This window comes from Mesorhizobium sp. B3-1-7 (assembly GCF_006439385.1).
Taxonomy (GTDB): Bacteria; Pseudomonadota; Alphaproteobacteria; order Rhizobiales; family Rhizobiaceae; genus Mesorhizobium.
The window spans coordinates 56,554-100,113 of sequence record NZ_VFTL01000028.1; the positions used below are offsets into that span (position 1 = coordinate 56,554).

The 43,560-nt window shown below is 65.3% G+C and carries 35 protein-coding genes (1 of these 35 only partly in view); 23 read left to right on the forward strand and 12 right to left on the reverse strand.

Annotated elements, in window-relative coordinates:
- The 3 genes from FJ417_RS22445 to FJ417_RS22455 all read right to left on the reverse strand — a co-directional run.
- A protein-coding gene (locus FJ417_RS22445) for an MBL fold metallo-hydrolase (protein ID WP_140784985.1) crosses the window boundary here: on the reverse strand, positions 1 to 668 show its 5' portion. It extends 64 nt beyond the left edge of the window; only the first 668 of its 732 coding nucleotides appear in the window; its start codon is at positions 666 to 668; its stop codon lies off the left edge, out of view.
- Positions 669 to 682: 14 nt separating this feature from the next.
- A complete protein-coding gene (locus FJ417_RS22450) occupies positions 683 to 1,849 on the reverse strand; it encodes a diphosphate--fructose-6-phosphate 1-phosphotransferase (protein ID WP_140784954.1) in 1,167 nt (388 codons plus the stop codon).
- A gap of 120 nt (positions 1,850 to 1,969) precedes the next feature.
- Positions 1,970 to 2,638 (reverse strand): L,D-transpeptidase, encoded by a 669-nt coding sequence (locus FJ417_RS22455; RefSeq protein ID WP_246687519.1) that lies wholly within the window; start codon positions 2,636 to 2,638, stop codon positions 1,970 to 1,972.
- A 330-nt stretch (positions 2,639 to 2,968) separates the two neighbouring features.
- Here FJ417_RS22455 and FJ417_RS22460 point away from each other — a divergent pair, with 330 nt between their 5' ends.
- The 3 genes from FJ417_RS22460 (at position 2,969) to xylB (ending at position 6,557) form a co-directional block, all read left to right on the forward strand.
- Positions 2,969 to 3,592: a LysE family translocator gene (locus FJ417_RS22460; RefSeq protein WP_140784956.1), complete on the forward strand. Its 624-nt coding sequence runs from the start codon at positions 2,969 to 2,971 to the stop codon at positions 3,590 to 3,592.
- A 108-nt stretch (positions 3,593 to 3,700) separates the two neighbouring features.
- Positions 3,701 to 5,020 (forward strand): tetratricopeptide repeat protein, encoded by a 1,320-nt coding sequence (locus FJ417_RS22465; protein WP_181183278.1) that lies wholly within the window; start codon positions 3,701 to 3,703, stop codon positions 5,018 to 5,020.
- 82 nt (positions 5,021 to 5,102) lie between these two features.
- Positions 5,103 to 6,557 carry a xylulokinase gene (gene xylB / locus FJ417_RS22470; RefSeq protein ID WP_140784958.1) on the forward strand — a complete coding sequence of 485 codons (1,455 nt, stop codon included), beginning with the start codon at positions 5,103 to 5,105 and terminating at the stop codon, positions 6,555 to 6,557.
- A 227-nt stretch (positions 6,558 to 6,784) separates the two neighbouring features.
- Here the strand turns inward: xylB and FJ417_RS22480 are convergent, their stop codons facing one another.
- On the reverse strand, positions 6,785 to 7,147 hold the full coding sequence (locus tag FJ417_RS22480; RefSeq protein WP_140784959.1) for a nuclear transport factor 2 family protein: 363 nt from the start codon (positions 7,145 to 7,147) through the stop codon (positions 6,785 to 6,787).
- A 113-nt stretch (positions 7,148 to 7,260) separates the two neighbouring features.
- On the opposite strand from FJ417_RS22480, the gene xylA reads away from it, so the two are divergent.
- A complete protein-coding gene (gene xylA / locus FJ417_RS22485; protein ID WP_140784960.1) occupies positions 7,261 to 8,586 on the forward strand; it encodes a xylose isomerase in 1,326 nt (441 codons plus the stop codon).
- Between the two features lie 171 nt (positions 8,587 to 8,757).
- Entirely contained in the window at positions 8,758 to 8,982 is a 225-nt protein-coding gene (locus tag FJ417_RS22490; protein ID WP_140659952.1) for a hypothetical protein, read from the forward strand.
- A 48-nt stretch (positions 8,983 to 9,030) separates the two neighbouring features.
- Here FJ417_RS22490 and FJ417_RS22495 read toward each other — a convergent pair whose 3' ends face one another.
- A complete protein-coding gene (locus FJ417_RS22495) occupies positions 9,031 to 10,011 on the reverse strand; it encodes a GlxA family transcriptional regulator (RefSeq protein ID WP_140784961.1) in 981 nt (326 codons plus the stop codon).
- Positions 10,012 to 10,142: 131 nt separating this feature from the next.
- Between FJ417_RS22495 and FJ417_RS22500 the strand changes: the two genes are divergently transcribed.
- The 12 genes from FJ417_RS22500 (at position 10,143) to FJ417_RS22565 (ending at position 28,086) form a co-directional block, all read left to right on the forward strand.
- Positions 10,143 to 11,066 (forward strand): 3-keto-5-aminohexanoate cleavage protein, encoded by a 924-nt coding sequence (locus FJ417_RS22500; RefSeq protein ID WP_140784962.1) that lies wholly within the window; start codon positions 10,143 to 10,145, stop codon positions 11,064 to 11,066.
- Between the two features lie 14 nt (positions 11,067 to 11,080).
- Positions 11,081 to 11,707, forward strand: a complete 627-nt coding sequence (locus tag FJ417_RS22505) for an HD domain-containing protein (RefSeq protein WP_140784963.1) — start codon at positions 11,081 to 11,083, stop codon at positions 11,705 to 11,707.
- A gap of 5 nt (positions 11,708 to 11,712) precedes the next feature.
- Positions 11,713 to 12,861 carry a carnitine 3-dehydrogenase gene (locus tag FJ417_RS22510; protein ID WP_246687517.1) on the forward strand — a complete coding sequence of 383 codons (1,149 nt, stop codon included), beginning with the start codon at positions 11,713 to 11,715 and terminating at the stop codon, positions 12,859 to 12,861.
- Positions 12,862 to 12,865: 4 nt separating this feature from the next.
- Positions 12,866 to 14,029, forward strand: coding sequence for an acyl-CoA dehydrogenase (locus tag FJ417_RS22515; RefSeq protein WP_140784964.1), 1,164 nt, complete (start codon positions 12,866 to 12,868; stop codon positions 14,027 to 14,029).
- A 63-nt stretch (positions 14,030 to 14,092) separates the two neighbouring features.
- Positions 14,093 to 16,171, forward strand: a complete 2,079-nt coding sequence (locus FJ417_RS22520; RefSeq protein ID WP_140784965.1) for an acetate--CoA ligase family protein — start codon at positions 14,093 to 14,095, stop codon at positions 16,169 to 16,171.
- Positions 16,164 to 16,946 (forward strand): carnitinyl-CoA dehydratase, encoded by a 783-nt coding sequence (locus tag FJ417_RS22525; RefSeq protein WP_140784966.1) that lies wholly within the window; start codon positions 16,164 to 16,166, stop codon positions 16,944 to 16,946. Before FJ417_RS22520 ends, FJ417_RS22525 begins: the two co-directional genes overlap by 8 nt.
- A gap of 214 nt (positions 16,947 to 17,160) precedes the next feature.
- Complete coding sequence (locus FJ417_RS22535; protein ID WP_140784967.1) at positions 17,161 to 18,093, forward strand: alpha/beta hydrolase; 933 nt, start codon at positions 17,161 to 17,163, stop codon at positions 18,091 to 18,093.
- Positions 18,094 to 18,457: 364 nt separating this feature from the next.
- On the forward strand, positions 18,458 to 20,419 hold the full coding sequence (locus FJ417_RS22540) for a hypothetical protein (RefSeq protein ID WP_140784968.1): 1,962 nt from the start codon (positions 18,458 to 18,460) through the stop codon (positions 20,417 to 20,419).
- An 11-nt stretch (positions 20,420 to 20,430) separates the two neighbouring features.
- Positions 20,431 to 24,309, forward strand: coding sequence for a DUF11 domain-containing protein (locus tag FJ417_RS22545; RefSeq protein WP_140784969.1), 3,879 nt, complete (start codon positions 20,431 to 20,433; stop codon positions 24,307 to 24,309).
- Between the two features lie 390 nt (positions 24,310 to 24,699).
- Positions 24,700 to 25,377 carry a ribulose-phosphate 3-epimerase gene (gene rpe / locus FJ417_RS22555; protein ID WP_140784970.1) on the forward strand — a complete coding sequence of 226 codons (678 nt, stop codon included), beginning with the start codon at positions 24,700 to 24,702 and terminating at the stop codon, positions 25,375 to 25,377.
- 258 nt (positions 25,378 to 25,635) lie between these two features.
- Entirely contained in the window at positions 25,636 to 26,373 is a 738-nt protein-coding gene (locus FJ417_RS22560; protein ID WP_246687518.1) for a GntR family transcriptional regulator, read from the forward strand.
- A gap of 186 nt (positions 26,374 to 26,559) precedes the next feature.
- Entirely contained in the window at positions 26,560 to 28,086 is a 1,527-nt protein-coding gene (locus FJ417_RS22565) for a malonyl-CoA synthase (protein WP_140784972.1), read from the forward strand.
- A 118-nt stretch (positions 28,087 to 28,204) separates the two neighbouring features.
- On the opposite strand, the gene nagA is transcribed toward FJ417_RS22565, so the two are convergent.
- The 4 genes from nagA to FJ417_RS22585 are packed head-to-tail and all read right to left on the reverse strand — an operon-like array spanning position 28,205 to position 32,094.
- Positions 28,205 to 29,365, reverse strand: coding sequence for an N-acetylglucosamine-6-phosphate deacetylase (gene nagA / locus FJ417_RS22570; RefSeq protein WP_140784973.1), 1,161 nt, complete (start codon positions 29,363 to 29,365; stop codon positions 28,205 to 28,207).
- The gene (locus tag FJ417_RS22575) at positions 29,362 to 30,393 is read right to left on the reverse strand and encodes an SIS domain-containing protein (protein ID WP_140784974.1); all 1,032 of its coding nucleotides are present in this window, start codon (positions 30,391 to 30,393) and stop codon (positions 29,362 to 29,364) included. The genes nagA and FJ417_RS22575 overlap by 4 nt, the downstream gene beginning before the upstream one ends.
- Complete coding sequence (locus FJ417_RS22580; protein WP_140784975.1) at positions 30,390 to 31,169, reverse strand: GntR family transcriptional regulator; 780 nt, start codon at positions 31,167 to 31,169, stop codon at positions 30,390 to 30,392. Before FJ417_RS22580 ends, FJ417_RS22575 begins: the two co-directional genes overlap by 4 nt.
- 43 nt (positions 31,170 to 31,212) lie before the next feature.
- A complete protein-coding gene (locus FJ417_RS22585) occupies positions 31,213 to 32,094 on the reverse strand; it encodes an N-acetylglucosamine kinase (protein ID WP_140784976.1) in 882 nt (293 codons plus the stop codon).
- A 201-nt stretch (positions 32,095 to 32,295) separates the two neighbouring features.
- On the opposite strand from FJ417_RS22585, the gene FJ417_RS22590 reads away from it, so the two are divergent.
- The 6 genes from FJ417_RS22590 to FJ417_RS22615 all read left to right on the forward strand — a co-directional run bounded on the left by FJ417_RS22590 (position 32,296) and on the right by FJ417_RS22615 (position 38,718).
- Entirely contained in the window at positions 32,296 to 33,246 is a 951-nt protein-coding gene (locus FJ417_RS22590; RefSeq protein ID WP_140784977.1) for an N-acetylmuramic acid 6-phosphate etherase, read from the forward strand.
- Between the two features lie 117 nt (positions 33,247 to 33,363).
- Positions 33,364 to 34,623, forward strand: coding sequence for an ABC transporter substrate-binding protein (locus tag FJ417_RS22595; protein ID WP_140702145.1), 1,260 nt, complete (start codon positions 33,364 to 33,366; stop codon positions 34,621 to 34,623).
- A gap of 245 nt (positions 34,624 to 34,868) precedes the next feature.
- Positions 34,869 to 35,798 (forward strand): sugar ABC transporter permease, encoded by a 930-nt coding sequence (locus FJ417_RS22600; RefSeq protein WP_140648051.1) that lies wholly within the window; start codon positions 34,869 to 34,871, stop codon positions 35,796 to 35,798.
- 8 nt (positions 35,799 to 35,806) lie between these two features.
- On the forward strand, positions 35,807 to 36,646 hold the full coding sequence (locus FJ417_RS22605) for a carbohydrate ABC transporter permease (protein ID WP_140784978.1): 840 nt from the start codon (positions 35,807 to 35,809) through the stop codon (positions 36,644 to 36,646).
- Positions 36,643 to 37,704 (forward strand): Gfo/Idh/MocA family oxidoreductase, encoded by a 1,062-nt coding sequence (locus FJ417_RS22610; RefSeq protein ID WP_140784979.1) that lies wholly within the window; start codon positions 36,643 to 36,645, stop codon positions 37,702 to 37,704. Before FJ417_RS22605 ends, FJ417_RS22610 begins: the two co-directional genes overlap by 4 nt.
- A gap of 15 nt (positions 37,705 to 37,719) precedes the next feature.
- Positions 37,720 to 38,718: an ABC transporter ATP-binding protein gene (locus FJ417_RS22615; RefSeq protein ID WP_140784980.1), complete on the forward strand. Its 999-nt coding sequence runs from the start codon at positions 37,720 to 37,722 to the stop codon at positions 38,716 to 38,718.
- Between the two features lie 99 nt (positions 38,719 to 38,817).
- Here the strand turns inward: FJ417_RS22615 and FJ417_RS22620 are convergent, their stop codons facing one another.
- From FJ417_RS22620 to FJ417_RS22630, 3 genes are all read right to left on the reverse strand, one after another.
- Positions 38,818 to 39,663 carry a fumarylacetoacetate hydrolase family protein gene (locus FJ417_RS22620; RefSeq protein ID WP_140784981.1) on the reverse strand — a complete coding sequence of 282 codons (846 nt, stop codon included), beginning with the start codon at positions 39,661 to 39,663 and terminating at the stop codon, positions 38,818 to 38,820.
- 199 nt (positions 39,664 to 39,862) lie between these two features.
- Entirely contained in the window at positions 39,863 to 40,594 is a 732-nt protein-coding gene (locus FJ417_RS22625; RefSeq protein WP_140784982.1) for an SDR family oxidoreductase, read from the reverse strand.
- 347 nt (positions 40,595 to 40,941) lie between these two features.
- A complete protein-coding gene (locus tag FJ417_RS22630; protein ID WP_140784983.1) occupies positions 40,942 to 43,317 on the reverse strand; it encodes an aldehyde dehydrogenase family protein in 2,376 nt (791 codons plus the stop codon).
- Positions 43,318 to 43,560: the final 243 nt, after the last annotated feature.

A 43,560-nucleotide genomic window follows, 5' to 3' on the forward strand; every position in this document is an offset into this window, starting at 1 on the left:
GCGGCATCGAAGCTCGGTCCGTGGCCGCCATGGCCGATGCGGATCGGCAGGTCGAGCAGGCGCTGCATGGTGCGGCAATAGGCCGTGCGGTCCGAATCCGGCAGGTCGTCGATCAGCATGCCGTCATAGATGGCGTCGCCGGCGAAGAACAGGCCGTCGGTCTCGTCGAAAAGCGCGATCGAGTCCGGCGAGTGTCCAGGCAGATGCAGCACGCGGAATTTCCGGTCGCCGAGATCGACGATATCGCCCTCGTCGAGCGCGCGGGCCAGCGGGGCGGGAGGAATGCGATAGTCAGCCGCCTTCCAGTCCGGCGCCGGCAGCTTCGAGACGGCGCCGTCGAGATTGTGGAACATATACGCGTAGGTGACGGCATCATCCATGCTTTCGAATTGCGCAGCGCTCATCTTCGGCCCCATGCGCAGCGGGAACTCATGCAGCGAGCCGACATGGTCGAGATGGATGTGGGTGGCGACGACGATGAGCGGCTTGCCTGCCGGCGTGTCGATCTCGGACGCCAGGCGGCAAATACCCATGCCGGTGTCGACCAGCAGGTCCGCGTCGCGACCCTTCAAATGCCACATATTGGCGCGCACGAAATCATGCACGAAGGGCTCGGTCAGCATCGTCGTGCCGGCATCGACTTTCGCCGTGCCGAACCAGTCGCCCATCTCAAGCTCGCTCATCAGACGAACGGCTTCCCGACCTTGTATTTTTCCGGCACCAGCCGCTTCAGGTAGGCCATGCCGGCTTCCGAAAGCTGGTTCAAGTCCGGCTGCATGAAATCGTCGGGCATGTGGCGCGTCTTGCCGGCCACCGCCTTCAGCGGCACCTTCTTCAGCACGCTCTTCGACCCGTCATACTGGATCGCGACCGAGCCGCCGCCTTCCCCGGCGACGGCAACCGCGAAGGCGCCGGCGTCGAAGGCTTCCTTGGCGTCGACGGCGCTGATCGCGCCGATATAGCCGCGCGGCATGTAGCCCAGCGCATCGACTCGCGCGCGCTTGCCCGGCAGGCCTTCGGCCAGAGCGCGTTCGAGCGCCGCCGGCAGATCGCTGCCCGACAGTTTGACGTTGCCGTGCTGGTCGCGTTCGAGCTTTTCCGGCGGCACCAGGCTTTCGACCAGCGCCTTGCCGTCGGCGGTGCTGACGCCTTCCGAGACGGCGACGATGCAGCGCTTGTGACGATCGAGCTTTTCGCGCACTTCATCGATGAAGCGCTTTGCCGAGAAGGCGCGCTCGGGCACGTAGATCAAATGCGGGCCGCTGTCGGGATCGAGCTGCCAGGCGGCCGCGGCAGCTGTGAGAAAGCCGGCATGCCGGCCCATGACGATGCCGACATAAATGCCGGGCAGCGCACGGAAATCGAGATCGACCGACAGGAACGCGCCGGCGACGAATTCGGCGGCCGAGATGAAGCCCGGCGTATGGTCGTTCTCCTCGAGGTCGTTGTCGATGGTTTTCGGCGCGTGCACGAAGGCGATCGAGCCGCCGGCGGCATCGGTCAGGATCTGCTGGGTGCCCGAGGTGTCGTTGCCGCCGATATAGATGAAGGCGTCGGCGCCGGCCTTCTTCAAGCCGTTGAGGATGACCTCGCAATAGGCGGCGTCGGGCTTGTCGCGGGTGGAGCCGAGGGCCGCGCTCGGCGTGCCGGCAATCAGCCTGAGCCGATCCTCGGGGATGGCGGACAGGTCGACATAATTGCCGTCGCGAATGCCACGCACGCCGTGGATCGAGCCCAGCACCTTGGCGCCGGGATGACGCTTGCGGATTTCCAGCGTGGCGCCGACGACGGTCTGGTTGATGACGGCGGTCGGGCCACCGCCCTGCGCGATGACGAAGGTTTCAGCCATGCTTTTTCACTCCCGGATGAACGCTTTCAGGGCACCTTCGCCTGTCTTGCGGCATCGCGCAACGGAAGAAGCGGAAGCATGATCCTGAAAGTGGCGGCCGCACAGGCCGCCCGAAAAAGATCAGACCACGACGACCGGGTTCTTCTTGGAAACGCGGCTGTAGAGATCGATGATGTCCTGGTTGATCAGGCGCACGCAGCCCGACGACATCGCCTGGCCGATGCTCCACCATTCCGGTGAGCCATGGATGCGGTAACCCGTGTCACTGCCGTTCTGGTAGATGTAGAGCGCCCGGGCGCCGAGCGGGTTGGTGAGGCCGCCGGGCTGGCCGCCCTGCCATTTCACCAGCTCCGGCTTGCGCTGGATCATTTCCGGCGGCGGCGTCCACACCGGCCATTCCTTGCCATACTGGATGTTGGCGCGGCCGGACCAGCGGAAGCCGTCCTTGCCGATGCCGACGCCATAGCGGATAGCGTCGCCGCCCGGCTGGATCAGATAGAGCATGCGCTCTTCAAGATGGACGACGATGGTGCCGGGCGCCTCGCCGGTCTTGTCGACGACGATCTGGCGGCGGAACTGCGGCTTGACCTTCCGCCACGGCACCTCCGGCACCTGGAAACCGCCATCGTTGAGCGAGGCGTACATGACGTCGGGGCCGGTGATGTTCTTGTCGACGCTGATCGCCGGGCGCATGGGCGGCACGGAACCGGTGACGGTGTTGTCGAGCTGCATTTGCGGCAGGTCGAGCGTGTCGGTGGTGCTGCAGCCGGCCAGGCCGAGCAGCGCCATGGCGCCGGCGCCGGAAAGCACGGCGCGGCGGGAAAGCTGAATTTCAGTATCGATTGCGGCGCCGCTAGAAGGCGGCGTCAGACTTTGCGGCAACTCGCGCATGCACCAAACCCTACGCTGCCGGCGGGAAGCACGGTCCGGCCGGATAGCGGGTATTTTCGCCACTCATGGTTGAAAAAGGGTGAAAGACCGGAAGTCGGGCTTAACCCTAACGGATCGTTGCGGCGGCCGATGGACCTGCGACCCAGGCGCCGAAGATTTCTCCAACGGCCCCTTTACATTCCCGGCGACCCCAGGATTTATCCTTTTCTTTGCTCAAGGAGCAGGGAAATGTCCTTCGAAAACTGGGCCGCCTTCGCCGCCGCCTCGTCCATCCTTCTCGTCATTCCAGGCCCGACGATCCTGCTGGTCGTCTCCTACGCGCTGGGGCAAGGCTGGCGCACCGCGCTGCCGATGGCGGTGGGCGTGGCGCTGGGCGACTTCACCGCCATGACGCTGTCGATGCTCGGCATCGGCGCGCTGCTCGCGGCTTCGGCCACGGTGTTCACCGTGCTCAAGGTGATCGGCGCCGGCTATCTCATCTATCTCGGCATAAAACTGTTCCGCGCCGGCGGCGCGCTGAAGGCCGAGCCGCGCACCGACGCGGTCTCGGCGGCAAGGATGATGGCGCATGCCTGGCTGGTGACGGCGCTCAACCCGAAGAGCATCACCTTCTTCGTCGCCTTCCTGCCGCAGTTCCTCGACCGGCACGCCGACTTCTGGACGCAGATGCTGATCTTCGAGACGACCTTCCTGACCTTGGCTTTCGCCAACGCCTTCGGCTACGCGCTGGTTGCATCCAAGGCCCGCGCGATCGTGCGCAACCCGAAGGCGATCCGCATCTTCAATCGCACCGGCGGCACGCTGCTGGTCGGCGCCGGCGTCGCCACGGTGGCGATGCGCTCCAGCAGCTAGGCCTGGGGCAAAAGCGAGGCAGATCACGTCTCTGCGGTTGGCGGGTTGGTACGGGTTGCTCTAGGATCGGATCCCGACCGAAAAATCGTCGATAGCGAGGACGTAATGATGGAGGACGCATTCGGCCTGGCTTACTCGGGCGCGACTGAAGCCGGGTTCCCGTCCTATGCCCGCGCCGTGCATGAGCTGCAATGCTTCGTCGGCGACCCGGTCGCTACAATCGACCGCGCCATCGCCGACGATCCCAGCTTCGTGATGGCGCATGTGTTCAAAGGCTATCTGTTCGGCCTTGCCACGGAGCGGGAGGCGATGGCCGTCGTGCAATCCTGTCATGCGGCGGCGCAGCCGCTTGCCGGCACCACGCGCGAACAGGCACATGTCGCGGCGCTCGGCCATCTCGCCAATGGCCACTGGCATGAAGCCGCGCGCATCCTCGAGGACATCGCGATCGACACCCCGCACGACGCGCTGGCGCTGCAGGTGGGGCACCAGATCGACTTCTTCACCGGCAATGCGCGCATGCTGCGCGACCGCATCGGCCGGGCGCTGCCGGCCTGGCAAAAAGGCATGCCGGGCTACCACGCCATTCTCGGCATGCAGGCCTTCGGGCTGGAGGAGATGGGCGACTATGCCCGTGCCGAATCCTTCGGCCGGCAGGCTGTGGAGATCGAACCGCGCGATGGCTGGGCGCAGCATGCGGTCGCGCATGTCATGGAGATGCAAAGCCGACAACGAGACGGCATCGCCTGGATGCGCGCCGATCCCGACGCCTGGTCGAAGGACAGCTTCCTGCAGATCCACAATTGGTGGCACCTGGCGCTGTTCCATTACGATCTCGGCGAAACCGACGAGGTGCTCAAGCTCTATGACGGGCCGATCTATGGCGATCCCTCGACATTGGCGCTCAACATGGTCGATGCCTCGGCGATCCTGTGGCGCCTCACTCTGGGCGGCGTCGATGTCGGCGACCGCTGGGCGGCGCTCGCCGCCAACTGGATCCCGAAAGCCGCCGCCGGCAATTACGCCTTCAACGACGTGCATGCTATGATGGCCTTTGTCGGCGCCGGACTGGAGGCGCCGGCCAAGACGCTGCTCGAGGCGCAACGCGAAGCGATGCGCGGCAGCGACGACAACGCCGCATTCACGCGCGATGTCGGATATCCGCTGACGCTTGCGATCAAGGCCTTCGGCGAAGGCAATCACGACGAGGCAGTGCGCCTGATCCGGCCGATCCGCTCGATCGCGCATCGTTTCGGCGGCAGCCATGCGCAGCGCGACGTGATCGACCTGACGCTGATCGAGGCCGTTCTGCGCGCCGGCGATACGGCGCTCGCGCGGGCGTTGACCGCCGAGCGACAGCTGGCGCGGCCGGAAAGCCCGCTGTCGGCGCTGTTCATGCGGCGCGCCGCCGATTTGTCAGAGAATTGACCCGGGACGGATCTTGCCCTAAAAACTGGCCAAGCCAGATTTTTTCGAGATCCGAAAAAATTAACGGCATTGGGAGGAAATCATGTATCTCGGCCTCGACCTGGGCACATCGGGAGTCAAGGCGCTGCTGATCGACGGCGGCCAGAAGGTCATCGGCTCCGGCCACGGATCGCTCGATGTCTCGCGGCCGCATCCGGGCTGGTCGGAACAGGATCCGGCGCATTGGATCGAGGCCTGCGAGGCGGCGATTGCCGAACTCAAGACTTCGCATCCGAAAGAGCTGGCCGCGGTCAAGGGCATCGGCCTTTCCGGCCAGATGCATGGCGCCACCCTGCTCGATGCATCGGACAAGGTGCTGCGCCCCTGCATCCTGTGGAACGACACGCGCAGCCATGTCGAGGCGGCCGCGCTCGATGCCGATCCGCGCTTCCGCAAGCTCACCGGCAACATCGTTTTCCCGGGCTTCACCGCGCCGAAGCTTGCCTGGGTGAAGGAACACGAAGCCAAGATCTTTGCCGCCGTCGCCAAGGTGCTGCTGCCCAAGGATTATCTGCGGCTCTGGCTGACTGGCGAGCATATATCCGAAATGTCGGATTCGGCCGGCACCTCGTGGCTCGATGTCGGCAAGCGCAGCTGGTCGGCCGAATTGCTGGCGGCGACGTCGCTCGACGAAAAGCACATGCCCTCGCTGGTCGAAGGCACCGCCAAGGCCGGCGCCTTGCGCGGCGAACTGGCCGCAAAATGGGGCGTCGCGGCGGGCACCCCGGTTGCCGGCGGCGCCGGCGACAACGCGGCCTCGGCCTGCGGCATGGGCACGGTCGGCGCCGGTCACGCCTTCGTCTCGCTCGGGACGTCGGGCGTGCTGTTTGCGGCGAACGCCTCTTATTTGCCCAACCCGGAAAGCGCAGTGCACACTTTCTGCCATGCGCTGCCCAACACATGGCACCAGATGGGCGTCATCCTGTCGGCCACCGATTCGCTCAACTGGCTATCGGAAATCACCGGAAAGGGCGCCGGCGACCTGACGCGTGAACTCGGCGATGCGCTGAAGGCGCCGACGGGCGTCACCTTCCTGCCCTATCTTTCGGGCGAGCGCACGCCGCACAATGATTCCGCCATCCGCGGCTCCTTCACCGGGCTCGCGCATGAATCGAGTCGGGTGGTGCTGACGCAGGCGGTGCTCGAAGGCGTCGCCTTCGCTTTCCGCGACAGTCTCGAGGCCCTGAAGAAGGCCGGCACGGAGCTGACCCGGGTGACCGCGATCGGCGGCGGCTCGCGCTCGCGCTATTGGCTGAAGGCGATCGCCACCGCGTTGCAGGTGCCGGTCGATATTCCCGCCGACGGCGATTTCGGCGCCGCCTTCGGCGCGGCACGGCTGGGGTTGATCGCCGCGACGGGTGCTGATCCGTTGGCCGTGTGCACCGCGCCGGCAACGGATGCGACCATCGAGCCGGACGCAAGCCTGGGTGGCGCCTTCGCGGATGCCTACCAGCGCTATCGCGCGCTCTATCCGGCGATCCGGGCGGTAACTGCGTGAGTTTGCGCGAGGCACCTAGTAGTTGCATGGGTAGGCGCGAGGCACCCCCCTCTGCCCTGCCGGGCATCTCCCCCGCAAGGGGGGAGATCAGCAGCTTCAGCGCCACTGCACTTTTTTCAACGCTTGCGATTGGCGAAGGCCTGCGTGACAGCCAATCTCCCCCCTCGAGGGGGAGATGGCCGGCAGGCCAGAGAGGGGGGGCTCGCACCGCCCCTCCGAAATTAGCCTCACTGCGCCGGCACCTTATCCAAGAACCCGGTGACGCTCTTCAGGCGGCCATCCTCGATGACGCCGATGTCGGTGCCTTCGATGACGGACTCCGTGCCTTCGGGTCCCAGGTTCCACGAGAAACGGATGCGGTCGGCGAAACCGTCCGGCTCACCCTTCAGCGAGAAGCGGAAGCCGGCAAAGCGCTGCTGCACGCCGTCGATCAGTGCCGAGACGCCGGCGTGGCCGTCGCCCCGCATGACCGGGTCGCGATAGCTGACATCCTTGGTGAAGGCCGCGTCGAGCAGCGCCTTGCGGCGGGCCGCATCGCTCTCGTTCCAGGCGGCGATGTAGTTGCGGGCGATCGTGTTGAGGTCGGTCATGATCATCATCCTTCGTTGGACCGTTTCGACACGACGCTTTTCGCGCCCCACGGACGCCAAACCAATTACGCCCGAGGTAATCGGGCGAAACCATTTCGGAGAGGAAGGAAACCATGAGCAGCGGATTTTTCGGCGACATCAAGACAATCAAATATGAAGGGCCGGATTCGACCAATCCGCTGGCCTATCGCTTCTACAATCCGGACGAGGTCGTCGCCGGCAAGCGGCTGGAAGACCATCTGCGCTTCGCCGTCGCCTATTGGCATTCCTTCGCATGGCCGGGCGGCGACCCGTTTGGCGGCCAGACCTTCGACCGTCCCTGGTTCGCCAAGCCGGGCGGCGTCGACACGATGGAACTGGCCAAGCTCAAGGCCGACGTCGCCTTCGAAATGTTCTCGCTGCTGGGGGCGCCGTATTTCTGCTTCCACGACGCCGACGTGCGCCCGGAAGGCAAGGATTTTTCGGAGAGTGCGGCGCGCCTCGACGAGATCACCGACTATTTCGCAACCAAAATGAGCGAGACCGGCGTCAAGCTGCTATGGGGCACGGCAAACCTCTTCTCGCACCGCCGCTTCATGTCGGGCGCGGCCACCAATCCCGATCCGGATGTGTTCGCCTATGCGGCCGCGACGGTGAAGAGCTGCATCGACGCCACCAAGAAGCTCAAGGGCGAGAACTATGTGCTGTGGGGCGGCCGCGAGGGCTATGAGACGCTGCTCAACACCGACCTTGCCCGCGAGCAGGAGCAGGCCGGCCGCTTCCTCAATCTCGTCGTCGATTACAAGCACAAGATCGGTTTCAAGGGCACGATCCTGATCGAGCCGAAGCCGCAGGAGCCGACCAAGCACCAGTACGACTACGACGTCGCCACCGTCTATGGCTTCCTCAAGCGCTTCGGGCTGGAGAAGGAAGTAAAACTCAACATCGAGCAGGGCCACGCGATCCTGGCCGGCCATTCCTTCGAGCATGAGCTGGCTTTGGCGAATGCGCTCGGAATCTTCGGTTCGATCGACATGAACCGCAACGACTACCAGTCGGGCTGGGACACCGACCAGTTCCCCAACAACGTGCCGGAAATGGCGCTGGCCTATTACCAAGTGCTGCAGGCCGGCGGCTTCAAGACCGGCGGCACCAATTTCGACGCCAAGCTCAGGCGCCAGTCGCTCGACCCGGACGATCTCCTGATCGGCCATATCGGCGGCATGGATGCTTGCGCGCGCGGCCTCAAGGCGGCGGCCAAGATGATCGAGGACAAGGCGCTGTCCGGCCCGCTCGCCGAGCGCTATGCCGGCTGGAACACCGCCGAAGGCAAGGCGATCGTTTCGGGCGAGCGCACGCTGGAGGAGATCGCCGAGCGCGTGGTGAAGGAGAAGATCGAGCCGCAGCCGTGCTCCGGTCGGCAGGAACTGCTGGAGAATATCGTCAACCGCTACGTCTGATCGCTCAGGCGGAATGCCCGATGGTATTGCATTCGCGCGGGGCAGAACTTCACGACAAGGTTTTGCCCCGAGCCGCCCCTTAATCGCCCCGCTCTTGCCTTCAAACAGCCGTCACGGAACTCGTATAAACGTGGCTCTTGTGGCGGGTGAAGAAGAAGGAGGCGAACCGATATGCAGCATGAACGCGAAATCGACGCCCTGCTCTCGTCCGGCGAAACCGGATCGATCATCGACCGGCTGATGGCATTGCCTCGGCCTACGAACGACGTGAAGACCGAATGGGATCGCGCCGTCAGCAACCGCTTCGAAATCCGTCTTGCGAGACAGATGCGCTCGCAGATGGACAGCGCCAGTGAGCAGCAGGGCCACTTGAGCGAGCGGCAGACCGCCGCATAGCGAGCGGAAGGCCGCCGCCTTAGCGAGCGGAAGGCCGCCGCCTTAACCCTACCCCCGGCGAAGCCTGACCGGCGCCTCGCCGAACGCTCTCGAAAATGCCCTGGAAAATGCCGCGGCGGACGAAAAGCCTGTCCGCCCGGCAATATCGGCCATGGCAATGCGCGTGTCGACGACGAGACGGCGGGCGGCGCTGAGGCGCAGCCTCAGATAATAAGCGCCCGGCGTCTCGCCGATCGATTTGCGAAAAATGCTTTCCAGCGTTCTTGCCGTCACGCCGGCGCGCCTGGCCACGGCGTCGATGGTGAGCGGCTGGTCGACATGCGCTTCCATTAGGCGGATCGCCTGGGCAAGCCGCGGGTTGTAGCCGTCGAGCCGGCCGAGCGATACCAGCGGCTGCGCGTCGGTCGCGGCGCGGGCCTGGTCGTAGATGAAGACGCTCGCAACATCGAGCGCGGCGGCCATGCCGAGCCGGGTGCGGACCAGATGCAGCATCAGGTCGAAGGTCGGCGAGGCGCCGCCGGAGGTGAAGACCGGCCCGTCGATGACATAGCGGTCCGGCCGCACGTCGACGCCGGGAAAGGCGGTCGAAAACTCCTCCATATCCTCCCAATGCGTGGTGGCGCTGCGGCCCTCGAGCAGCCCGGCCCGCGCCACCAGCCAGGTGCCGGCCTCGACGCCGCCGCAGGCGCGGGCCGCCCGCGCCGCCCTGCGCAGGCCGGCAAGCAGCGCGGACGTGGCGTAATTCTGCGTGCCGAAGCCGGCGACGACGACCAGCATATCGGTCGGCTCGGCCGCGTCGAAGCGTCCGCTGACCGCCACAGGAAGACCGCAAGTCGTGACCGGCGCCTCGCCCGTGACCGAGACCAGCTTGAAATCGAACAGCGTCTCGCCGGAGATGCGATTGGCGGCGCGCAACGGATCGACCGCCGAGGCGACGCACATGATCGATGAACCCGAGAACACCAGGAACGTCACCTTGAGTGGCTCGGGTTCGGATCGAAAGATGGTCGGCTTTTCGCTTTTGATCATGAGACCTTCGTAAAACGCAAAACAGTTTCCGGCAAGTCGGGCATTCTTGATGAATTCCTGTGCATGCCGTGCCATTGTCGGCTCCCGCTTCTGGGTGGCATGCATGGCTGATCGAATCTGGGAGGATCAAGATGCCGCTTGCGATGAACCGCGAGGTCTTCATTACCTGTGCCGTGACCGGTTCCGGCGGCACGCAGGACCGCAGCCCGCACGTGCCGCGCTCGCCCAAGCAGATCGCCGATTCGGCGATCGACGCGGCCAAGGCTGGTGCCGCGATCGTCCATTGCCATGTGCGCGACCCCGAGACCGGCAAGCCCAGGCGCGACGTGCATCTCTACCGCGAGGTGACGGATCGCATCCGCGAGGCCAATGTCGACGTGGTGCTGAACCTCACCGCCGGCATGGGCGGCGACATGGTGTTCGGCTCGCCGGAAGCGCCGCTGCCGCTCAACGAGAAGGGCACCGACATGGGCGGCGCCACCAATCGCATGGAACATGTGCGCCAGTGCCTGCCGGAGATCTGCACGCTGGACTGCGGCACGATGAATTTCGCCGAGGCCGACTACGTCATGACCAACACGCCCGGCATGCTGCGCGCCATGGGCGGCATGATGACGGCGCTGGGCGTGAAGCCGGAGATCGAGGCCTTCGATACCGGGCATCTGTGGTTCGCCAAGCAGTTGGTCGAGGAAAAAGTCCTCAACCCGGATGCGCTGGTGCAACTGTGCATGGGCGTCCCGTGGGGTGCGCCCGACGACCTCAACACCTTCATGGCGATGGTCAACAACGTGCCCTCGACCTGGAATTGGTCGGCCTTCTCGATCGGCCGCAGCCAGATGGCCTATGCGGCGGCGGCGGTGCTCGCCGGCGGCAATGTCCGCGTCGGCTTGGAAGACAATCTGTGGCTCGACAAGGGCGTTCTGGCGACCAACGCGCAGCTCGTCGAGCGCGCGGCGAGCATCGTCACCAATCTCGGCGCGCGCGTGCTCGGGCCTGAGGAAGTGCGCAAGAAGCTCAATCTCACCAAGCGGGCACCGATCGCGGCCGCGGCGTAAGGCGGGCGTTGGTCATGACTGATACCGTCAAATTCACCGCGATGAAGGACGGCGACAAGGAAGACTACGAATTCCTGACCGCCCATGAGATCGACTATGCCGCCAAGACCGGCGACCGGCTGCTCGACGCGCTCGTGCAGCTCGACGAAGGGCTTTCCGGCTACAAGATCACCCGGCTCGGCCATTCGCTGCAGGCCGCGACGCGGGCCTGGCAGGACGGCGCCGACACCGACTGGATCGTCTCAGCGCTGCTGCACGACATCGGCGACATCTACGCGCCCTACAACCACGACGAATATGCGGCTGCGATCCTGAAGCCCTTCGTGCGCGAGCAATGCACCTGGGTGGTGGAAAAGCACGGCGATTTCCAGCGCCTCTATTACGCGCATCATCTGGGCGGCAACCCGCATGCCCGCGACCGCTTCGCCGGACACCTCTATTTCGACGACTGCGACCAGTTCTGCGAGCGCTGGGACCAGTCAAGCTTCGACCCCGACTACGAGACGCTGCCGGTCGAGTTCTTCCGGCCCTTCGTGCTCGAAGTGTTCGCCCGCAAGGCCTACGACCCGGCGGTGATCCGCGCCGGCGAGCGCGTGGCCCTCACCAACCCCGATATAGCCAAGACGAGAACCGGAGCCTGACAAGCATGAGCATCATCAACAAGGCGGCCGCCATTGGCGGCGGTGTCATCGGCGCCGGCTGGGTGGCGCGGCTGCTCTTGAACGGCATCGACGTGTCGATCTTCGACCCCGATCCGGAAGCGTCGCGTAAAGTGGGCGAAGTGATGAAGGGCGCGCGCCGCGCCTACAAGCAGATGCTGCCCGGCGGCCTGCCCAAGGAAGGCAAGCTCACCTTCGCCAAGACGATCGCCGAGGCGGTGGTCGACGCCGACTTTGTCCAGGAAAGCGTGCCGGAGCGGCTCGACCTCAAGCACAAGGTGCTGGCCGAGATCGACGCGCATGCGCCGGCCAATGCCATTGTCGGCTCGTCCACCTCCGGCATCAAGCCGACCGACATGCAGGTGGCGATGAAGAAGCACCCGGAGCGGCTGGTCGTCGGCCATCCGTTCAACCCGGTCTATCTGTTGCCGCTGGTCGAGATCGTCGGCGGCGAGCAGACGTTCCCCGAGGCGATCGAAGTGGCCAAGGAGCTCTACGCCTCGATCGGCATGAAGCCGGTGGTGGTGCGCAAGGAGATCGAGGCCTTTGTCGGCGACCGCCTGCTTGAAGCCGCCTGGCGCGAGGCGCTTTGGCTGGTCAAGGACGGCATCTGCACCGTCGAGGAACTCGACGACATCATGCGCTATTCCTTCGGCCTGCGCTGGGCGCAGATGGGCATGTTCCAAGTATACCGGGTCGCCGGCGGCGAGGCCGGCATGCGCCACTTCATGGCGCAGTTCGGACCTTGCCTGAAATGGCCGTGGACCAAGCTGATGGACGTGCCGGAGTTCAACGACGAGCTTGTCGACCTGATCGCCACGCAGTCGGACGAGCAGGCGCACGGCCTGTCGATCCGCGAGCTGGAGAAGATCCGCGACGACAACCTAGTCGCAATCATGGAAGCGCTGTCGAAGCAGAACAAGGGCAAGGGCTGGGGCGCCGGCGCGCTGCACAAGGATTATACAAAGCAGCTCGCCAAGCTGGCGACGAAGAATACCCCAGCCGAGGCCATCGCAAAGGCCAAGGCGACAAAGCCGGCGAAGAAAGCCGTGAAGCCGGCAAAGGCTGAAAAGCCGGCAAAAGCCGGGAAGCCCGCGAACGCCGACAAGGCGAAGAAGAGCAAGAAGAAGGGCTGAGGCGATGCAATTCGGTCTTTCGGAAGAACAGAAGCTCATCGTCGAGACGACACGCGCCTTCGTCGAGAACGAGCTTTATCCGCATGAGCGCGAGGTGGAGCGCACCGGCGTGCTGCGCCGCGAGCTGATCGACGAATTGAAGGCCAAGGCGATCGGGGCCGGGCTCTACGCCGCCAACATGCCGGCCGATGTCGGCGGCGCCGGCCTCGATACGGTGAGCTGGCTGCTCTACGAGAAGGAGCTTGGCCGCGCCAATTACGCGCTGCACTGGACCTGCGTGGCGCGGCCTTCCAACATCCTGCTCGCCGGCACGCCGGAGCAGCGCGAAAAGTACCTCTTCCCCTGCATCCGCGGCGAGAAATGGGATTGTCTCGCGATGACCGAGCCGGGCGCCGGCTCCGACCTGCGCGGGATGAAGGCGACCGCCGTGCAGGACGGCTCGCACTGGGTGCTCAACGGCACCAAGCATTTCATCTCGCATGCCGACATCGCCGACTTCGCCATCGTCTTCATGGCCTCGGGCGAAGAGGATTCGCCGCGCGGCAAGCGCAAGAAGATCACCGCCTTCTTCGTCGACAAGGGCACCAAGGGTTTTTCGGTGCGCGACGGCTACCGCAATGTCTCGCATCGCGGCTACACCAATTCGATCCTCGAATTCGACGATTGCCGGCTGCCGGCATCCCAGGTGCTCGGCGAGGTGCACAAGGGTTTCGACGTCGCGAATTCCTGGCTGGGGGCCACGCGCCTGCAGGTCGGCGCAACCTGCCTCGGCCGCGCCGAGCGCGCGCTGTCGCACGCCATCGAATATGCCGCGCAGCGCCAGCAGTTCGGCCAGCAGATTGGCAAGTTCCAGGGCGTCTCCTTCAAGCTCGCCGACATGGCGACGGAGCTCAAGGCCGCCGACCTGATGGTCTTCGAAGCCGGCTGGAAGTACGATCAGGGCACCGTCACCGACCAGGACATGGCGATGGCCAAGCTGAAGGCCACCGAGATGCTGGCCTTTGTCGCCGACGAAGCCATCCAGATCCATGGCGGCATGGGTCTGATGGACGACCTGCCGCTGGAGCGCATCTGGCGCGATGCCCGCGTCGAGCGCATCTGGGAAGGCACGTCGGAGATTCAGCGACATATTATTTCGCGGGCGCTGCTGCGTCCGTTCGGAGCTTAGAGCATGATTACCCCAAACCGGGACCGGTTTTGGGAAAGATCGCGCTCAAACGAAAAGATGGCCATGCATAAACTCGAACGTCTCCTGCGCCCGAAATCGATCGCCGTGTTCGGCGGCGCGCAGGCCGCCGCCGTCGTGGCGCAATCGATCAAGATGGGCTTTGCCGGCGAAATCTGGCCGGTGCATCCGACCAAGGACGAGGTCGCCGGCCGCAAGGCCTACCGCTCCGTCGCCGACCTGCCCGGAGCACCGGACGCCGCCTTTGTCGGCGTCAACCGTCACCTCACCATCGAGGTGATCAAGGCGCTGGCCGAGCGCGGCGCCGGCGGCGCCGTCTGCTTCGCCGCCGGCTTCCTCGAGACCGAGGCCTATGACGAGGATGGCGAGCGGCTGCAGGCGGAACTCGTTGCCGCCGCCGGCCAGATGCCGATCATCGGCCCGAACTGCTATGGCCTGATCAACTATGCCGACGGCGCGTTGTTGTGGCCCGACCAGCATGGCGGCATCCGCCTGGCCGAGGGCGGCAAGGGCGTCGCCATCATCACCCAATCGTCCAACATCGCCATCAACATGACGATGCAGAAACGCGGCCTGCCGATCGCCTTCCTGATGACGGCGGGCAACCAGGCGCAGACCGGCCTGTCCGAAATGGCGCTCGGCCTGATCGAGGACGAGCGCGTCACCTCGCTCGGCCTGCATATCGAGGCTTTCGACTCGGTAGCCGGCTTCGAAAGGCTGGCGGCGCGCGCCCGCGAGCTGGAGAAGCCGATCATCGCCATGAAGGTCGGCCGCTCGGAGCAGGCGCGGCAGGCGACCGTCTCGCATACCGCCTCGCTGGCCGGCTCGGACGCCGCCTCCGGCGCGTTCCTGAAGCGGCTCGGCATTGCGCGTGTCGATTCCATCCCGGCCTTCATCGAAGCGTTGAAGCTGCTGCACATCACCGGGCCGTTGCCCGGCTACAAGCTTTCCTCGATGAGCTGCTCCGGCGGCGAAGCCTCCGTGATGGCCGACAGCGCCGAGGGCCGCTGGGTGCATTTTCCGGCGCTTGCCGATCAGCATCGCGCGCATGTCAAATCGACGCTCGGACCGCTGGTCGCGGTTGCCAATCCGCTCGACTATCACACCTTCATCTGGAACAACGAGCCGGCGATGACGGCCACCTTCACCGCCATGGTGTCGGGCGGTTTCGACCTCAACATGCTGGTGCTCGACTTCCCGCGCCCCGACCGTTGCTCGGACGTCGACTGGTGGGCGACGCTGCGCGCCTTCGAGGCGGCATTGAAGACCAACAAGGCGCAAGGCGCGATCGTCTCCTCGCTGCCGGAAAACCTGCCGGAGGAGTACACCGCCGGGCTGATGGCGCGCGGCATGGTGCCGTTGTTCGGCATTTCGGAGGCCATGGACGCCGCCCAGGCCGCCGCCTTCATCGGCTGGGCCTGGCGCGAGCCGCAGGCGCAGCCGGTCGACACCACGGCCGCGGGCGCGTCGGAAGCCAGACACGTGACGCCGGACGAGGCCGAAGCCAAGGAAAGGCTGATCAAGGCCGGCCTGCCGGTGCCGAAGGGCGAACGCGCTTCCAACGCGGTCGAGGCGGTGATCTCGTCGATGACGCTGGGCTTCCCGGTGGCACTGAAGGCGCTCGGCGTCACGCACAAGTCGGAAGTCGGCGCCGTCAGGCTGAACCTCAAGGACGCCGAATCCGTCAGCGCCGCCGCGCATGACCTTCTGCCGCTCGGCACCGGGCTCTATGCCGAGCGCATGGTGCGCGACGGCGTCGCCGAACTGATCGTCGGCTTCACCCGCGATCCGATGTTCGGCGTGGTGATGACGCTCGGCACCGGCGGCGTGCTGGTGGAGCTTCTGCGCGACAGCGTGACCCTGATGCTGCCGGCAACGCGCGACGACATCGAGGCGGCGCTGCGTGGATTGAAGCTCTATCCGCTGCTCGAAGGCTATCGCGGCCGGCCGAAGGCCGATGTCCAGGCGGCCATCGACGCCGTCGCCGGCATTGCCGACTTCGTCCAGAAGAACGAAGTCGAGATCGAGGAGCTCGACATCAACCCGCTGATCGTCTGTGCCGAAGGCAAGGGCGCCTGGATCGCGGATGCCCTGCTGGTGCTTGGAGAAAAGAAGAATGACTGAAATCATCACCACCCGCCGCGAGGGCACGATCCTCGAGGTCACGCTCGACCGGCCGAAGGCCAACGCCATCGACCTGAAGACATCGCGGCTGATGGGCGAGACCTTCAGGGCGTTCCGGGACGATCCCGACCTGCGCGTCGCGATCGTCAAGACCGCAGGCGACAAGTTCTTCAGCGCAGGCTGGGACCTGAAGGCGGCCGCCGCCGGCGACGCGGTCGACGGCGATTACGGCGTCGGCGGTTTTGCCGGGCTGCAGGAGTTGCGCGACCTCAACAAGCCGGTGATCGCCTGCGTCAACGGCATGGCGGTGGGCGGCGGCTTCGAACTGGCGCTGTCCTGCGACCTCATCTACGCCTCGGACCATTCCTCCTTCGCGCTGCCGGAAATCCGTGCGGGCACGCTGGCCGACGCAGCCACCATCAAGCTGCCGAAGCGCATCCCCTACCACATCGCCATGGACCTCCTGTTTACCGGCCGCTGGATGGATGTCGCCGAAGCGCATCGCTGGGGCCTGGTCAACGAAGTGCTGCCCAAGGACAAGCTCGAAGAGCGCGTCTGGGAGATCGCAAGGCTCTTGGCCAGCGGCCCGCCGCTGGTCTTCGCCTCGATCAAGGAGACGGCGCGCGTGGCCGAGGCGCTGACCTTCCAGGACGCGATGAACAAGGTGACGCGTCGGCAGCTGCCGACGGTCGATATCCTCTATGGGTCGGAAGACAACATGGAAGGGTTCCGGGCGTTCGCGGAGAAGCGCGAGCCGGTGTGGAAGGGACGATAACGTCAAAGATGACGGCGCGAGGCACCCCCCTCTGCCCTGCCGGGCATCTCCCCCGCAAGGGGGGAGATTGGCAGTGTCGGCGCCGGCGCTCACCTTTCCCCGCTGGAGATTGGCGAAGGCAAATGCGACATCCGATCTCCCCCCTTGCGGGGGAGATGGCCGGCAGGCCAGAGGGGGGTGACCGGGCTGAACCTCTCCAGTCGGTCCAACCGCAATGACCGACTATAAAACCCTCATCGACGCCGAGACCTGGGCCTTCATCGAGAAGACCAACTCCTACTACCCGCCGGATACGATCGACTACACGATCGAAGAGCAGCGCGCGATCTATGACCGGATGTGCCGGGAGTTCTTTGCCGGCTACCCGCAAGGCGTGACCGCCGAGACGACAAGCATCGCCAACGGCATCCCGATCCGCATCTACCGCAACGCCACGCCGAACAATGCCGCCATGGTGCTCTATCTCCATGGCGGCGGCTTCATCCTGGGCGGGCTGGACAGCCATGAGGATGTCTGCGCCGAGCTTTGCGCCCGCACCGGCTTCGAGGTGGTCTCGGTCGATTACCGGCTGGCGCCGGAAAATCTGCATCCGGCCGCCTTCGACGACGCGATGGACGCTTTCGAATGGGCCGCCAGGACCTATGACCGCCCTGTCGTGCTTTGTGGCGACAGCGCCGGCGGCAATCTCTGCGCGGCGACAGCGCATGCGACGCGCGGCCATGCGAAGAAGCCGGCCGGCCAGATGCTGATCTATCCCGGCCTTGGCGGCGACCATTCGCGCGGCTCCTACGTCACCCATGCCGAGGCGCCGATGCTGACGGTGCGCGACCTCGATTTCTACAAGCATATCCGCACCGGCGGCGTGGACCGGACCGGCGATATCACGCTCTACCCGCTCGCCGACGCCGATTTCGCCAATTTGCCGCCGACGGTGCTGATCACCGCCGAGTGCGACCCGCTGTCGTCCGACGGCGAGGCCTATCGCGACCGCATCGTCGCGGCCGGCGGACGCGCCACCTGGTTCGAGGAGCCGGGCCTTGTACACGGCTATCTCAGGGCCCGGCACATGGTCGGCCGGGCACGGACCAGCTTCACCCGCATCGTCGAGGCGGTATCGGCACTCGGCCGGGGCGACTGGATCTGGTGACGCCCGGCGGCCCGGGAACGCTTTCCGCCCCGCTATCCTCAAATGAACCTTTCCACGCCGGCCGGCGACTGATGGCCAGGCGCCGCAATGGTGCGGCCCGGAAAGGGAAAGCCCCATGACCAGAAACCCAGAGACTACGCGGTCTCCGGGAACAACGGGAGTCCAGCGCGATCACCGCCTTCGGGAAGGGGTCGACGCGCTGGGCTTTCGGCTGATTCCGTTGACCCTGCATAGGCGCAGGCGTATCGTCACGATGAGGAAAGCAGACAATTCGATCGGGGAAGAACGTGCCGCAACGCCGCGCCTTGCCCTGGTTGGCGCGACAAGACCGGATGTTCCTTCCAGCGGCTTCGGGGGGAGTTCAATGTCTGGCGTTCGCGGCTCGTTTCTGCGTTCTCGTGGCGGCCGTCTGCGCCGCGCAATAGCATCCACCAGCGGAATTCTTGCCGTGGCGCTGTCCGCCAGCCTCTGGCTCGGCGGCGTGGCGAAGGCGCAGGAAACCCAGATCATCTATCCTGGATCGATGGCGGTCACCGGCTTCCCCGGCACCATAATCCCCGATTTCGACCAGGGCTTGCCGCCCGGCACCGATCCGGTCGACGAGACCTTCATCGACACCTCGCGGGCATCCTTGCGCATTTTCGACGTCTCGCATCTCGGCGGGCCTGCCTCGGGCCAGCTCGTCTTCACGCCGCCGCCCTTCGAGGTGACGGCTGGGCAGATCGGCGAGGTGTTCGGACTGACCTATGACGACGGCGTACGCGATGGCATGCCGTCGGGCATTCCCAATCTTTATGCCGCCGCGACCTCGCTGCATGGCGTCGAGATCGTCACTCCGGACGCCGACGACGACGGGCGTCCGGAGCGGCAGCGTCGCGGCGCCGCCGGCGCCACCTTCATGGGCGGCCAGTTCGGCACCGAGAATGGCGGCGGTCCAGGCACGATCTGGAAGATCGACGGCATCACGGGCGCCGTCTCGAAATTCGCCGACATCGACACCAATAGCGGACCGGGCATCGGCAACCTCGCCTTCGATCCCATCCACCGCCAGTTCTTCGCCTCGGATATCGACACCGGCCTGATCCATCGCATCGACGCCGACGGCCATCTGATCGACACGTTCGACCATGGCGTCGCCGGCCGCCCGGCGCATGGGCTTGGCCCCGTCGCCGACGATGGCGCGGTTATGGACATCCAGGGCGCGGCCTTCGATACCGAAGACCCCGAGACCTGGGGTTATACGCAGGACGAGCGCCGTGTCTGGGCGGTCTCCTATCACGGCGGCCGGCTCTATTATTCGGTCGGCGAAAAATCCGAGATCTGGTCGGTCGGCATTGCGCGCGACGGCACGTTCGCCGGCGATCCGCGTTGGGAACTGACGGTCAAGGCCGAGAAGGATTACGCCGTCACCGACATAGCTTTCGACAACAACGGCTTCATGTATCTCGCCCAGCGCGGCCCGGTCGAAAACCGTTACGATTACAGCCGCTTCGCCGATTCCGGCAAAGGCGAGTTGATCCGCTACTGGCAGGAAGACCCGGACGATCCGGCGACGGAATCGGCCTGGGTCGAGGTGCCGCAGGAATACGCGGTCGGCTTTCCGCAAGGCAACCGCCAGTCGGCCGGCGGCGTCGACCTGCAATATGGCTATGACGCCGACGGCAATATCGACACCAGCGTCTGCACCGACACCGTCGTCAACACAGGCGACAAGTTGCGCGACAATCCCGAGCTTGCCGAGCGCCTCGCCGCCGGCGGGCCGCTTGCCGTGCATGGCGTGCAGCTGACGCCGAGCGCGCTCGTCAAGCCGGCCAACGTGCCGCCCTTCGGCTCCTGGTTCGTCGACTTCGACGGCTATTTCGAAGACCCGGAGATCGAAGGCCATGTCGGCGACATAAGGGTCTGGCGCCCGTGCGAAGGCCGCGCCGGTTATTACGAGGAAATCCCCGGCGGCTATCTGCCTCCGTTCTATCCGCCCGACTTCCCGCCGCCCGGCAACCTGCCGCCCTGCGTCGATGTCGAGGACGTGCATTACTACTGCACGCCGCGCGGACTTCGGGCCGAACTCTATCTCCATGACCATGCCGGCTTCGGCGGCGATTCGATCAAGGCGCAGTCCAGGACGCCCGGCGTCGGGGTGACAAGCCCCATGTCGCATGTCCCGGGCAAGCCCTACACGGTCGACATCACCGGCCATGATCCTGGCGACACCGTCAATGTCGGGCTCTGCTTCTATCGCAAGTCCGACCAGGACAAGGGTGGCTACTACCCTTGCTGCAAGGTGACGCTGCCGCTCAGAACGCCAGCCGTCAGCTGCGAACGTTGAGGGAGGGACAGATGACAAATCTCGCCCTTTCCCACCTCGCCTCGCGCAACACGAAAACCGTCATGGAGAAGATCATGAAACCCCTGTCATACGCCAGGCGCGGCGCGCGCTGGCTGATGGCGGCCGGTATCGCGGTCGCCATGATGCCGGCGCTGCCGGCGCTCGCGGAAGACACCGCTCCGGCCAAGCTCACCGAAGTCGCCGGACCGGAGCCCAGGCTCGACCTGGACAATCCGCGCATCGTCAACCCCGAACCCGGCCGCATTGTGCCCTTCTTCACCAAGACGGGCGGCCAGCGCGGCTGCGACTATGTCTACTACACGCTGACCTTCGGCCTGCACGGCAATGCGCAACCCTTCGCCAATCCGGCTTTGGCCAACGCACTGAAGAACGCCAGGATCGACTTCAAGGACCAGCTTGCGCACGGCCTGAAGATCGTCAACGTGAATGTGACCGGCGACGGCACGGACGCCGGCGGCGGAGCGCTGCCGGCGGCCACGATCAGCAGCTCGGCCAACCCCGACGATACGGCGACGGTGTCCGATTTCCGGATTTCCGCCGACGATCTCGACGGTTCGGGCGCGCCGAACGAACGCACCATCACCTTCCGCATCCTGGCCAAGATCGACCAGGCGGCGTTTCCCGCGCCGGCCAATGTCGACAACCAGGGTCAGATCAAGGTGACAATGGGAGGCGGCCCGGGGACCGTCATCCCGTCGCAGGACCCGAACAAGCCGGACGACGGCGACTTCCTGACCGGCGCCAAGACGACGATCCATATCGACGTCACCAAGTGCAACCCGCCGCCACCTCCCAGCAAGGAATGCTTCAAGGTCGAGCACGGCACGGTCGACTGCGTGCCCGGCGGCGGCGCCTTCATCTACCACATGCCGGTCGGCCCGGAGATGGGCGGCAAGTGGGTGCAGGTGTCGACGACGACGCCCGGCATCACCATCGTTCCCGACACGCAAAAGGTGCCGGTCGGCGGCGGCGTGCTGAACTGGAAGATCATCGGGGCCTCGCCCGGCGAGGCCATCCATCTCATCGTCACCGGCATCGAGACCTATGCCGGGCCGAAGGAAGGCTGGGGGCTCTGCTGCACGCAGGTCATCGACATCGTCATCCCGCGTGATCTGAGATGCCCGCCGAAGGACAAGGAGCCGGACCTCAAGGTCGAGAAGCATGCCGACGTGCCGCGCTGCACGATGGCCGGCGGCTGCGACTTCACCATCACCGTCACCAATGTCGGCGACGCGCCCTATAACGGCAAGATCGTGCTCGACGAGGTGACGCTGCCGGCAGGCTCCGTGCTGGCCTCCGGGCCGAACGCGTCCTGGGTCTGCGTGCCCGGCACGACGCCGATGACCTGCACCTATCCGCCGACCACGCTCAACCCCGGCGCTTCCGTCAACCTCAAGCTCGGCTTCAAGCCGGCGGGCGGGTGGCAGGGCAGCGTGCTGCGCAACTGCGCCGCCTATGACTACCAGGCCAGCGGCAAGCCGCTGTTCGGCAGCCAGCAGAACGACCGCGGCTGCGCTTCGATCCCGATCTGTCGCCGTGGCGATCGCGATCCGCAGTGCAATCCGCCGGTCGAAAAGAAGGTCGACCTGATCTTGAAGAAGCGCGCCCGCGTCCCGGTCTGCACGCCGGACGGCGTGTGCTTCTTCGTGATCGACGTCATCAACAACGGCACCAGCACCTATAATGGGCCACTGACGGTGATCGACACCTACCCCGGCGGCGCGCCGACTTCGTCGACCTTCGGGCCGAGCCCGCCATGGAGCTGCGGACCGAACGGGCCCGGACAGTTCCGCTGCGACAATGCCAGCATCTCGCTGCCTGCGGGCGCCTCGACGCCGATCGTCGTCAAGGCGGTGATGCCTGCAAACTACCGGCCGGACACGGTGGAGAACTGCGCCGAGGTGAAGGGCATTCGCGGCGAGGTCGACCTCGCCAACAACAAGGCCTGCGCCACCGAACGCATCCGCCATCCGAATGGCGGCCAGCCCGGCCTGCGCATCACCAAGACCTGCGGCGGCGATCAGCTCGTGCGCGCCGGAATGGTCTCTTGCCGCATCACCATCAGCAATGCCGGCACCGCCGCCCCCACCGGACCGGTGCGGGTCAACGATGCCGCGACGCTGGTGTCGGGCGGTGCGCCGGTGCAGATCCAGACCGTGGCCCCGGACGGCCCGGAATGGAACTGCGGACCAGTGCCTGCCAACACGCTGTCGTGCCAGATTCCCGGCGCCGTGATGACACCCGGAACCTCCAGGCACTTCGACGTGACGGTGAGCGGCAATGGCGCGTTCGAGAACTGCGCGCGCGGCTCCTACGGGCCGGGGCCGGGCGACGATATCGTCTACCCGATCGGCCAGGCTTGCGCGAAGGGCGGCGGCACTTCCGCCATCCGCGTCGAGAAGACCGGCGATGCCGAGTGCCAGCCGGGAGAACCCTGCTCCTTCGAGATCACCATCACGAATGATGGGCCGAACCCCTTCTCCGGTCCAGTCCGCATCGGCGATGCGATCGGCGTGGAGGGTCTCGGCCGGCTGGAAGGCGTTCAGATCTCCTCGATCGACCCGCCCTTCGGCTGCTCGCAGGAGCCGACGACGCTGCCTCTATCCTGCATCGCCAACCTGACGCTGGGGGCAGGTGAAAGCCACACCCACCACGTCACCGTGATCCTTCCCGAGGACGGGCGCCTCGCCGATCTGCAGGGAACGGTCACCGGACAGAACTGCGTCGGCGTGCTTCCTCCGAACACGCCGGTGCACGGCGGCGGCGACGTGCTGTCGCGCGACCTGACCACCAACCAGGGCGATCGCGGCAAAGCCTATTCATGCCACCCCTTCACCATCAGGCATGAGGTGAAGAACCAGTGCTCGGACGGGTTGGTGCTGAACTCGGCCGGCCGTTGCGTCTGCCCGGACGGCACCACCTTCCGCAACGGCCAGTGCTCAGGCGGTGGAGGCACCAAGCTCCTGCCGCTGCCCGTGCCGCCGCGCTGCGTCCTGCTGCAAGGCCAGATCCGGACAGCGGACGGACGCTGCGTCTGCCCGCGCGGCACGGAGCTGGAGAACGGCAAATGCGTGCGGGGCGAAGAGCCGCAGGAGCGGCAGTGCCCGCTGCGTCCCGGCCAGTATCACGACCAGGACGGCAATTGCGTCTGCCGCCGCGGCGAACTGGTCAACGGCGTCTGCCAGGTCATCCCGCCGAAATGCACGGTGCGCGGCGCGGTGCCGACTTCGAACGGCAATGGCTGCACCTGCCCGGACGGCACGCATCTCGACCGGGTGGCCAAGGCCTGCGTGCCCGACAGGCAGCCGCCCGCCCAGTGCCGCATCCGGGGCCAGTCCCGCAACGCCGATGGCGATTGCGTCTGCCCGAGCCGCACAGAAGTCCGTGACGGCGCCTGCCGGCCGATCGTGTCGAGGCAATGCCCGATTCGCGGCCAGGTGCGCGACGCCGACGGCAACTGCGCCTGCCCGGACGGCCTGGAGGTGCGGGGCAAGGCCTGTAGGCCGCCAAAGCCGAAGCAGGAGCAGTGCACCATTCGCGGTCAGGTCCACAACAAGCGGGGCGACTGCGTCTGCCCGCGTGGGACCGAAATCCGCGACGGCGCCTGCCGCAAGCCGCAACAGGAATGCGCGCCAGGCTCGCGCTACATCGACGGCCAGTGCCAACCGGTGCTGACCAAGCGGCGCTGCCCGGTCGGCACGGCCGGACGGTTCCCGGACTGCACGCCGATCCGCAGGCGGCCGGGCGTCGAGATCAACCCCGGCATCCTGCTCAACCCGAACGTGCTGCAGCAACTGGTGCCGCAGCGCCAGCCGCAGCGCGTGCTGCAGGATCCGGCGGGCGCCAACATCCAGAACTTCAAGCCGTAATCTTGCGGCTGAAGATCCAGACCCGCCGGAGCGATCCGGCGGGTTTTCTTTTTCACATCGACGACAGCCCTGTGGCAAGCGGACCGATTCGCCTGTCGAAAACATGCTTCCCCTTGACCGGATCATGGTCTAGCGCGTCGCTGAAGCGGATTCAGGCGACGCGCTTTAAGCCTTTGTTTTCATGCATGTCGTTATCGCAAAGCCGCTGCATATTTCTGCGCGACATGCATTAGCGCGTTTCACCGTTTCACGGAAACGGTGAACCGCTCTATCTCCTTGTTTTGACGCAATTCCGGACGGAAAACCGCTCGCACTTTTCCTGGAATTGCTCTAGGCAATCGCGCTGACAGGCGCGGCCACGCGCGCAGGACTGACAGGAGAATTTGCGCCATGAGCAAGAAGACCCTGATCGCGCCATCGGTGCTGGCTTCGGATTTCTCCAAGCTCGGCGATGAGGTCGAGGCCGTCGCGGCGGCCGGCGCCGACTGGATTCATCTCGACGTGATGGACGGCCATTTCGTGCCCAACATCACCTTCGGCCCGCCGGTGATCAAGGCGATCCGCAGCCGCACCAAGGCCTTCTTCGACTGCCATCTGATGATTGCGCCGGCCGATCCTTACCTGGCCGCCTTCGCCGAAGCCGGCTGCGACGGCATGACGGTTCACGCCGAGGCCGGGCCGCATCTCGACCGTTCGCTGCAGACCATCAAGAGCCTTGGCAAGAAGGCCGGCGTCTCGCTCAACCCGGCGACGCCGGAAACGGCGATCGAATATGTGCTCGACCGGCTGGACCTCATCCTGATCATGACCGTCAATCCGGGCTTCGGCGGACAGGCCTTCATCCCGGCGATCGTCGACAAGGTGAAACGGGTCAAGGCGCTGATCGGCAGCCGGCCGATCCACATCGAGATCGACGGCGGCGTTTCGGCAGAAACGGCGCCGCTGATGACCGCGGCCGGCGCCAATGTGCTGGTGGCGGGCGCCGCCGTCTTCAAGGGCGGCAGCGTCGAAGCCTACAGGGCAAATATCGAAGCAATTCGAACGGCCGCCGACAGAGCCGTCGGTTAAACGTATAACTGCCCCATCTCTCCCGGGAGTTGCCTAATCGCGGCAATTGAACGACTGTTCGATATAGGAAGCGACGCAGGATTATCGGCTTTTCCCCGAGATTCTACTTTATTCAATGAATAGACGGCCCGACCTGTCTTAAGGTCGAATATCGTCATCTTCCGCTTGAGGCGCCGTTGCCCGGCTGTATGATATATGTACGGGAATTGCTTCGCCGCGGGGCCCTGGCAAACCAGGGGCAAAGCAACAGGAGTTCGATTGACAAACGGAAACACCGAGCCGGGCGAGAGCAAGGGCGCCAAAAGCACGCTTGCCAGTTCGGTCTACCAGCAACTCCGCGACGACTTGCTGCGCGGAGCTCTGGAGTCCGAGACGAAACTGCGTGTCGAATGGGTCGTTTCCCGCTATGGCGCCGGCGCTTCGCCGGTGCGCGAGGCGCTCAACCGCCTGGCCGCCGAGGGCCTGCTCGGCCGTCACGACCAACGCGGCTTCTTCCTGATGCCGGTCAGCGCCGTGGAGTTGGAGGAGTTGACGCGTACGCGCTGCTGGCTGGAGGAGCGAGCGCTGCGCGAATCCATTGCGCACCGCACCGCCGAATGGGAGGAGCAGCTGGTGCTGGCCCTGCACCGCCTCGCGCGCGCCGAGCGCCGCCTGCCTGAAGACCCGGCAACCAACAATCCGGAATGGGAGAAGCTGCACCGCGCCTTCCATCGCGCGCTGATCGCGGCGTGCCGGTCGCACTGGTTGATCGGCTTTTGCGATCAGCTTTCCGATCAGGCTTCGCGCTACCGCCTGATCTCGCAAAACGCGCCGGGCATGGGACGCGACGATCTTGGCGAGCACCGCATGATTGCCGAGCGCACGCTGGATGGCGACGCCGACGGCGCGGTCGAGGCGCTTCTCAATCATTACCGCCTCACCGCGGCGATGTGCATGGAACGCTTCGCGCAGGGTTATGATCCGAAGGCCGGCCTCAGCAAAGGGCGCCGCAGATAACTGCCGCGCCGTTTTTCTCCGGCCGCCAAATCTGATATTCGCTCGGGCAGCGCAACGCATGAGCCATCCGGCGTACGCCTGAGCGGTTCGCCGTTTCACGGAAACGGCGAACCGCTCTATTTCCTTGTTTTGACGCAATTCCGGACTGAAAACCGCCTTTCCTCGAATTGCTCCAGAGGACATTTCATGACCAATCATCTCTTCGGCGCTTTCCGTTCCCATATGCCGGCGCCAGACCGGCTGCTGATGGAGACGGATGACGGCCGTTCGATCACCTATGGCGACATGCTGGCCAAGTCGGCGCAACTGGCGCATGCGCTGGCGCAGGCCGGCGTCGAGCCCGGCGACCGCGTCGCCGTCCAGGTCGAGAAGAGCCCGGAGGCGGCGCTGCTCTATCTCGCCTCGTTACGCGCCGGCGCGGTCTTCCTGCCGCTCAACACCGCCTACACGCTGCCAGAGCTCGACTATTTCTTCCGCGACGCCGAGCCGACGCTGATCGTGTGCGATCCGGACCGTCTTTCGGGCGTCGAGCCGCTTGCCGCATCGATCGGCGCGACGGTGCTCACGCTCGGCCGCGACGGGCAGGGAACGCTCGCCAGCCAGGCTTCGCGGCAGGCGACGGATTTCAGCGATGTCGCGCGCGGGCCGGACGATCTTGCTGCTATCCTCTACACGTCCGGCACGACCGGCCGTTCCAAGGGCGCGATGCTCAGCCACGAGAACCTAGCTTCCAATGCCCGCGTGCTGGTCGAGCAGTGGCGCTTCGGCGCCGACGACGTGCTGATCCATGCGCTGCCTATCTTCCATACGCACGGCCTGTTCGTGGCCACCAACGTCATCCTGATGGCCGGCGCGAAAATGTTCTTCGAGCAGAAATTCGACCCGGCGCGCATCCTGTCGCTGATGCCGCGCGCGACCGCGCTGATGGGCGTGCCGACCTTCTATGTACGGCTGTTGCAGCAGCACGGCCTGACGCGCGAAGCGGCCAGCGCCATCCGGGTCTTCATCTCCGGCTCGGCGCCGCTGCTCGCCGAGACGCACAAGGCCTGGCGCGAGCGCACCGGCCACGCCATCCTCGAGCGCTACGGCATGACCGAGACCAACATGAACACGTCCAATCCCCATGACGGCGAACGGCGCGCCGGCACGGTCGGGTTCCCCTTGCCCGGCGTCTCGCTGCGCATCACCGACCCCGAAACCGCCAAGCCGCTGGCCCAGGGCGAGATCGGCATGATCGAGGTCAAGGGCCCGAACGTCTTTGCCGGCTATTGGCGCATGCCCGAGAAGACCAGGGCCGAGTTCCGCGACGACGGCTTCTTCATCACCGGCGACCTCGGCCTGATCGATGCCGACGGCTATGTCCACATCGTCGGGCGCGGCAAGGACCTGATCATCTCGGGCGGCTACAATGTCTATCCGAAAGAGATCGAGAGCGAGATCGACGCGCTTGATGGCGTCAGCGAAAGCGCGGTTGTGGGCGTCGCCCATCCGGATTTCGGCGAAGGTGTCACCGCGGTCGTGGTGCGCAAGCCGGGATCGGCGATCAGCGCCGCCGACATTGCCGGCGCCATCGCCGGCCGGCTGGCGAAATACAAGCACCCGAAGCAGGTGATCTTCGTCGACGAACTGCCGCGCAACACGATGGGCAAGGTGCAGAAGAATATTTTGCGCGAGGCGTACAAGGATATCTACGCGGTGCGTGGAGCCGGCTAACGATTATCGAGCCGCAGGCCTCGGAGGTTAGCCGAAACGCCCATCGCTTCGTCATTCTAGGGCGGAGCAAGGAGCGAAGCGACGCGCGCAGACCCGAGGATGACGAAAATCGCGGAGGTTACGTCCCAAAAACCTTCTTGCCGCCGATCCAGACGTTCCTGACATCCAGCCCCTCCGACAGGCCGACAATGTCGGCGGCGGTGCCGTTGGCGAAACGGCCGAGGCGATGCGTCTGGCCGATTGCTTCGGCCGGATAGAGCGAGGCCATGCGCAGGGCCTCGTCGAGCTCCAGCCCGACGACGCGGTGGACGAAGCGGACGGCGGAAATCATGTCCAGGTCGGCGCCGGCCAGCGTTCCGTCGGCAAGCCTGAGGCTGCCGTCCTTGCGGTAGATGGTGCGGCCGTTCAGCGTGAACGATGTCATGTCGGTGCCGATCGTCGCCATGGCGTCGGTGACCAGCACGATCTTGCCCGGCCGCTGCTTGCCGCGCAGCGCCAGGATCATCGTCGCGGGATGGACATGGATGCCGTCGGCGATGATGCCGGCGTACAGACCGCCGGTGTCGATCGCAGCGCCAGCCAGACCCGGCTCGCGGTTGCCGATCTGGCTCATGGCGTTGAACAGATGCGTCACCACCGTGGCGCCGGCGCCGGCAAAGGCGCTGGCGGTCGAATAGTCGGTATCGCTATGGCCGAGACTGACGACGACGCCGGCCTTGGCCAGCGCCGTGACACGGGCCGGTTCGACCGATTCCGGGGCGATCGTGGTAAGCAGCACCGGAAGCTCTTTGCGCGCCGCAATGAGCGCGGCCTGGTCGGCATCGGTCATCGGCCGGATCAGCGCCGGATCATGTGCGCCCTTGCGGGCTACGGAGAGATGCGGCCCTTCCAGATGCAGGCCGAGGAAGCCCGGCGCCTTTTCCCGGGCCGCCTCGGCGCCGGCGGCGATGGCGGCGGCGGTGACGGCCGGCGTGTCGGTGATCAGCGTCACCAGCAGCGCGGTGGTGCCGAAGGGCGCGTGCGCCCGGCAGATGGTCTCAATCGAGGCGACGTCGGGATGGTCGTTGAGCATCACGCCGCCGCCGCCATTGACCTGGATGTCGACGAAACCAGGCACCAGCAGGCCACCACCGGTCTCGACCGCCGGAACGCCGGACGGAATCGCGCCTGCGGGCAGGATGGCCTCGACCGCGTCGCCCTTGACGACAAGGGCGGCGTTGTCATGCCAGTCGGCACCGTCGAAGATGCGGGCGCCGGTGAGTGCGAAACGGTCGCTCATACGGTTTCCGTCACTTTGCGCAGGTTGCGCGGCGTGTCGGGGTCGAGGCCGCGATGGCGCGCGAAGGCCTCGACGAAGCCGTAGAAGGACACGATCAGCGGCAGCGGATCGGTCAGCGGGTGGCCGGTGGCGACATGCGGCAGGAGTTTCGCGGCCTTCGCCTTGTCGGAGGTGATGAAGGCGGCCGCGCCCTTGGCCGTCAGGCCGTCGGCCGCCTCGGCGACCGAGGGTTCGGACGCATCGCGCGCGGCAAGCGCCAGAACCGGGAAACCCGGTCCGACCAGCGCCAGCGGCCCATGCATGACCTCTGCGGCGCTGTAGGCCTCGGCGTGCATGGCGCAGGTTTCCTTGAACTTCAGCGCCGCCTCGCTGGCGATCGCGAAGGACGGGCCGCGGCCGAGGATGAACAGCGACTGCGGATTTTCCAGCGCGCCGGCAAGCGCCATCCAGTCGCAGGCGATCGCCTTCTCGAAATGGCGGGGAAGGCCGGTGAGCGCCTTCAGCAACGGCTGGTCGTCGGTCGCGTGCGCCATCAGCGCCAGGCCGGCGACGGCCGAATTGACGAAGGTCTTGGTGGCGGCGACGGAGCGTTCCGGCCCTGCCAGGATGTCGATGGCATAATCGGAGGCGCGCGCCAGCGGCGAGTCGGCCGTGTTGGTGATGGCGACGGTGAGCGCGCCGCCGGCCCTTGCCGTTTCGGCCATGGCGACGATGTCCGGGCTCTTGCCCGACTGCGAGACCGCCAGGCAGGCGGAGCCGCGCAGCCTGAGCTTGGCGCCGTAGATGGACGCGATCGACGGCCCGACCGAGGCGACCGCAAGGCCCGCCGTCAATTCGACGGCATATTTCATGAAGGTCGCGGCGTGGTCGGACGAGCCGCGCGCCACGGTGACGACGAAATGCGGATCGCGCTCGCGCAGGCCGCGGCCCGCCTCGGCCAGCGCCGAGGCCGAGCCGTCAAGAAGGCGAGCGGCGGCTTCAGGGATCTCATCGATCTCGCGCCGCATATGGGTGGTGTTTGCCATCATTGCCGGATCTCCTCTCCCGGCCCGGTCAGCCGGAGTTCCGCGACGAAATCATAGGCGTCGCCCCTGTAGACCGAGCGGGTGAACTCGATCACCTTGCCGCTCGCCAGATAGGAAATGCGCTCGATCTGCAGACCGGCAATCCCCGGCGATACTTCCAGCAGGCGCGCATCGGCGTCGCCGAGATTGGTGGCCGAGATGCGCTGCACGGCGCGTACCGGGCGATTGCCGGTCGTGCCCAGCGCCGCATAGAGCGAGGAGCCGATCGCCTCGGGGTCGGGCAGGACGCTGGCCGAGAGCGCGGCGCGCTCGATCGCCAGCGGCGTGTCGTTGGCGATGCGCAGGCGTGCGACGCGCGCCACCAGCTCGGTCGAGGACAGGCCCAGCACCATCATCTCATCCGGCGACGGCGCATAGAGGCCGCGGTCCAGCCAAACGGAGCGCACGTTCATGCCGCGGCGCGCCATGTCCTCGGTGAAGGAGGTGAGCCGCGACAGCGATTGCTCGACGCGCTCCATGCGCGGAGCGACGAAGGTGCCCGAGCCGTGGCGCTGCACGAGGATGCCACCTTTGACCAGGTCCTGCACAGCCTTGCGCACGGTGACGCGCGAGATATCGGCCTTGCTGGCGATGTCGCGCTCGGATGGCAGCGCGTCGCCGGGGCCGATCAAGCCGCGATTGACCGCTTCCTCGATGCTTCTCCTCAGCTGCAAATAGAGCGGCGCACCGCTCTGCGAGGACTCTTTCAGCATGGCGAAGATCTGGTCGGCGGCGCTCATCGCGGCGCCTCCGGCAGCATGGCGAAGATCTGGTCGGCGGCGCTCATCGCGGCGCCTCCGCGCCAGAAGCGAAGATGCGCAAGGCCATCTGCACGGCGCCGCCGAGCGCGTCGTCGAGCGGAGCTTTCAGCAGCGCCTGGTAGCGCGCCGACAGGCGCGGCGCGTAAAGCGGCGCCAGGCCGCCGAGCAGGCAGAGCGGGGCATCTTCGGCGAGATCGAGCGCGCCGAGCGAAGCCTCGACATCGGCCACCGCCTTGCCGAGGATCCAGTTGGCGACGAGATCGCCCTTTTCGGCATGGTCGAAGACCTTTGGCGCGAAGCCGCCGAAATCGCCCGGCTTGGCGTTGGTGGTGAATTCGACCACGTCTTCCGGATTGTTGCGGAAGACGGCGAGCATGGCGTCGGTCAAGGGGGAGCCTGGACGGATACCGTCATAGGCAAGCAGCGTCTGCTCGAGCAGGTCGCGGCCGATGCGGGCGCCGCTGCCCTGGTCGCCGACCTGGAAACCCCAGCCGCCGATGGCGCGCGATTTTCCGCCCTTACGCGCCATATAGGCTGTGCCGGTGCCCAGGATGGCCATGGCGCCGTCGCCGGAACCGACCGCGCCTTCGAGCGCGATCTCGGCATCGGTTTCGACACGGCTTTGGCTGAAAGGCAGGATTGCCTCGAGCTGCTGCCGGTAGGTGCCGACATTGGCACCGGCGAGGCCAAGGATGGCAGGTGTCCGCGGGATCAGCTCCGGATCGTGGCCGGCGGCGAGGAAAGCCTGCCTGGCCGCCTCGACGATGTTGGCGCGGGCGCCGGTGAGGTCGGTACGGATGTTGGCGGCGCCGCTTTTGGCGCGGCCGACGACAGCGCCGTCGACGGCCGCAAGGGCCGCCCTGCAGCTGGTGCCGCCGCCATCGATGCCGAGCACGAATTTCACGCGATTTTCTCCTCGGCCGGGATAATACCAATAAAATACCAATAGCCAAGAGTTAATTTCGGTTCAAAAAAGATTAAGGCGTATTTTATTGAAAACCCGTAGCAATTTGCCGGCAAGCAAATTCCCCTGCCTGAAATTCGTTAATGCGTGTGGACAAGTGGTATTTTTTTGGTATTGTTTCGCTCAGTTGGAGGAAAATGGATGGCCGAGACGCGCACGGAAGCGCTCCACCAGAATGCCGAGGGGCTGGATGTCCAGGCCCCCGAAGCCATTCTGGCGTTCCTGGCCAATGCCCAGATCGAGGCCAGCAAGGCCGTGCACGGCGCCATTCCGGCAATCGCCGTTGCCGCCGAACTCATCGCGAAGCAGTTGAAGAGCGGCGGCAGGCTCGCCTATGCGGCGGCCGGCAGCTCCGGCCTTATGGCGCTGGCCGATGCGCTGGAACTGCCCGGCACGTTCGGCATTGCGCGCGACCGCATCGCCATCCTGATCGCGGGCGGCGACGAGGCCTTCCGCACACTGGCCGGCGGACCGGAGGACGACACCGGGGAAGCGGCGGCGGCCGTCGCCGCGGCCGATATCGGCAAGGGCGACTGCCTGATCGCCATTTCCGCCAGCGGCTCGACCCCTTATGCGGTCCAGGCGCTGCAGGACGCGCGGCGCCGGGGCGCCGTCACCATCGCCATCGCCAACAACCGGGGCGCCGCGCTGTTCAAGCAAGCCGACGTCGCCATCCTGCTCGAAACGCCCCCGGAGCTGATCGCCGGCTCGACGCGCATGGGCGCGGGCACCGCGCAGAAGATCGCGCTCAACATGCTGTCGACGCTCGCCGCCATCCATCTCGGCCATGTCCATGACGGCTACATGATCAATCTCACCGCCGACAACATCAAGCTGCGCGACCGCGCCGTACGCATGGTCGCCGCCATCAGCGGCAAGAGCCGCGACGACGCCGCCCGCCTGCTCGAGGAAAGCGGTGGCGTCGTCAAGACCGCCATTCTGCTCGCCGCCGGCGCCGCCAACGCCGACGCGGCCGAGAAGATACTGGAAGGAACCGGCCAGAAGCTTCGGCCGGCGCTTTCCGCGCTGGGGCATGATTCCGAAAAGTGGAACCCGCTTTTCGGAAAAGATCATGCCCTAACAAAGAAGTAGGGCCTGTTTCATCCCGATTTCCATCGGGGTGAAACGGGCTTGCGAGGGGAACAAGGGGCGCTGAGCCTCTGTTCTCATCAAAACGGAACCTGAAAAAGGTCAACAGGGAGACTGAAGATGAAGACCAAACTACTGACGGCCCTTCTGCTCGGCACAAGCATCCTCGGCACGACCGGGATGGCGCTGGCCGAGGACGTAACGCTCAACATCGAAAGCTGGCGCGGCGACGACCTGACCATCTGGAAGGACAAGCTGATCCCGGCCTTCGAAGCCAAGAACCCCGGCATCAAGGTGGTGTTCGCGCCTTCGGCCCCGACCGAGTATGATGCGGCCCTCGGCGCCAAGCTCGCCGCCGGCTCGGCGGGCGACCTGATCACCTGCCGCCCCTTCGACAAGTCGCTCGAGTTGTTCAAGAAGGGCAACCTCGCCGACCTTAGCTCGCTGCCGGGCATGGAAAACTTCTCGCCCGTCGCCAAGTCCGCCTGGCAGACCGACGACGGCAAGTCGAGCTTCTGCGTGCCGATGGCCTCGGTCATCCACGGCTTCATCTACAACAAGGACGCGTTCGACAAGCTCGGCCTCAAGGTGCCGACGACCCGCGACGAGTTCTTCGCCGTGCTCGACAAGATCAAGGCCGACGGCACCTACATCCCGATGGCGATGGGCACCAAGGACCTCTGGGAAGCCGCGACCATGGGCTACCAGAATATCGGCCCGAACTACTGGAAGGGCGAAGAAGGCCGCGCGGCGCTGATCAAGGGCGAGCAAAAGCTGACCGACAAGGACTGGGTGGCGCCCTATGAGGAACTGGCCAAGTGGAAGCCGTATCTCGGCGACGGCTTCGAGGCGCAGACCTATCCGGACAGCCAGAACCTGTTCACGCTCGGCCGCGCCGCCATCTACCCGGCCGGCTCGTGGGAAATCGGCCTGTTCAACACCCAGGCGCAGTTCAAGATGGGCGCCTTCCCGCCGCCGGTCGAGAAGGCCGGCGACACCTGCTACATCTCCGACCATACCGACATCGGCATGGGCCTGAACGCTGCTTCCAAGCATGCGGACGCGGCAAAGACCTTCCTGTCCTGGGTGGCCTCGCCGGATTTCGCCACCATCTACGCCAACGCGCTGCCGGGCTTCTTCAGCCTGAACTCCTCGCCGGTGAAGATGGAAGACCCGCTCGCTCAGGAATTCGTCTCCTGGCGCGGCAAGTGCAAGTCGACGATCCGCTCGACCTACCAGATCCTGTCGCGCGGCACGCCGAACCTCGAGAACGAGACCTGGGTCGAATCGGCCAATGTGATCAACGGCACCGATACCCCCGAAGCCGCGGCCAAGAAGCTGCAGGCCGGCCTCGACAGCTGGTACAAGCCGGCGAAGTAAGAGCATCGATTGCGATGCCGGCCGGGCGCGAGCCCGGCCGGCATTCAAACAGCTCCAGATAGCGATTGTCGGCGCAGCCTCCCGGTCTTACCCTCACCTTGCGGGGAAGACGGAGCCGATCTGTCGCTGGCCTTGTCTTTTCTCCTCGAAGGGGACAAGCCAAGCCGTGCATCGAGGCATCAGCTAGCATCAACCGAACTGGAACCCAGAGACGGCGGGGAACCGAACTCATGGCTACCGAACTCATGGCTGCAGAAACGCGACCGAAAAGACCGATCCGCTGGCATGTCGGCGTCTTCCTGGCGCCCGCGGTGCTGGTCTACACCGCATTCATGATCCTGCCGCTGTTCGGCACGCTGCAGCTCTCTCTGTTCCGCAACATAGACCAGTCCCAGGTCTTTGTCGGACTGGGCAATTTCCGCACGCTGTTCGGCGATCCGAACTGGTCGGTGAATTTCTGGAATGCGCTGCGGAACAATGTCTGGTTCTTCATCATCCACATGCTGGTGCAGAACCCGATCGGCATCCTGCTCGCGGCGCTGCTTTCCAGCCCCAGGCTGCGCTTCACCGCCTTCTACCGCACGGCGATCTTCGTGCCGACGATCCTGTCCTTCGTCATCGTCGGCTTCGCCTGGAAGCTGATCCTGTCGCCGCTGTGGGGCGTGGCGCCGCATCTGCTCGATTTCGTCGGCCTGAAGAGCCTGTTCACGCCATGGCTCGGCAAGGAGCAATATGCGCTCACCGCGCTCAGCCTGGTGTCGGTCTGGCAGTTCGTCGGCATCCCGATGATGCTGATCTACGCGGCGCTTCTGTCGATCCCCGACGAGGTGATCGAGGCGGCCGAATGCGACGGCGTCACCGGTATGGCGCAGTTCTGGAAGATCAAGCTGCCGCTGATCCTGCCCTCGATCGGCATCATCTCGATCCTGACCTTCGTCGGCAATTTCAACGCCTTCGACCTGATCTACACCGCGCAAGGCGCGCTCGCCGGACCGAATTATTCGACCGATATCCTCGGCACCTTCCTCTACCGCGCCTTCTTCGGCTTCCAGCTGCAGGTCGGCGACCCCAACATGGGCGCGGCGATCGCTACGATCATGTTCCTGATCATTCTGGCCGGCGTCTGCGTCTACCTGTTCCTCGTGCAGACGCGCCTGCGTCGCTACCAGTTCTGAGGCGCGCCATGAGCACAGCCACCCGTTCGCTTCCCCGCACCATCGGCGCGCATGCGATTCTACTGACCTACACGGCGATCGCGCTGTTTCCGGTGATCCTGGTGGTGATGAATTCGTTCAAGTCTCGCGCGGGCATTTTCGGCGCGCCGCTGACGCCGCCGACGCCGAAGACCTTCGACCTGATCGGCTACACCACGGTGATCGGCCAGGGCGACTTCATCCACTATTTCCAGAACAGCCTCGTCGTCACCGTCGCCTCGCTGTTCTTCGTGCTCTTGTTCGGCGCGATGGCCGCCTTCGCGCTCTCGGAATATCGCTTCCGCGGCAACACGCTGATGGGTCTTTACCTGGCGCTCGGCATCATGATCCCGATCAGGCTCGGCACCGTCGCCATCCTGCAATTGATGGTGGCGAGCGGGCTGGTCAACACGCTGACGGCGCTGATCCTGGTCTACACGGCGCAAGGGCTACCGCTGGCGATCTTCATCCTGTCGGAATTCATGAAGCAGGTGTCCAGCGACCTGAAGAACGCAGGCCGCATAGACGGGCTCTCGGAATACACGATCTTCTTCCGCCTTGTGCTGCCGCTGGTGCGGCCGGCGATGGCGACCGTCGCCGTCTTCACCATGATCCCGATCTGGAACGATCTGTGGTTCCCGCTGATCCTGGCGCCTTCGGAAGAGACCAAGACCGTGACGCTCGGCGCGCAGCTCTTTCTCGGCCAGTTCGTCACCAACTGGAACGCGATCCTGGCGGCGCTGTCGCTGGCGATCCTGCCGGTGCTGATCCTCTATGCCATCTTCTCGCGGCAGCTGATCCGCGGCATCACGTCGGGGGCGGTCAAGTGAGCTCGGAAAAACCCCTTCGCGTTGTCGTCGCCGGCCTCGGCAATATGGGCCGCAGCCATGCGCTCGCCTACCACACCAATCCGGGCTTCGAGATCGCCGCACTCGTCAACCGTTCCGACGTGCCGCTGCCGGAGGGGCTCGAGGACTACGGCATCAGACGCTCCTTCGAGGACGTGTTGCGCGACGAGAAGCCCGACGTCGCGGCGATCGCCACCTATTCCGACAGCCATGCCGATTATGCGGTCAGGGCCTTCGAGGCCGGCTGCCATGTCTTCGTCGAGAAGCCGCTGGCGACGACGGTTGCCGACGCAAAGCGCGTCGTCGACGCCGCCAAGGCCAACGGCAGGAAACTCGTGATCGGCTATATACTGCGCCACCATCCGTCCTGGGTGCGGCTGATCGCCGAGGCGCGCAAGCTCGGCGGGCCATATGTGTTCCGCATGAACCTCAACCAGCAATCCTCCGGCCATACCTGGGGAACGCACAAGCAATTGATGCAGACCACCTCGCCGATCGTCGACTGCGGCGTGCACTATCTCGACGTGATGCTGCAGATCACCGACGCCAGCCCGGTCGAGGTGCGCGGCATGGGGGTGCGGCTGAGCGACGAGGTGGCGCCGTCGATGTACAACTACGGCCACCTGCAGGTGCTGTTCGAGGACGGCTCGGTCGGCTGGTACGAGGCCGGCTGGGGCCCGATGATCTCGGAGACGGCCTTCTTCGTGAAGGATGTGATGTCGCCCAAGGGCTGCGTGTCGATCGTGATGAAGGAGGGCGTCAAGTCCGACGACATCGACACCCACACCAAGACCTCGACGATCCGGCTGCACAGCGCCGAGACCGGACCGGACGGTAAATTCGCCAGGGAAGACCAGCTGCTGTCGATGGAAGGCGAGCCGGGGCATCAGGAGCTCTGCGATCTGGAGCAAGCCTTCCTGCTCAAGGCCATCCGCGAAAATATCGACCTCACCCGCCACATGGACGATGCCGTGAAGTCGCTCGCCGTCTGCCTCGCCGCCGACGAGAGCGTGCGCACAGGCAACGTCGTCAAACTCTAGAACAGGAACGAAGCCGTGGGCTCGCTGAAGATCGAGAATGTGAAGAAGGCTTTCGGGCCGGTCGAGGTTCTGAAGGGCATCGACCTCGAGGTGACGGACGGCGAGTTCGTCGTCTTCGTCGGCCCGTCCGGTTGCGGAAAATCGACGCTGCTGCGCGTCATCGCCGGGCTCGAGGACTCGACCTCCGGCCGTGTGCTGATCGACGGCGCCGATGTCTCGATCACGCCTCCGGCGAAACGCGGCATCGCCATGGTGTTCCAGACCTACGCGCTCTATCCGCATCTGACGGTGAAGAACAACATGGCGCTGGGCCTGAAGCAGGCCGGCACGCCGGCGGCCGAGATCGAGCGGCGCATCAAGATCGCTTCCGCGATGCTGTCGCTCGAGCCCTATCTCGAGCGCCGGCCGGCGGAGCTGTCTGGCGGCCAGCGCCAGCGCGTCGCCATCGGCCGCGCCGTGGTGCGCGAGCCGAAGCTGTTCCTCTTCGACGAACCGCTGTCGAACCTCGATGCCGCCTTGCGTGTCAACACCAGGCTTGAGATCGCGCAGTTGCATCGGCGGCTGAAGGCGACGATGATCTACGTCACCCACGACCAGGTCGAGGCGATGACGCTGGCCGACAAGATCGTCGTGCTCAATGCCGGTCGCATCGAGCAGATCGGCAGCCCGATGGAGCTCTACAATTCGCCGGCTAATGAATTCGTCGCCGGCTTCATCGGCTCGCCGAAGATGAATTTTATCGACGGCGCCAGGCTCGGCGAGACGGCGAAGACCATCGGCGTGCGGCCGGAGCATCTGACGGTCGATACGAAGTCCGGCGCCTGGAAAGGCACGGTCGTGCATGCCGAGCATCTCGGCGCCGACACCAACCTCTATCTCGACTGCGAGAAGGCCGGGCTGATCACGGTGCGCATCTTCGGCGTCTACAATGCCGAGCCGGGCGCGACGCTCTATGCGACGCCCGATGCGGCGAAGACGTACAGGTTTGGGGCAGATGGGAAGGTGTTGAAGTAGGCGGAGTTTCTTTCCTCTCCCTCCGGAGGGGGGAGAGGAAGGGCGCGAAACCACCTTCTCACTTCCGGAATATCAAAAGGAGAGACCGGAAAGTCTGCGTTACTCGTCCGCCTTGAACGTTTGCTTCTGCTGGCCGAGCCCTTCGATGCCGAGTTCCACAACGTCTCCGGCCTTCAGGAACACCGGCGGCTTCATGCCGAGGCCGACGCCGGGCGGCGTGCCGGTGGAGATGATGTCGCCGGGATGCAGCGACATGAACTGGCTGAGATAGGACACCAGATACTTCACGCCGTAGACCATGGTCTTGGTCGAGCCGTTCTGCATCGTCTTGCCGTTGACGGTCAGCCACATCTTGAGGTTCTGCGGATCGGCGACCTCGTCCTTGGTCACCAGCCACGGACCGGTCGGGCCGAAGGTGTCGCAGGACTTGCCCTTGGTCCACTGGCCCTGACGCTCGGCCTGGAAGGCGCGCTCGGAAACGTCGTGAGCAACGCAGTAGCCGGCAACATAATCCAGCGCGTCCTCCTCCGAGACATACTTCGCCGTCTTGCCGATGACGACGCCGAGCTCGACCTCCCAGTCGGTCTTGGCCGAGCCGCGCGGGATCAGCACGTCATCATCGGGCCCGACGATCGCCGAGCTTGCCTTCATGAAGATGATCGGCTCGGACGGCACGGTAGCCCCGGTCTCAGCGGCGTGATCGGAATAGTTGAGGCCGATGCAGATGAATTTTCCGGTGCCGGCGACACAGGCGCCCAGGCGCGGCTTGCCGGAAACCACCGGCAGCGACTTCGGATCGAGCTTCGAGAGCATCTCCAGCGAGGCCGGATGAAGAGTCGTGCCGGCGATATCGGCGACATGAGCAGAAAGGTCGCGGATCGTCCCATCCGCATCGAGCAGGCCGGGCTTTTCGCTGCCGACTTCGCCATAGCGCAACAACTTCATCATTCTTCTCCTAAGGTGCGGCCTGAAGCCATTTTGCAAAATTCGTTTCGATTGGGGTGACGTCGCGAAAGCCGGGCGGACCGTAGCCATCGATCTGATCTCCGGCAAGCGCGAACGCCGCATCGGGCGATCTGGCGAAAGGGATTTTCAGACTGATGGATGCAGAACCCCGATCTCCTGCCAAGCCCGTTCCGATCCCTCAGATCGACCAGCCGCCGTCGATGTTGTAGGCCTGCCCCGAGGTGTAGGTGGCGCCGGCAAGGTAGACGGCGAGATCGGCGATTTCCTCCGGCGTGCCAAGCCTGCCCATGGGCTGGCGGGCGATGAAAGCCGCGCGCGCCGCCTCATAGTCGCCCTGGGCATGCATGCGGTCCTGCAGCGACGGGCTTTCGACGGTGCCCGGGCAGATGGCGTTGCAGCGTATGCCCTTGGCGACATAGTCCGCGGCGACCGCCTTGGTCAGACCCACCACGGCCGCCTTGGTCAGGCCGTAGGCGAAGCGGTTCGGCACACCCTTTTGCGAGCTGGCAAGCGACGCCATGTTGATGATCGAGCCGTCGCCACGCTCCAGCATGCCGGGCAGCACGGCGCGGATAGTGCGGATCATCGAACGGACGTTGAGGTTGAGCGCGAAGTCGAGGTCCTCGTCCTTCATCTCGAGGATGGAGCCCCCATGGACGAAACCGGCGCAGTTGAACAGCACATCGACCCGGCCGATCTCGGCGAAGGCGGAAGCGACGGCTGCGTCGCTCAGCACATCCAGCTTGCGGGGCTTGATGCCGGGCGTCTTGCCCAGCTCGGCCAGCAACGGCTCGTTGATATCGGTGGCGTGAACGGTCGCGCCCGCCTTGGCGAAAGCCAGCGCGCTAGCCCGGCCGATGCCTTGCGCCGCCGCGGTGACGACGACCACCTTGCCTGCCAGATCCGCCATGTTCTTCTCCTCGCCTGCCTGGAGCGTTTGACCGTTTCACGGAAACGGCGAACCGCTCTATCTCTTTGTTTTGACGCAATTCCGGACGGAAAGCCGCTCACACTTCCTGGAAAATTGCTTCAGTGCGTCCGCCTCTATCGATGGCCAGCCCCGGCGTCGTGTGCCAGACCGCCAGCATCGTGCGGCCTAAGTCCCTGCTTCACAGATAAAGATGTTTTTTCTCGTTAAAGAACACGCGCCCGAGCGTCAAGCCCGAACGCCATCACCTTCCCGACAGCAGCCAGACCGGCTCCGACGCGCCGACTATTGTTGCCGCAAGGTTGCGGACGCGCCTCGTGCGAAGGGCTTCAGTCGCCATAGGGAACCCAGACGTTCTTGACCTCGATGGCGCGCCGCAGGAAAGCCTCGCCGGCAGCTTCGCCCGACGCCCAGTCGAGCGAGCGGCCATTGCCGGTCCAGACGCGCTTCAAGTTGCCGATGGAGTCGGCTTCCGCCTTGGCGCAGGTTTCGGCGTCGGCGAACACCCAGAGCCCGTCGACATCGTCATGCTTGGCCAGCACGCCGGCCAGCTCGGCGCTGCGGCCGGTGACGATGTTGATGGCGCCGGCCGGAATGTCGGAATATTCGATCACCTGGTAGAGGTCGGTCGCCAAAAGCGGATGGCGCTCCGACGGGACGGCAACAACCGTGTTGCCCATGGCGAGCGCCGGCGCGACCAGCGAAATGAAGTTGAGCAGCGGCTGGTTGTCCGGCGCGACGATGCCGACGACGCCCACCGGCTCATGCAGCGCGAGCGTCACGACGCGGGCCGGCGGCTGGTGGACGCGGCCCTCGAACTTGTCGGTGAGGCCGGCATAGAGGAACAGCCGCTCGATCGACTGCTCGACCTCTTCGCGCGCGGCCTTGGCGGTGACACCGGTCAACTGGACAAGGCGTGCGGCGAACTCGTCGGCGCGGCCCGAAAGGTTCTCTGCGAAATAATAGAGCACCTGGCTGCGGTTATAGGCAGTCGCGTCCGGCCAGGCCTTGCAGGCGCGGGCGGCGGCGACGGCATCGCGGATGTCCTTGCGGTTGCCGAGGCCGACTTCGCCGGCCAGCTTGCCCTTGGCGGTGGCAACGGCGAGCGAATAGTTGCCATCCGGGCGCACCTGCTTGCCGCCGATGAACAGCTTTGCCGTGCGATCGATGGCCAAGCCGTCGGCCTGCTCGACCGGCTGGGCCGAGCCGGCCGCGGCCGGCTTGATGACCGGCCCGACGGGCAGCTTCACCGACAGATATTCGAACATGCCTTCGCGACCGCCTTCGCGGCCGAAGCCGCTTTCGCGATAGCCGCCGAAGCCACAGGCGGCGTCGAACATGTTGGTGCCGTTGACCCAGACGACGCCGGCCTTCAATTGCGGCGCGACATGCAGCGCGAGATTGATGTTCTCGCTCCACACCGAAGCGGCGAGGCCGTAGCGCGTGTTATTGGCAAGCTCGATCGCTTCCTCGGTGTTGCGGAAGCTCATCGTCGCCAGAACCGGCCCGAAGACCTCTTCCTGCACCAGAATATTAGCCGGCGAAACAGACGTCGCCAGCGTCGGCAGATGATAATAGCCGGTTGTCGGCAGCGCGGCGTCCGGCTGCCAGCAGACGGCGCCTTGCTTGGCGCCTTCGGCGATCAGGCCCTTGACGCGGTCGAGCTGGCTGCGGTCGACCAGCGGGCCGATATCGGTGTTCTTGTCGAGCGGGCTGCCGACCCGCAGCCGGCTCATCCTGACCTTGATCTTGGCGATAAGTGCTTCCGCAATGCCCTCCTGCACCAGGAGGCGCGAGCCGGCGCAGCAGACCTGGCCCTGGTTGAACCAGATGCCGTCGACCAGGCCTTCGACGGCGCTGTCGAGATCGGCATCCTCGAAGACGATGAAGGCCGACTTGCCGCCAAGCTCCAGCGAGAGCTTCTTGCCCGAGCCTGCCGCGGCCTTGCGGATGATCTTGCCGACCTCCGACGAGCCGGTGAAGGCGATCTTCTGGACGCCGGGATGATTGACGATGGCGGCACCCGCTTCAGGACCACCCTGGACGATGTTGACGACACCTTTCGGCACGCCCGCCCGCTCGCAGATCTCGGCGAACAGGATGGCGGTGAGCGGGGTGAATTCGGCTGGCTTCAGCACCACCGTGCAGCCGGCGGCAAGAGCCGGCGCGATCTTCCAGGCCAGCATCAGCAGCGGAAAATTCCACGGGATGACCTGGCCGACGACGCCGACCGGCTTGTGGTCGGGAAAATCCTTCTCGAGCGCCTGCGCCCAGCCGGCATGATGGATGAAATGGCGGATCGCCAGCGGCACGTCGATATCGCGGCTCTCGCGGATCGGCTTGCCGTTGTCGATCGATTCCAGCACCGCGAACAGGCGCTGGTGGCGCTGCATGGCGCGGCCGATGGCGTAGAGCACTTTTGCTCTGGCGTAGCCTGAACTGGCGCTCCATTTCGGCAGCGCTTTTGCAGCGGCCGCGACCGCTGCGTCGATATCGGCGGCGCCCGCATCCGAGACCTTGGCCAAAAGCTTGCCGGAGGACGGCTCGCTCGTCTCAAAAGTCTTGCCGCTGGCCGCTGCTTTCCAGGCGCCATCGATGAACAGGGCCTTGGAGAAGTCGCGCGCGGCGAGCCAGGCATCGGCCTCGTTGCGGGCTTCCGGCGCCGGGCCGTATTCCATGGCGTGATAGCGTTCGAGGATGTTCATAACATGCTCCTGATAATCGTCTTGGCAGGCGATCCTTCGCGCCCCCCTCTGTCCTGCCGGACATCTCCCCCGCAAGGGGGGAGATCAGCCTTCACGCCTGGCGGCTGCCGTCCTGCAACGTCGGTGATTGGCGAAATCATCGATGACAGCCAATCTCCCCACAAGTGGGGGAGATGTCCGGCAGGACAGAGGGGGCGCGAAGGAACTCGGCGTTCAAGGCCTTCGCCCTACGCCATCGCGTGG

What these genes read in the sequence shown, in the direction of transcription:
- FJ417_RS22605 (WP_140784978.1), top strand. Translation starts at nt 35,807, where the DNA reads ATGAGCACAGCCACCCGTTCGCTTCCCCGCACCATCGGCGCGCATGCG.
- FJ417_RS22520 (WP_140784965.1), top strand. Translation starts at nt 14,093, where the DNA reads ATGCATAAACTCGAACGTCTCCTGCGCCCGAAATCGATCGCCGTGTTC.
- FJ417_RS22450 (WP_140784954.1), bottom strand. Translation starts at nt 1,849, where the DNA reads ATGGCTGAAACCTTCGTCATCGCGCAGGGCGGTGGCCCGACCGCCGTC.
- FJ417_RS22505 (WP_140784963.1), top strand. Translation starts at nt 11,081, where the DNA reads ATGACTGATACCGTCAAATTCACCGCGATGAAGGACGGCGACAAGGAA.
- FJ417_RS22460 (WP_140784956.1), top strand. Translation starts at nt 2,969, where the DNA reads ATGTCCTTCGAAAACTGGGCCGCCTTCGCCGCCGCCTCGTCCATCCTT.
- FJ417_RS22540 (WP_140784968.1), top strand. Translation starts at nt 18,458, where the DNA reads ATGTCTGGCGTTCGCGGCTCGTTTCTGCGTTCTCGTGGCGGCCGTCTG.
- FJ417_RS22575 (WP_140784974.1), bottom strand. Translation starts at nt 30,393, where the DNA reads ATGATGGCAAACACCACCCATATGCGGCGCGAGATCGATGAGATCCCT.
- xylA (WP_140784960.1), top strand. Translation starts at nt 7,261, where the DNA reads ATGAGCAGCGGATTTTTCGGCGACATCAAGACAATCAAATATGAAGGG.
- FJ417_RS22495 (WP_140784961.1), bottom strand. Translation starts at nt 10,011, where the DNA reads ATGATCAAAAGCGAAAAGCCGACCATCTTTCGATCCGAACCCGAGCCA.
- xylB (WP_140784958.1), top strand. Translation starts at nt 5,103, where the DNA reads ATGTATCTCGGCCTCGACCTGGGCACATCGGGAGTCAAGGCGCTGCTG.
- FJ417_RS22620 (WP_140784981.1), bottom strand. Translation starts at nt 39,663, where the DNA reads ATGAAGTTGTTGCGCTATGGCGAAGTCGGCAGCGAAAAGCCCGGCCTG.
- rpe (WP_140784970.1), top strand. Translation starts at nt 24,700, where the DNA reads ATGAGCAAGAAGACCCTGATCGCGCCATCGGTGCTGGCTTCGGATTTC.
- FJ417_RS22600 (WP_140648051.1), top strand. Translation starts at nt 34,869, where the DNA reads ATGGCTGCAGAAACGCGACCGAAAAGACCGATCCGCTGGCATGTCGGC.
- FJ417_RS22630 (WP_140784983.1), bottom strand. Translation starts at nt 43,317, where the DNA reads ATGAACATCCTCGAACGCTATCACGCCATGGAATACGGCCCGGCGCCG.
- FJ417_RS22465 (WP_181183278.1), top strand. Translation starts at nt 3,701, where the DNA reads ATGGAGGACGCATTCGGCCTGGCTTACTCGGGCGCGACTGAAGCCGGG.
- FJ417_RS22455 (WP_246687519.1), bottom strand. Translation starts at nt 2,638, where the DNA reads ATGGCGCTGCTCGGCCTGGCCGGCTGCAGCACCACCGACACGCTCGAC.
- FJ417_RS22565 (WP_140784972.1), top strand. Translation starts at nt 26,560, where the DNA reads ATGACCAATCATCTCTTCGGCGCTTTCCGTTCCCATATGCCGGCGCCA.
- FJ417_RS22595 (WP_140702145.1), top strand. Translation starts at nt 33,364, where the DNA reads ATGAAGACCAAACTACTGACGGCCCTTCTGCTCGGCACAAGCATCCTC.
- FJ417_RS22480 (WP_140784959.1), bottom strand. Translation starts at nt 7,147, where the DNA reads ATGACCGACCTCAACACGATCGCCCGCAACTACATCGCCGCCTGGAAC.
- nagA (WP_140784973.1), bottom strand. Translation starts at nt 29,365, where the DNA reads ATGAGCGACCGTTTCGCACTCACCGGCGCCCGCATCTTCGACGGTGCC.
- FJ417_RS22525 (WP_140784966.1), top strand. Translation starts at nt 16,164, where the DNA reads ATGACTGAAATCATCACCACCCGCCGCGAGGGCACGATCCTCGAGGTC.
- FJ417_RS22590 (WP_140784977.1), top strand. Translation starts at nt 32,296, where the DNA reads ATGGCCGAGACGCGCACGGAAGCGCTCCACCAGAATGCCGAGGGGCTG.
- FJ417_RS22510 (WP_246687517.1), top strand. Translation starts at nt 11,713, where the DNA reads ATGAGCATCATCAACAAGGCGGCCGCCATTGGCGGCGGTGTCATCGGC.
- FJ417_RS22545 (WP_140784969.1), top strand. Translation starts at nt 20,431, where the DNA reads ATGACAAATCTCGCCCTTTCCCACCTCGCCTCGCGCAACACGAAAACC.
- FJ417_RS22490 (WP_140659952.1), top strand. Translation starts at nt 8,758, where the DNA reads ATGCAGCATGAACGCGAAATCGACGCCCTGCTCTCGTCCGGCGAAACC.
- FJ417_RS22500 (WP_140784962.1), top strand. Translation starts at nt 10,143, where the DNA reads ATGCCGCTTGCGATGAACCGCGAGGTCTTCATTACCTGTGCCGTGACC.
- FJ417_RS22535 (WP_140784967.1), top strand. Translation starts at nt 17,161, where the DNA reads ATGACCGACTATAAAACCCTCATCGACGCCGAGACCTGGGCCTTCATC.
- FJ417_RS22625 (WP_140784982.1), bottom strand. Translation starts at nt 40,594, where the DNA reads ATGGCGGATCTGGCAGGCAAGGTGGTCGTCGTCACCGCGGCGGCGCAA.
- FJ417_RS22580 (WP_140784975.1), bottom strand. Translation starts at nt 31,169, where the DNA reads ATGAGCGCCGCCGACCAGATCTTCGCCATGCTGAAAGAGTCCTCGCAG.
- FJ417_RS22515 (WP_140784964.1), top strand. Translation starts at nt 12,866, where the DNA reads ATGCAATTCGGTCTTTCGGAAGAACAGAAGCTCATCGTCGAGACGACA.